This is a genomic window from Flavobacterium hydatis, assembly GCF_000737695.1.
Taxonomy (GTDB): domain Bacteria; phylum Bacteroidota; class Bacteroidia; order Flavobacteriales; family Flavobacteriaceae; genus Flavobacterium; species Flavobacterium hydatis.
The window spans coordinates 1-55,622 of sequence record NZ_JPRM01000040.1; the positions used below are offsets into that span (position 1 = coordinate 1).

The following is a 55,622-nucleotide window of genomic DNA, read 5'->3' on the forward strand; positions in this document are numbered from 1 at the left end:
GGACTAATATTTTTCAATATACTTTTGTCCTATCGAATTAGTCGAATTTAAAAAATAATTTAAATACAAAAGATTGCTGATTATCAAATTATTTCATTTTTAAATAAGAAACTGCCATTTATCAATTTATAAAGAGGAGTTCTTGTTAATGAAAATTCTTCAATCTCAAATTCACAGAAATTTTTAATAAGATCAATACTCATTTTAGAATAGACATCTTATAAATATCAATTCAAATAATAGTAATCCTAAATAAAGAAAAAATGAAAAAACGAATGCATAGCTGATATAAAAAAACCATTTCTGTTGCAGCAGAAATGGTTGAGCTTAAAGAAATTGTACATCTCTATAAGGAAGCGAGAGTGGAGTAAATCCGTTTTCGGCTCGCCTTATTTATTAAACTAAAACAAAGTAATGAAAAAAAAATTAAATAGATATGCATGGCTATGCATTTTGTTGATTTCCATAGGGGTTAATGCGCAAGAAACAAAGCCATTGATTCAATCAAAACTAGAAGGAAAAGTAATCGATGCCGTTACTAAAGAACCTGTTATTGGGGCTTCGGTAAATATTAAGGGGACTACACACGGAGTTGTAACAGATGTTGACGGAAAATTCTATTTCCAAACAGGACAAAAACTTCCTTACACACTAATAGTAAGTTATCTGGGATATAAAAAAGCAGAAGTTGTAGCTAATGGAAATTCAGTTACAATAAGTCTTACGGAAGAACAAAATGTACTATCAGAAGTGGTAGTTACCGCACTAGGGATTACAAAAGAAAAGAAATCTCTGGGATATACCACCCAATCCCTTAAAGGAAAGGAATTGACAGAAACCAAAGAAACCAATTTCTTAAATAGTCTTACTGGTAAATTAGCAGGAGTACGTATTACCAATTCACAGGGAGATATGGGATCTTCTCGTATTATTATTCGTGGAGAAACTTCTATATCTGGAAATAACCAACCATTATTTGTGGTCGATGGAGTTCCGGTAGATAACTCACAGTTGAATTCTGGTGGTGCTACCCGCGATTTCAGAAATGCAATTGCCGACTTAAATCCGCAAGATATAGAGTCTTTAAGTGTACTAAAAGGCCCTAATGCTGCTGCCCTTTACGGATCGCGTGCTGCACATGGTGTTGTTCTTATAACTACAAAATCTGGAAAAGGACAAAAAGGATTCGGAATAAGCGTTAGTTCTGGTATAACAATCTCTCAAGTTGCTACTTTGCCTAAATTTCAAAATTCATTTGGACAAGGATCAAACGGAAAGTTTAGTTATGTAGATGGTAAAGGTGGCGGTATTAATGATGGAGTTGATGAAAGTTGGGGACCTAAATTAGACGGACGTCTTATTCCTCAATTTTATTCAAATGGTGAAGCAGTACCATTTGTAGCAAATCCTGATAATGTGAGAAACTTTTTTAATACAGGTCTTACTTATGATAATAGTATTTCTGTGGCAAAATCGGATGAAAAATCAGATTTCCGTTTAGGAGTAAATAGCCAAAAACAAACAGGAACAGTACCTAACAGCGAAATAAATAAAACTAACTTTACGGTTAATACTAATTATCAAATATCCAAAGATGTAAAAATAGGTGTAACGGCAAACTATATCGTTACTGATGCTCCAGCATTGCCTGGTGGACCATTGGGAGGTCGTGCAGCAGGTGTGATGCTTCAGTTTCTTTGGTTCGGACGTCAAGTAGATACCGATCAACTTCGTAATAATAGAGATGTTAACTGGAACAACAGTTATTATAGCAATCCGTATTGGAATGCTTATTATAATACAACTAGCCAGCAGCGTAACCGTTTGATAGGGGATATTCACCTAGATGCAAAACTTGCCGATGGACTTAATTTTAAATTCCGTACAGGAGTTGATTATTATAACGATCGCAGAAAATACGAGATTAAGTATGGTACAAATGGAACTCCTTTTGGGTCGTATGCTGAAGATGCTTATACGGTAAACGAAAGAAATACGGAAGGTATCTTTACCTATACCAAAAAACTTACTAATGATTTTAGTTTGGATGCTCTTGCCGGATTTAATATTCGTAACCACAGCGATGCCAACAATTATCAAAAAGCACCACGTTTGGCCGTTCCTGATTTATATACATTAACAAACTCAAGAGATCCGTTAACTTCATCTAACACATTCTCAGAGTTAAAAGTATATAGCGCGTATGCTTCTGCACAATTTGGGTATAAAAATTATGCGTTTTTAAATGTAACTGCACGTAATGATTGGTCATCGACATTACCAAGCAGTAACCGTTCTTATTTTTATCCTTCGGTTAATGGTAGTTTAGTATTATCTGATGCTTTGAATCTAAAAAGTAATACGCTAGACTTCTTAAAATTACGTGGTGGTTGGTCTGAAGTTGGTAACGATGCAGATCCGTATCAATTGGCAACAGTTTATACTTTTCAATCTGCATTCGATGGAAATCCGATACAAACCTCTTCGCAGAAAAAACTCAATGAGAACTTGAAACCAGAAACAACCCGTTCTACCGAACTTGGTCTGGAAGCATCTTTCTGGAAAAACAGACTACATTTTGATTTTGCGTATTATAACACCAATAGTTTTGACCAGATTCTCGAAATTAAAACAACTACGGCGAGCGGATATAATTCGCAATTAATAAATGCAGGTAAAATAAACAACCGTGGTATAGAAATTCAATTGGATGGAAATCCAATACAAACGAAAGATTTTAAGTGGAATGTTGGCGTAAATTACTCAAAAAATGTTAGTAAAGTTGAGATTCTTGACTACGACAAACAGATTCAAAATTATACGATTGGTTCATCGGGAGGAGTTGATATATTAGCATCGGTAGGACAAGCTTATGGAGCACTTTACGGTACAGCTTATCAGCGTGACGCAAACGGAAATATTGTAGTAGGTGCAAACGGATTACCAAAAGCTGATCCTCAAAAACAAGTATTAGGTCATTATACTCCAGATTATTTAGCTGGACTTACAAACACATTAACCTACAAAAATCTTGAATTTTCATTCCTAGTTGATGCCAGTGTAGGAGGAGAGCTTTTTTCAGGAACTAACAGAACTGGTAATTACACAGGTGTATTAGCTCAAACGCTTCCGGGACGTGATGCAGCAAATGGTGGATTAAATTATTATACAACAACAAGTACCGGAAGTGTAAAAACGTTGCTTCCTGCTGGCGCGACTGCTCCTGCTGGTGCTCAGGTATTTGATGATGGTATGATATTTAACGGAGTATATGCAGATGGAACTCGTAATACTTCAGTACTTAGTGCACAAGAATACTACAAAGCATCATACAATATTAGCGAAGCTTATGTATACAGTTCGACTTTTGTAAAATTAAGAGAGGTAAAACTGGCGTACAACTTTAATAGATCATTGGTTAAGAAGTTTGGGCTACAAGGAGCCAGTATTACTGCCGTAGGTCGTAACCTGTTCTTTATCTATAAAGATGCGCCAAATATTGATCCGGAAACAGCTTTTAATACCGGAAATGCACAAGGATTGGAAAGTTTATCCTTGCCAACTACAAGAAGTTTTAGCCTTAACGTTAATCTTAAATTTTAAAAATACAGAATCATGCTAAAAAAACTAGCCTATATAACACTATTTGCATTGTCATTCACTTCATGCGGAGATAGCTTGGATGATATTAATAAAAATCCAAATGCAACTGAAACGCCTTTAGCGCCTTACTTGTTAACAGGATCATTAAAACAAGGAGCGGATTTATACTGGGGATCAATAAATAACTTTGACTCCTCTTTATTATTTGTTCAGCATTGGGCAAAAATCCAGTACACAGAACCAGATAGATTTGATGTTTCTAATACATCTTTCACTTCTTTGTGGAATACGGGATATGCAACTTTAATTACAGATTTAAACACCATTCTGAATTTCCCAAGTCAACAGGCAAATTCAAATTATAAAGGAATTGCACTAACATTGCGTTCATGGACATTTTTATTGCTAACAGATGCCTACGGAAGTATTCCTTATAAAGAAGCTGGGCAAAAAGTAACACCTGCATATAATACTCAGAAGGAAGTATATACAGGATTACTTGAAGATTTAAAACAAGCTCAGTCTTTACTAAGTCCAACAAACGGAACTGTAATTGGTGATTTGGCTTATAAAGGAGATATTTTAAAATGGAAAAAACTGGTAAACTCGCTTCGTTTGCGTATTGCGCTAAGAATTTCCGACAAAGAACCTGCATTAGCTAAACAAATTGCAATTGAAGCATCAACCGATGCAGCGGGATTAATTAGCAGCAATAGCGATATCTTTCAGTTTGTTTACACTAGTTCGCCTCAGCAAAATCCAGCTTCGGCTTGGTTTGAAACGAGAGATGATTATCGTATTTCTAAAACATTGGTTGATCAGTTATATGCATTAGCCGATCCGCGTTTGCCAGTTTACGCTCAATTACCATCAGATGCAAGTGTAGGTAAATACGTTGGTGGCGCCAACGGATTATCAAACAGTGATGCCAATAGCCAAGGTTTTGCTAAAACATCAAAACCAGGTAAGTACTTCTTAACCTCGTCCTCGCCAGCAGTAATTGCTTCTTATTCAGAAACGTTGTTCAATCTTTCTGAAGCTGTAGCCCGTGGCTATATTTCGGGAGATGCAGAACAATTGTATAAAGATGCTATTACAGCATCATTCAATCAATTTGGTATTACAGATGCAACAGCTATTTCTAATTATCTTAATCAGACAACTGTTAAGTATGATGCAACCAATTATGCTAAATCTATAGGTACACAAAAATGGATTGCATTCTACGGGCAAGGTCTTGATGCTTTTGTAGAGTGGAGAAGGCTTGATTATCCGATATTGAAAGCTGGTCCAGCAACGGTTTTAAACGGACAAATACCTTCGCGTTTCTTTTATCCAGGTACAGAGCAATCTTTAAACGGGAATAGTTATCAAGCTGCAGTAGCCATTCAGGGAAAAGACTTGCTTACTACAAAATTATGGTTTGATGTTAAGTAAGCTGAATATCAAAAAGAATATTTAATTTTAAGACTATTAAATATATAAGAAAAAGCTAAATCGTAAGATTTAGCTTTTTTTATACCTATAAATGAATATGGTATATTGAAGGTCGATTTCTCTTTAATATATGATAACTGATAGGATTAAAGAAAAACATACTCAATAATACTTTGATATCGCGTTAATTATGTGTTAATCTAACAATATTTAACATATTTCGCATTTAAGAATTTATTAATTTTGTAGAGTAATTAGGTTTAAGATTCTTTTTGATAAACGGCTATCCTTAAATGCATTAAAAATTTGTTTTCATGAAAATATTTTACTTGATATTACTGCTTAATGTAGGCTTTTTTTCTACCTACAATAAAAACATTTTAACAACTACATCCGAGGCTGAAGCCGAAAGATTCAATAGTCAGTTAAGTGATCTTAAATGCATGATTGATGGAGATCCTAAATTTAATCCTAAGGTTGCTTTTTTTATCGATATGAAGATTAAATCAGGCATGAACCGCTTTTTTGTTTATGATTTAGAGAATAATAAAATAATAGACAAAGGATTAGTTGCTCATGGATCAGGTTCAGAGACAGGCATTAATGGAAATTTAAAATTTAGTAATCTTCCAAATTCTAAATCAACTTCTTTAGGCAAATATTTAATAGGTAAGAACTACAAAGGAATGTTCGGAAAATCATATAAATTATTTGGCTTAGACGAAAGCAATAATAACGCATTCAAAAGAGCTATCGTACTACATTCTTATTCTGCCGTACCTTATGAAGAGCAAGATTATTACATAAGCCACAGTCAAGGATGTCCTATGGTAAATGAAGTATTTTTTAAGAGAATAGAAAAAATAATAGATAGCTCTAAATCGAGTATTGTTTTGGATATTTATTACTAAATAAAACACTCATAATAGTTACAATAAGCCTCAACTTATTAAAATTCCACATTACAATATTTGATGATTAATAATCAATTGTCAAACTAAAAAAAGCCTCCAAAATCAATAGATTTTGGAGGTTTTAAAATTTATATCCTAACCTCATATTTTTTGTATCGATTTTTTAGGCTAAATTTTAGATTAAAAAGGAAATAAAATATCTTATTTTCGTGCATATTAAGGAGATAATATGAAAGAGCAACTTACTGAGATAATAAGGCAGGTTTATCATAAAAAAAATAGAAACTTATTTACATTTTTAACGGGTGCCGGAATTTCTGCCGATAGTGGTATACCTACTTATAGAGGAGTAGATGGGATATGGGTAAAAGGAACAAAATTTCATAAACCAGAGGAATTTGGAACTTTTAAATATTTTAAAGAAAATCCAGAAGAAGTTTGGCAGTATTCTCTTTTTAGAAAAAAAATGTTCGAAAATGCCAAACCAAATGAAAGTCATCATGAAATAGTAGAAATAGAGAATCTTTTGCAAGATAAGTTCTATTTAATAACTCAGAATATAGATGACCTACATAGACATGCCGGAACAAAGAAAATCTATGAAATACACGGAAAAGCAAGAGAAATTAAATGTTCAAATGGTTGTAAAGAGATAAAATGTCTTCCTGTTGAAATAGAAGGTAAAGACATAGACGAAGATTTAACAGAGAAAGATATCGAATTACTTAAATGTAAAAGTTGTGGCAGCTGGATGAGACCGAATATTTTATGGTTTGATGAACGTTATGATGAAAAAACAAATAAAAAATTTAGTTCTTTAAAAATTGCCAAAAACTCAGGAATCCTTTTTATTGTTGGAACATCTGGAGCAACAAATTTACCAATGGCAATTGCAGAAACGACATTGAAATACGGAGGAACAATTGTTGATATTAATACAGAAGATAATTTATTTACTGTGCTAATTAAAGACAAGAAAAATAAAATTATCATTCGGGAAACGTCAACTGAAACCTTAAAAACTATACGAGAAATATTGCAGAATATAATTACTGAATAAAATCAGACTGAAAAAAATTATCGGATAGTTTATAATATAATTTCAACTTGAATTATTTGGTTACAAAAAAAGTATTTTAAAATGCTTGAGTAAAACTAATCGTTAAACGTGTACCATTTTCTTTTACATAATTCATATTGTTAGATTGCCATTGAGAAATAACAGTATAATAATCTTTATTAAATAGGTTTTCGACACCTAAACGAATCGTGCTTTTTTCTCTAAAAGTATAACTAGAAGAAAGATTAAAAGCTGTAAAAGATTTAATTGGCCCAGTTCCGTAAGTATAAGCTCCATTAGTAGGTTCAAATCTATCTCTGCCTGTTGTACTTGTCATTTGCAGAAATATCGACCAGGCTTCAAGAGGTCTAAAAACGGTATAAGCAGCTATTTTAGGCGGATTTATACGATCGCCTCCTAAGTATACTTTTTTGTCTGAAAGCTCACGTTTTCCTTCTGTAAAAGAATAATTAGCACCAATATCGACTTTTGGATGAAGACGATATTTTGCTGACAGTTCAAAACCATAAATTTTTTCAGGTGAACGTGAAATCTGCGGATTACCATCAACATAAACATAAGAAGCTCCTAACTTTGAAGTACTATAATAAAAAGCACCTTCATAAGAAAGTTTAGCTACAGATCCAGAAAATCCAAATTCGTAATTATTGGCAGTAACAGCTTTAATCGAAGTATTATTTACCGTATTCTCTTTGGCAGCACGCAAAACCAAACCTAAATCGGCAACACTAAAACTTTGAGAAAAACTCACAAAAGGTTTAAATAAACTCCATTTTGTATAACGTAATCCAGCATTAAACATAAGTGCATTAAAATCTAATGAACCACCATTTACTGCAATACCACCACCTACATAAGTTCCATTTACATAATTACGAATGCCAATAGTTGTATAATCTGGTACATCGATATTTACATTTTCGAGTCTTAAACCAGTTTTTAATACCAAGTTTGGTCCAAACATGTTTTTAAGCTGGAAATACGGTGCTAGATTTGTCATATTCATTTCAGGAATTACCAATCTTCCGTCTGTAAGATGCGTGTCAGTTATATCTGAGAGAATGTCTAATCCGTAAGTTATATTTCCAGAGAAAAGAGAACTGAAATCGTATGGTGTATTTAAATTTAAACGGAAACCTAACTTTTTGCTTTGAGTAGCTGGTTGTCCATTATTTTCAAAAAAGTCACTATAGTTAATTAGCGTAAGATAATCTTGAAAATATAGTGTAGCATTAAGATCTGTTTTTCCTATAAAATTCTGTCCAATATAACTTAAACTGGCATTATGATTATATGGTGTTCCTTCAGGATCTCCTGGTCGTTGCCCTTTAATTCCGGTAGTTGGCGAATCAAAATTACCGTAAACTCCCGCTTTTGCTATATAATCAGTATGCTGCGTACTCTCAAAATAATTATACATCAATTCTAAGCGATTATTTGAATTAAAATCATATCCAATTTTCGCGTAAGCGTTCCAGTTTCTAAGATCATTCATTCCGTATTCTGGAGAAAGTACACGTCCTTTAGCATCACGATAAAGTCCAGTTTCCTCATAACGTCCGCTTACTACATAATCTAACTTTTTTATTTTTCCTGTAAGAAGCTGAGATACAAAGAAACCTGCAGTTCCAGCAGGTTTAACAAGAGAGAAAGCAGTACCTGCTTCAGTCGAACCACTTATTAGTTTGTCCGAATTAGCTCTTTTGGTAATATAATTAATCAAACCACCATCTGCACCATTTCCATAAATAGCAGTTGCTCCTTTAATTACTTCTACGCGATCTAAAACCGTAGGATCTAGAGAACGCATATCTTTAGCACCATCTCTCAGTGGTGTAGATTGCGGTATACCATCAATCATAACCAATACGCGACGACCACGTAAAGTCTGCCCTAAGTTTTGAGTTCTATTGGTTGTAAAACCCAAACCAGGTACCGATGCACCTAAGATATCACTAAGATTAGAGCTTATGCTTAGTTGCTGTTGTAATTGTTTTTTAGATAATAAAGTTACCGAAGAAGGAACTTCATCCAGGATTTCAGCTCGCCTTGTTGCAGAAATGACAATTTCTTGTAATTCATTATCAGCTGCAGGTTTATCGGCAAGAATTGTGTCTTGAGTTTTGGGATTTGCCTCTTTATCTTTCTCGTTATTTGTTTTAGAAATCTGCTGAGCAGAAAGTGAACTTATAGCAAAGAACACTAGTAGGAGAGTAGAAAATCGTATCATTTGTTTATTTAGACTTATTTTAAATAGTTGCAAATATATAAAATGAAACTATAAAACAAACTTAGTAGAGTAAACATTACTAGTATCAGCAAGTTAATTTTTCGACCTAAAAATCATGTTGTTGATTAATAGGTGTTTAGTAAAAAAAAATGACGGGAAGATAAAAGAAACCTCATTTTATATGAAATGAGATTTAAGAATTTTAAAAAAAAACATGTTCAAAAACATGTTTGGAACGTATCAGTCCGTTTAATTATTCAGCATGAAACATACTAGAAATCTCGGATATCTGTTTATTCAGAATTGCTTTTGTAAAAGTTAAATTAGCCTTTGTAGAATCGGCTATTAAATAAATAAAGTAGCTATTATTTTTTGAAATTTTTAAAAACTGAAACTGATTAGTTAGAGTTATAGTAATATCTTCTATACTTTGATTTAGTTTTAAAAAATCATTCGCATTTAACTGCGCTCGAATCATTTCTAATGCAAATTTTGAAGCAATTTCCAGATTAAAATTTTTGCTATTATTTTTTGAATAATATAGATTTCCACTTTTTACATCAATAACACTCAAAGCTACAAATCCAGGCATATCCTTGGATATATTTTCTCCGAATAATTTTAAAAAATCTGACATCTATAAAAATTTAAGAAGCAAATTTAATTTTTTTCTGATTGAAATGCTACAAAACCTTTCTTTATTCTTCTAAGTATATTTTTTAATCGAATATTTAAAATTATGAGTACAATAAACGCATTAAAAAGCTAGTAAAATTACTTACAATTTACAGCATTGCATGATTAATTTAATTAGCGTCTGAAATATAGTTAAATACTTACGATTAATGTAATCGTATAATTGTATTAATCTCTAAATCAAAGGGAGTGGTAACTTATATTTATCTAAAATCAGATTTTATTTTAAAAAATACACTAACTGATTATGTACTAAATAATTAAAAACAAACTCAGACAAAATCTTACATTTTATTCTTTAAAAATGGAGCTATCATGATTTTTTTTTCGTAGTTTCGCAGCCCAAAAACACTAGCAATTGTGATGAAAGTGACATCCAAGATTTGCTTTATAATTAATTTAAAAATCTTTCTTTTTTATTCTCAAAAGATATGATATTTCTGCATTTACTGAATCACTATAATAAACCTCGGGATTTTTAATATTAGCCCGAAACAAATAAAACTTAACCTATGAAAAATCTAAAATTGTACTTTACCCTAGTTCTTTTATTTTTTATTACACCCATACTTTTTTCGCAAGAAAATATTTTTGCTGGAATAGAAATTGGAAGTAAAGGAATCAAAATGTCAGTTATTGATGTTTACAATATCAAAAGAGGAGACTTCACTGTCAAATCATTTTGGACAGAAAATGTTGCCATAGCAAAAGGTATTTCTATAGATGGAAATATGGCAATAGAAGATATTAATAGAGCTATTGCTGTTATTACATCCAACTACAGCAAAATGAAAACCACTATGAAGGTTCCTGATGAAAATATTTTTATAGTAGGTTCTTCTGGAGTAGCGATGGCACAAAATACACAAGTTCTTACGGATAAGGTAAAAGCTGCTACTGGTAAAGATCTTGAATATATTGAAGTACAAATGGAAGGAAAAATGCTTTTAAAAGGTTGTATTCCTCCAGTTGATTATAAAAACTCTATAATTCTAGACATAGGTGGAGGAAATACTAAAGGTGGCTATGTCGATGTTAATAACAATAATTCTTTTATATTTTTTCCATTAGCTCTTAATTACGGTAGTGTAACCCTTACCGAGAGTGTAAAAAAGATAGCTCGTAACGAAGATCTTGATGAGTTTAACTCTAAATCATTCAGTTTTTTACCAATCTTAAGAGAACAGGTAAACGCAATGTATAAATCTAGTCCTCAGGCTTTAGATAAAGAAAAAATCTATTTGTCTGGTGGAGCAGTTTGGGCTTTTTATACTTTATATAAAGGCGCTACTAAAGAAACATATAATCAGTTTAAGCTGGAAGATGTTATAAACTATGATGCTATTTTAAAAAACAATTTCAAAAAATTTGAGGATTTGGCGAAAAAGGATGAAGAGATGGCAAAAGTCTTAAAAACATATTCGCAAAAATACTTGATCTCAGGTAGTAATATCTTATTGGTTTGCTTAGAAGCCTTGCCTGATGTTAATAATAAAAAACTTTACTTTGCAAAAGAAGGACAAATTGCATGGCTAATATCTTATATTGCCGATCGTTCTAAAAAAGTAAAGAAAATTTACTAAACACAACAAACTCATAATAATGAGTTATTTAATAAACCCCAAATAAATTGAAATTTTATGGAAAAAATGAGTCCAACCCCAATTGATAAAGAAGTTAAATGGGATACATCTAAAACTATCGTAAGTAAGGCTGATTTGTATGGAACTTTAGAGTACGTAAACGACACTTTTTCAAAAGTTTCAGGATATGATGAATCAGAATTAGTAGGACAACCACATAATATTATTCGTCATCCTGATATGCCAAAAGTCATTTTTAAAGTCTTATGGGATAATATTAAGATGGGGAAAAAATTTCACGGTATCATTAAAAACTTAGCTAAATCAGGAGAATATTACTGGGTAATTACCGATTTTGATTATATAGTAAGTGAAGACGCAAAAATTCTGAAATATATTGCTCGCCGTAAAGCTATTTCGGCTGGAGTAGTAGAAAAGATTGAAGATTTATACAAAAAATTATCCAAAATTGAAGAAGTAAGTGGTATCGAGGCAAGTGAAAAATACTTAACAGGATATCTTGAAGATCATAATCTTGATTATGTAGAATTAATTACAAAATTGATGATGGATGATTTGAATGAACAAATAAAATTAGAATCATCTTCTGAGGAAATAGAAGAAACTAAAAAAAGTTTCTTCGGTAGATTCTTCGGAAATTAGTACTTCTTTAAGGACTCAAAAAAAAATTGCCCCAAACCAAATAATTTTTGAAAATGCTTAACCGTTATTTAGGGAACTTTAAAAATTTCCCGAGAGAGATATGGATTCTTGCCCTAATTACTCTGGTAAATAGAATAGGAGCTGTAGTTGTTCCTTTTTTATCTAAATATTTTAAAGACGAATTAAACCTAAGTTACTCAGAAATAGGTTGGGTTATGGTTTGTTTTGGAATAGGATCTTTATTCGGAACTTTCTTTAGCGGAAAATTATCTGATATTTTTGGGGCATATAAGGTTATGGTTTTTAGTTTATTTGCTAGTGGAACAATTCTTCTTTCGCTGCAATTTGTAAAAACTTTTGAGCTACTATGCTTTTCTATTTTCCTTTTAACTGCAATTGCAGATATGTACAGGCCTGCAATGATGGTGAGTTTAAATAGTTATGTAAGTAACGATTCTCGATTGCGAGCCTTATCATTATTAAGAATGGCAACTAACGTAGGACTTATAGTTGGTCCTGTATTAGGAGGATTTCTAATTATAAATTCTGAATATAATACGCTGTTTATTGTAGATGGTTTGACTTCTATTATTTCTATAATAATTTTTGTCATTTTTGTTAAAGAGAAAAAACTGTTATATAAGCTTCAAATGAGTGCTGTAAATCAGGATAAATTTGCACCGCTAAAAGATTTTCCTTTTGTAATGAATTGGATCATTGCTTTAGTAACGGGATATCTTTATTTTCAGGTTTTTTCGATTGTACCCATTTATCATAAAGAGGCCTATCATTTAACAGAATTTGATAGCGGAATGTTCCTTGGTTTTAGTGGGGTTATATTTGTTTTATTTGAAATGGTTGTGGTAAATTTTGTTCAGAAAAATAAAATCACAGACCTAGTTGCTATAATGATAGGACTACTATTAATAGGAACTTCATATCTTATGCTATTCTTAGTACACCATGCATGGGTATTTTGGATCTTTATGTTTTTAATGTCTTTTGGTAATATGCTTACTTTTGCTTTTGCAAGTGGTTTTGTTATGAATAGAAGCCACAAAAACTTAGAAGGAATATTTATGTCAACTTTTCAAATGAGTTATGGTTTTGCTCATGTATTTAGCTCTAAAACAGGTTTAACAATTATTCAAAATTATGGCTACAATACAAATTGGATGTTTAATTACATACTTGCATTTGCTACAGCATTTACTACTTATTTAATCTTTTTGGTGGTTAGAAAAGAACAAAAGAAAGTAAAAGATGATATTGTTGTTTCCTTTTTTAAATAATACATATCCTTGATTTTTGGAATCAATTAAATTAAAAGACTAACAATTTCTTCTGGAGAACTCTTCAGTAATCATAAAAAAATCGGCAAAATATATTCTCATATATTCTGTCGATTTTTTATTATCGTATTATCTTTTAATTGGAGATTTAAGTTTGATTATTAACTGCTAAAAATAAAAATTTTCTTTCTAATTATAGAGCCGCAAGATTTTATTGTCTTCAAATTATTCTTTATTAGTTAGATTGATAATCCAATTTGTTATTAAATCCTTTGCTTGTTCTATGTATAAGAATTTATTCCCAAACATATTAATTCCTTTAATTCCCCAGGCATGATCTCCCTGAGGAAATATAAATAAACTTGAATCTATCCCATTGTTTCTAAGTGCTTCATAATACATAACACTATTAATAGGAGAAGCAATAGTATCATCATTACTAGTCAATATTAATGTAGGCGGAGTATTTGCAGATACTTGGTTCTCACAAGAAAATGCTTCGATATCCTGTGCAGATGGCTGATTTCCTAAAAGATTTTCTTTAGTATTTATTTGCGTATTACTACCCATTGTAATAACAGGATAAAACAAAATAGAGAAGTCTAGGCGGTAATCTAAACTATTTTTGGCGGATAGAGTAGAGGCTAATGCAGCAAGATGTCCTCCTGCAGAAAACCCTGCTATTCCTATTTTATTCTCATTTAAATTTAATGTTTTTGAATTTCTACGCACATAACGTATGGTTTCCTTTATATCATCCAGAGGAATCTCTTTATGTGTGTTTGGCATTCTATACTTCAATACGATTCCCGTAATACCTATTGAGGATAACCATTCTGCAAAATCATACCCTTGAGAGGTAATTGCTAAACCTGCATAAGCGCCACCAGGACAAATAATAATTGCTGTTCCATTATTTAAAGAAGGGTTTGGAGAATAGATAATAATCTCCGCTTGCGTAACATTACTTATTTCAATTGCTTCATTAGGATGTAAAATTTCGTTACCGATTAAGCCACTGGTTGTTGGCATGTTGTTATCCCAAAGATTAATTCTTTTAATTGTTTCCATTTTTATAATTACTTATTATTTATTGCTAATGCAGCTCTTACTTTAGGAGCGATTTTTGTTCCGAATATTTCGATAGATTTCATAATATGACTATGCGAAGGTGCTCCTACATCCATATGAGCTGTAAAACGAGTCATTCCGTATAGTTCATGTGCATGCAGTATTTTGTCGATAGCTTGATTTTCATCACCAACAAAAAGAGCTGCATCTCTTGATCTTCCATAATCAAATTGATGCTGACTAAAAGGCGACCATCCTCTGGTTTTTCCTATTCTATCCATTTGAGCTGCATATAAAGGATAATAATATTTCGCTAAGTCATTTGCATCATTACCAAATAACGAATGAGAAAACATACCTATCTGAAATTGAGACATATCATGACCGTATGCTAAATAAGTTTCTTTATAAAACTCAAAAAGAGGTTTAAAATTAACTAAAGGTGTTCCTGCAACAATTGCAAAGACTAATGGCAATCCTAAACGACCAGCACGTTCTACCGAGGCGGGAGTTCCTCCAGCAGCAATCCATACTTTTAGGTTATTGTTAACTGCTCTGGGAAAAACCATCTGATCTTGTAAATCAGGACGAAACGCTCCTTTCCATGTAATCTTTTCTTCGGCATTGATTCTAAGAAGCAAGTCTAATTTCTCTTCGTATAAAAGGTTGTAATCTTTTAGTTCGTAACCAAATAACGGAAATGATTCAGTAAAGCTTCCTCGTCCAGCCATTAGTTCGGCTCTTCCGTTTGAAAGTAAATCGACTAATGCAAAATTCTGATACAATTTAACCGGATCCGAAGAGCTTAAAACCGTCACAGAACTAGTTAATTTAATATTCTTTGTTACTGTTGCAGCTGCAGCAAGTACAATTTCAGGACTTGATACTGCGTATTCTTTTCGATGATGTTCCCCAATTCCCGCAAGGTCTAAACCCACCTCATCAGCAAGTTTTATTTCTTCTATTAATTCTTGTAATCGCACTTGTGCAGATTGTATTTTACCAGTAGTTGGGTCAACATGTAAGTCCCCAAAAAGGCTTATTCCTAATTCCATATAAAGTATTGTTATTTTTAAATTGTTCCTTAAATAAGATTTATTGCTATTTTATCCTCTTTTTTGTTTCCATACCTCCATGTAATCATACGTAATGTATATTTCGGAATTAAAGGCTCCCCAAGCACCTTTTTCTATAGTAAGATTGACTTCTCGCAATTGCGACGGAGCAAACCTAAGAGTGATTAAATGTCCGAGACCAACCAACACATTCCAACTTAAAACTTCTACATTAGGAGAGGGGAAGATTTGCCAGAATTTATTGCCTTCTAAAATCTCTGAAATACTATCGAGGTTCTTGTCTTGTTGATGTTTTAAGATGTAACTAACTACTATTTTATCATTTTCTTCCATTATATTATTTTTAAATATTGCTTATTAGAACGAACGTTCTAATTTAAATCAAAAAAATATGGAGATTGTTTTTCTCCATTAAATAAGCCTATATGTATTTTGTTATTAATCGTTTAACTAAAATGTATGAGTGTTTTATACATAAATATCATTATAAACTTTCCAGAACGCGTTTTGCCATTGCTTCGACCATTGTTCTATCATCAAATAAAGCTTGCATTTGCCAAAATCCTGCAAAACTTCCAACAATAAATTGAGCTGATTGCAATGCTTTTTTTTCAGTTGAGATTTCACCTGCTTCTTGTGCTTTTAAAATAAGATTTTCAAAAATTGTAATTAGTCTTTGCGTATGTTGTCTTAATAAATTTCTCATACTTTGATCTAGTGGAGCCAACTCAAATGAAGATTTGACAATCATACAAATTTTCTCTTTCTCAAAAGAACGCTCTATTGCTTTTGATACAATATCTTCTATGGCTTTTTTGGGTGATTTTTCTAATTGAACAATACTATTAAATTCACCATACGTTTCGATTGCATAACTCTCAAGACTTTGAATAAACAACTCATGTTTATCTCCATAAGTATCATACATACTTCTTCTGTTCACTTGCATTTGGTCTACCAAATCTTGTATAGAAGTAACATGATATCCCTTTTTCCAAAAAAGATCTCTGGCTTTTACCAGTTTTTCTACCGGATTAAATTGTTTGTTTCTTGTCATAATGTGGCAAAGTTATGAAATTAGAACGATTGTTCTAATATAAATTAAAAATATTTTATAGCTATAAATTAACCTTATTTCTTTCAATGATTTACCTCTAAAAATAGAACTGATTTTTGGTATAGTTGTAATTTCAGATTAAACATCTCGGTTGTTTAGGTTAAATAGTATGAAAAAGGCATAAAAAGCCCATTTATAAAGAAAATTTATACCAAATGGCATATAATTTAAATAGAGATTAAAACAGGTATTTTTACGTGATAGGATATAATTTTCTTTTTTTAAATTTGGTAAATACTTGATTGTTAAACACTTGTTGCTGTTTTTAGTGCGGGTAATTCTAAGAAGCAAGAGGTAGTATATTATTACTGAAATTAAATAATGATTAAATCGAATCCTTATCTTAATTTAAAAGAAAGTAATTCATTAGTGTTATTTTCTGATGTAGAAATTAGCAATTTAATTTTTAGTAAATTAATAAAATATGTATATCCTAATAAGGTAACTAAGATATTACAATAGAATTATTGACAATAAAATGAACAGCCATGACAACGCATTAACAAAGGATAAAGTGTTGTAATCCCACCTAACAATTCGACAAAGTTACCTCCTCATTTATTTCTGCCCCAACTTATTAAAAAAGAAGAAATGAAAGAACAGACTAAAAACAATTCTGATAATGAATTCCTCAAAACTGATGGAGGAAAAACCAAATCTAATGCGATCGAAGTACCATCAATTTCTTTACCAAAAGGAGGTGGTGCTCTAAAGGGAATCGATGAAAAGTTTACTGTTAATGCTGTAAATGGTACATCTTCATTTTCAATTCAACTTCCGTTTTCATCTGCAAGAGGTACATCACCTTCATTAAGTCTCTCTTATAATTCAGGCAGTGGTAATGGTATTTTTGGATTAGGCTGGAGTTTTGGCTTAGGATCAATTAAACGCAAAACAGATAAAGGGCTGCCTCAATATCTTGATTTAATTGATTCTGATACTTTTCTGTTTTCGGGTGTCGAGGATTTAGTTCCTGAATTTACAAAAGATCTAAATGGAAGTTTTCAGTTAGATGTTGATGGTGATTATATTATAAATGAAAGAACTTCATCTGACGGATTATTTATTATAAGAAATTATAAACCGAGAATTGAAGGTCTCTTTGCACGTATTGAACGCTGGACAGAAGAGGTGACTAGAAGAATTAAATGGCGGGTAATTTCAAAAGATAATGTCACGACACTTTTCGGATGGACAGACAATTCTATTATTCAAAACCCAAAAGACCAGACAAAAATTTTTGAATGGCTTCCTGAATTTGTATTTGACGATAAAGGAAACTGCACTCATTATATTTATAAAAAAGAAAATGATAATGGTTTTGATAATTCATTATTGCATAACAAAAATCGATTTAAAGAGGGCAAAATTACGTACACCAATCTTTATTTAGAAAAAGTTTTATATGGTAATAAAACACCATATAATAAATTTGAGGATGTATTCCCGAGTGAATCTGACTATTTGTTTTCAACCGTTTTTGATTATGGCGAGTATAATGATGTTGCACCTTTCAACAAAATAAAAGACTGGAATTTCAGGTTAGATGCTTTTTCAGATTATAAATCAGGGTTTGAAATTAGAACTACAAGATTATGCAATAGAGTATTACTGTTTCATCATTTTACTAATTCTAATGAATACGAAGGTTTAGTCAAATCTCTCAATATAGGATATGATATTACAACGGAGCAGGATTTTACATTTCTGAAAACTATTACTTCAATAGGTTATATCAAAAAAGGGGATGGATCCTATTCTTCTAAAAAACTCCCTCCAATGGAGTTTGATTACCAAAAACATGAATGGAATGATATTATTAAATCCATTGATGCAGGACAATTAGTTCATGCACCATCAGGTTTGGATGAGCAACAATATCAATTTACCGATTTATTTAATGAAGGTTTATCAGGTATTCTAACGGAACAAGTAAATGGATGGTATTACAAACACAATTTGGGAGAAGGAAAATTTGAAGATGCTAAATTAGTCTCACCTAAACCCACTTTTTCTGGGTTGGGTAGTAAGATGCAACTGATCGATTTAGATGCCGACGGAGGTAAACAGTTAGTCAGTTTTAATACTGAGCCTAAAGGTTATTTTGAATTAGATGACGATAATGAATGGCAGGGATTTCGCTCGTTTAAGGGAATTCCAAATATTGATTTTAGCGATTCAAATACCCGAATGCTGGATTTAAATGGTGATGGTAAACCAGAAGTGATTATTTCAGAAGATCAGGTTTTTACATGGTATACTTCCGAAGGTCGAAATGGATTTTCAGCAGCGCAAAGAGCACCTAAATCGTTTGACGAAGAAGATGGTCCGCATATTATTTTTGCCGATGCAAAGCAAACAATCTATTTAGCAGATATGTCAGGTGACGGTATGACTGACATTCTACGTATTCGAAATGATGAAATTTGTTATTGGCCAAATATGGGTTACGGGAAATTTGGCGCAAAAGTAGCATTGGATAATTCACCAATTCTTGATAGTGAGAACGATTTTAACCCATCCTTTATAAAACTAGCAGATATTGATGGTTCCGGAACAACAGACATCATTTATTTGGGTAAAAACAAATTTACTTGCTGGAAAAACCTAAGTGGTAATCGTTTTAGTACAACTCCGTTTGAAATAGACTCTTTTCCAGAAATCCATTCCCATGCTAAAATTACTGTAACTGATTTATTAGGCAATGGAGTTGCCTGTATTGTATGGTCTAGCGCATTATCAAAAAATACGCAGTCTCCATTAAAATATATTGATTTAATGAATAGTAAGAAACCACATATTATGGTTTCTTATAAAAACAATTTAGGAAAAGAAGTGTCATTAGAATACACACCTTCGACTAAATTTTATATTGAAGATAAGTTGGCAGGAAAACCTTGGGTGACTAAATTGCATTTTCCAGTACATTGCGTTTCCAAAACCACAACCGAAGATAAAATATCAGGCTACAAATTTGTAAGCAAATACAAATATCATCATGGCTATTATGATCATTCAGAAATGGAATTCAGAGGTTTTGGCATGGTAGAACAAATTGATGCCGAGAGTTTTGAACATTGGGAAAAGAGTAATGCCTCTAATATTGTGGATAAATCATTACATCAGGAACCAGTGGTTTCTAAAAGCTGGAATCATACCGGAGCTTTTTTACAAAAGGATAAAATCCTGACTCAATTTTCCAAAGAATACTGGTATGAAGAAATGCTTAATAATGGATTTGATGTTATCCATCACGAGACAACTTTGCCAGATGCGAGATTGATAGCTGCTTCCGAAATTGATCCAACAATACTCAAACATCTTTCTGCTTACGAATGGCGCGAAGCAGTCCGAGCCTGTAAAGGCATGAATTTGCGCTCCGAAATTTTTGCGAAAGATGCTATTAAATTCGGAAACACAACCGAAGCCAAAAGAAAAGAGCTTATTCCTTTTTCGGTAGCTACACACAATTATGTTATCGAATTACTACAGCCAAAAGGAAAAAACAAACATGCCATTTTTATAGTTAAAGAAAATGAAGCTATAACTTATAACTACGAGCGAAACCCTGAAGATCCACGAATTGCTCATAACATAAACACTAAACTAGATAAATATGGTAATGTATTAGAATCTGCTGCAGTTGTCTACCCACGATTGTTAGCTGATGTAACGCTTCCTGTTGAAACACAGCAAGAGCAAAGCAAAACTATTATTATCTATACACAAAATCAGTTTACAAATGATGTTATAAATGTTGATACGCTCCGATTGCGATTGCCTTCAGAGTCTAAAACATACGAACTAAAAGATGTACCAAAATCAAATGCATTTTATATTCCAAATGATTTTGATGAAATACTGACCGAGGCAAAATCAGCAACAGTTTTATATCATGAAATAGATAAACCAACAATCCCAGGTTTATCACAAAAACGATTGATAGAACACACCAAAACGATTTACAGAAGTAATGATCTGAAAAGCCCTTTGCCTTTGTATAAATTAGAATCCCTAGCCATGCCGTTTGAGAGTTATCAGTTGGCATATACCCCCGATTTATTGCGACATATTTACCATGAAAAAGCAGACGATTGGGCACTGCAAAATTTAATGTTAGAAGGCAAGTTTTCGCATGCATTAAATGAAAGCGGTTTAGAAGATGCCAATTGGTGGGTACGTTCCGGTACGACACAATTTCTTGCAGATTTAGAAGGAGTGACAGATGCAAGCACTAGATTTTATGTTCCGGTATCCTTTACAGATCCTTATGGCAGCATAACAAAAGTAAAATACTATGGGAATTATTTTCTGTTTATAGAAGAAATCGAAGATGCAATAGGTAACACGGTTAAAGTGGATTTATTCAACTTCCGAACATTATCACCTCAACGGATGAGTGATATAAATACTAACCTGTCAGAAGTAATAACAGATGAATTAGGTTTTATAAAAGCCGTTGCAATAATGGGTAAGGGGAATGAAGCCGATGAATTGACTGATTTAACCGAAACAACAGATGCAGCCGAATTACTATTGATTAATAACTTTTTTCAAGCTTCTGACTCTGATGATTTAACCAATATTGGGAAAGACTTATTAAATAAAGCAACGTCAAGATTTGTCTATGATTTTGATACTTATATCAATTCGGGTAAGCCTGTTGTAGTAGCGTCAATAAGTAGAGAGCAACATTATAAGCAAAACAACAATTCACCTGTTCAAATCGGCTTTGAATACTCTAATGGTTTAGGTGAAGTAATAATGAAGAAAGCGCAGGCAGAACCTGGATTTGCCAAAAATGTTATTGTGCTCCCGGATAATACTATTACTATTTCGGATATAGATACATCGAAAACTCTTCCTAAACAACTTCGCTGGATCGGCAACGGCAGAACCATCAAAAACAACAAAGGCAATGCTGTAAAACAATATGAACCTTATTTTTCGGTAACGCATCAATTTGAAGATCTAAAAGAATTGGTGGAAACCGGAGTAACGCCGATTATGTATTACGATGCAGCCGGGCGATTGATAAAAACAGAAATGCCAAACGGTACATTGTCAAAAGTTATTTTTGACAGTTGGAAAGTAAGTAATTATGACCCTAACGATTGTGTATTGGAAAGTGAATGGTATAAAAAAAGGACAGATTCGACCCATCCGGAATTTATCAATGATCTCAAAGAACAACAAGCAGCATTAAAGGCCGAAAAACATGCCGATACTCCCAGTATTCAATGTTTTGACACATTAGGAAGACCAATTTTGTCAATTGAAAATAATAAAAATGGAGTAACAGGTGTCGACGAATTGCAATATACACGTGTAAAATTAGACTCCGAAGGAAACCTGCATTTCGTAACTGATGCTCGATTTAATGTAGTCATGGAATACAAATATGACATATTGGGTAACAAAGTATACCAGCAAAGTGTGGATGCTGGGCAACGTTGGTTACTAATAAATGTATTGGGTAATCCGTTACGCACCTGGGACGAACGCAATCATGAATTTCAATATTTTTACGATACACTACACAGACCTTTATACAGCAAAGTTTTGGGTGGTGATGGAGATGTGAGTTTAAATCACATATTTGATAAAATAATTTATGGTGAAGAAAAGCCCGATGCCCAACTCAAAAATTTAAAAGGACAGATTTGGAAACATTATGATACAGGTGGTGTAGAAGAAATACCCGGTTATAATTTTCATGGTAAACCAACAAGTACCAAAAGAACACTTTTTAAAAAATATAAGGAAGTTGCCAATTGGATCGATGATAATTTGGTAGATGATTTAGAGAGTCAATTTTTTACTTTTATTACCGATACCGATGCATTGGGACGCATTACCAAGCAAATTGCACCTGATGGCAGTGTTATTACTCCTTCTTACAACAAATCGGGTTTATTAGATGGTGAGAGTGTACTGCATCCTGACAAAGCACAGACAAATACCTATATCATAAATATTGACTACAACGAAAAAGGCCAACGGAATAAAATTATTTATGGAAATAATGTAACCAATAAGTTTTATTACGATAAAGAAACATTTCGTCTTAAACGATTGGAAAGCAAACGTCAGAATAATGAGCTATTGCAGGATTGTCATTATACTTACGATCCTGTCGGAAACATTACTCATATAGAAGATAGGAATATACCTGTTGTATTTTTTAATAACCAAAAAGTAACAGGTATTTCAGAATATAGCTATGATACATTATATCGATTAATTACAGCAAGCGGAAGAGAAAATAATGCTGCACTAACGCTAAATGGCCAAGACAATTGGAATGATGCTCCTTTTATGCACCAATTAAATCCTGGTGACCCAATGGCTGTTCGAAATTACACTCAAAACTATCGCTACGATAAAGTGGGAAATATAATGCAGATGAAACATGTTGCAGCGGGTAATAACTGGACACGTGATTATACTTATGAAACAAGTAATAATCGTTTGAAAATGACACAGGTCGGTAGTGAAATGTTTACGTACCCGCATCATGTGAAACATGGTTTCATAACTACATTACCTCATTTACAGGAAATGGGATGGAACTACAAAGAAGAATTAATCAAGACAATCAAACAAAAACGCACCGATGGGGGTACACCAGAAACTACTTATTATCAATACGACGGACAGGGACAACGCATCAGAAAAATAACCGAGAACACTGCCAATGCAGGAGAAACACCAACATTAAAAAACGAACGTATTTATGTATCGGGTTATGAATTGTATAAAAATCATAGTGGTACCGATGCCGGATTAGAAAGGATTAGTTTGAGTTTAATAGATAAAGGACATCGTTTTGTAATGGTAGATATGGAAACTAAACCTAAATATATTTTTGGTATTCCCTTTGGCAGAACATCGACTGAATTTACTACACGATACCAGTTACTTAATCATTTAGGATCTTCTGCCTTAGAACTTAACGAAACTGGTGACATTATCTCTTACGAAGAGTATCATCCCTTTGGAACAACCGCATATCAAGCTATAAATGCATCTATTAAAGCGGCAGCTAAACGCTATCGTTATACAGGCATGGAGCGTGATGAGGAAACTGGTTTGGAGTATCACAGTGCCCGGTATTATTTGCCCTGGTTAGGCAGGTGGATGAGTAGTGATCCTATTGGGATTGGGGATGGCGTGAATGGGTATATTTATGTTAAAAATAATCCGATTTCAAACGCAGATACTAATGGGAAATATGACTGGGGAGAAGTGGCTTTAGGATTCGTAGGTGCTGTTGCAATTGTTGCAGTTGTTGCAGTTGCAGCTACTGTAGCAGCTCCAGTTCTTGCAGCAGGTGTGGCATATACAGCTGCGACTGCAACTGCTCTTACAGGAGTAGTTGTTACAGAGGCGGCAGTTGTAACAACTGTTACTGCAGCTGCAACTGCGTATGGTGTGGTTGGTGTGAGCGAAACAATAAATCAGGTTCAAAACGCACCAACAGAAAGAGAACGTTCACGAGCACTTGGTAGACTTCCAGTCGAAATAGCTGCAACAGCATTAGGGGTAAGAGGATTAACGGGAGGTTCGCCACCTAGCATACCAGGATTACCAACCATTGAAATGACACCAACTCTTAATGGGACTGTAGCATTTGAATTAGTCCCAGCGACCTCTGCAATTTCAATTCCAGCAGCAACAAGTGCAACAGGGGGCGCGATTACTCATATGATGATGTCTTCGTCCGGAGATCAGGGAGGAAGTTCTAACTCCAGTTCTCCAGATGAAAATGTTTGTGAAGAACCCAGAGCAAGACCCAGTAGACCATTGTCTCATAAAGGATCAGCATCAAGAATTTTAAGGGAAAATCCCGCTAGAAGTAACCAAACTATTCTGACCGCTAGAGTCAGAACACCCGCAGGAGAAACAATTGATGTTGCTATGCCTAATACACCGAGTAATGGAATTGACCCGCCGTGGCGTCCAGGACAAAGAGCACTTGCTGAAGAATTAGGATACACTCCATTAGATCCTCCAGAAAATACAATACCTGGCTTACATGCAGAAGAAAACCTTGGGGCAAGATTAGATGAAATGGGAGGAACTGTAGAGGAATGGGCTATTAGTAGAGGTTCCACTGGAAATAGTTTTATCTGTCAAAGCGCAACTTGTCGTCTGTTTACTGAACTCTGGGGGCCTCAACAGTTTTAATAGTAATCGAGGAAAACCATCCGATAGCGCGGATTTACAATCCGTGCCCACAAGTAAAACATATTAATAATTAAACTTAAGAAAATGAAGTGCAAAAAACATAAAATAATGAATTCAGAAGATTAAGATTTAAAACCAATTAAACTAATACAAAAATGAGCTAATATCAATTGATTATTGTAGAATGATTAGGCATAATGCTAATAAAAAAAAATCTTCTTTAATCTTTTAGAAAACAGAATAAGCTAAAACATTAATAAGGCATAATTATATTCTTAGTGGAATACTTGAAAATCAATTTTTAAATAAAAGGAATCAATTAACTTAAATTATTTAGATATGAAAACAAATGAATTACAAAACAATGCCTTTTTTACTGTCTCACTTGATGGTATAAAGCTTACAAAAGAACAAATTAACAACATCGACAAGGGAATAAAACGTGTTGTTATGAGCGAGATTGCGCAAATAGATCATGAAGGAGATTTAATTGTGAACAGAAAATTAGAATTAAACCCACGATTAAAAGGGCTTAAGCTTCCTATACTTTTGGGTATTTGGATGGAACCATTCAATAATTTGCGAAAATGAACTATTGATGGTTTTTAATAATTAATCACTCTTATCAGGACCAGTGTTCTGATAAGAGTTAAAATAGAAGATATGGAACCTACTACTAATTCTACACCAAAGGAAAAACAAAATTTAACTTGTCCCAGTTACGTATGTAAACCCGGAGCGAAATTATATGGAATAGTTAACGCAGATGGTCTTATCGACTATCTAAAAGAACCGATAGAAATTGATGAGACTTTCATAGCTACGGCTCTTAAGGGCAGAGAACCGGAAAAACGATTTCGATTTTCTGGTACATGTGCCAAATCTGGTTGTAAGCAATGGGATTCAGGAGAACATGAATGCGGACTTATTAATTCTGTAATCGATGTTATTGGTAATGATGAATCGTCAGAATTACAATATTGTGGAATCAGGTCTAAATGTAGATGGTATGAACAAAAGAAAGGCCTTGCTTGTGCTCAGTGTAATGAGGTGATTCGGGATATAGAAATGAAAATTATTGGGATTGATTGAGATAATCGCTTCAAATAACTGATTTTATAAAACTGTCAAAATTCTAAAGTTTTGGTTTTTTCGATAGCACGGATTCGCAATCCATGCCACATCAAAGTATTTCTGCTAAGTCTAATGATTTAGGAAAAATTAGAAAATAATTTTAAAAAGTTGAAAATTATGAAACCTACAAACGACAAAAAAACACATCAAAATACACTACCCGTAAATGACAAAATATTTCAGGCAGTATATGATTCTCCTTCTTCATTACCAGGAAAGCAAAAATGGATAACAAAAGAGGAAGACGTTCGCATAATAGAAAAATTATTAGGTATGCCGGACAAAACAATTGGCGCCCCGCTTTGGGTAAGTGGAGATAATAAAAAATGTCCAAAATGCAAACGTGAAATCAATTGGCTAGATATTGTTTCCTCAGCAGTAGATGGCATTCATGCTAAAGAAATGATTGCACAAGTTATTCTTGGCGAAACCAAATTTGTAAATATTGAAGTTCCAAATGCTATAGCAAATCTACATTGCTTTAAATGTAAAACCGCTATTGAAAACCTTCGCAGTTTTAAATGCCATAATTGGGCTTATGCAAAACCAGCTTTGCTTAGAGTACTGCAGGAAATGGAGAGAAAGCAATAACTGATTCAGAAAACATATAATAACAATATCATGGCAACACAATCTGACAACCAAGATCCAAATAAAAATAAACTCAATTTTTTTAAATTTGATTTAAAAGCCGGAAACCAACTCAAAGCATTCGATGCTATTTATAAAATACATCAAGGCAATTGGGATGAGGTAAAAAGTGAACTATCCAAAGACAAAAGTTTTACACCGGCAATAGTAAAAAATCTTGAGTTTACACACTACTTGTCTAAATGGAGTAATGACAATAAAGCTGTTGTTGAGCTTTTTCAGAAAGATGATAAGGTGCTTTCGATGCGTGATATTGCTTTGAATTTTAATAAAGAGGCTTTTATCCAAAAAATAAAAAGTATTTCGCCAGCAAAATCAAATGAAGATAAAAAAGCATTTGCCATCGATTTGCATCATAAACTTTTTGAATTTGAACCTACTGCGGTTGTCGTAAACATGATAAAAGACCCACAAGTAGCAGTATTAAATACAGCAGTGGGGGCAAAAGTGGCTACATTATTAGAAAAAAATCCAGATTTTAATATAAGAACTACCTCTGTATATGAAGTATTCAAAAACAATAAAGAATTCAAAAAAATTCCTGATGATTTGCAACAACCTATTCAAACGGAATTAAAAACTTTACAAAGAATTGTTACGGTTAGTCCCATAGCCGATGCTATTCCGGTTTTGTACGATGCCAAGCTCCATACAGCATTTCAAATTTCGGATATACCGCCTGCTCAATTCAAAACCGCATTGAGTGGTAAAGGATTAAATGCAACAATATTGCAGCAAATTCATACCAATGCGCAGCATTTACGTGTACGAAATGAACATGCCTTAATAGCGTTAAAAGAAGCCAGTCAGAATACTGGTATTGATATGATTGATAAAAGCATACGATTGGGTAATGGTTCTGAAATAAAAAAAGGGCTGGGAGCCATGAAGACAGAAAGTAATGCCATTGCATATTCTCCAGAGGAAGCTACAAAAGAGATTATAGAAAAAAATAACTTAACATGGGATATGCTTTTTGGCGATGCAGATATTTGCGAATGTGGCGAATGTACTTCCGTATATAGTGCTGCGGCATATTATGTAGAATTATTACAGTATTTACGCAACAACAATCTTGATTCTTATGCTGAGGGCGATGTGGCAATAAAATCCGATCCTAAAAATATTTCCGGAACTCCGTTAGAAAAATTATTTAATCGTCGCCCAGATTTAGGCTGTTTGGAATTGACTTGTAAAAATACCAACACTATTTTACCTTATGTTGATCTGGCAAATGAAGTCATGGAAAGTTATGTGGCATTCAAACATTTAAAACCTTTTAATGTAGCCGATGAAACTAGTAGTGAATTGCTTGCAGAGCCTCAGCATACAGAATATCAGGCGTATTGTATCTTAAAAAATGAAGTATACCCATTTACACTACCATACCATCAGCCAATTGATGCTACAAGAATATATTTGGATTATTTAGGAACAAGTCGTTATGAAGTAATAGATACTTTTAGAAAAAACAATAGTAGTAACAATGCAGAATTAACTCAATTAAAAGATGAAGTTTTAGACAGGGCTTCTGATTCTGAATTTTTAAATATTACTAAAGAAGAATATATCATACTCACAAAGGAATGCTTTGAAAGTAAAGCCCTGATGAATAAGCTTAAAAATAAAACATTTACAGATTCTGAATATCAAGAATTGATTGGTGTAAAATCTGTTGGTGAATATTATGGCTATGATGATGATGCAACAATGTTGAGCGATAACGGGCTCACCTTAATTAAAAAAGAATTTTTACGACGTACCGGAATTGATTATTTCAACCTTGTAGATTTACTTAAAACAGAATATATCAATCCATTTTTACCAAAAGGGAAATCGAAAAATATAACGGAAAGTCTACATTTTAGCTATCGTTTTTTACAAAATTATGCTAAAATACATGGTATTGATAAAATGGCTGAAGATTTGGTGAAATTAGAAAAATTTGCTGATTTATTGCCAATGATTAAAGATCAGATAGAAATACTAACAAACAAAAAGGTACTAAGCTGTCCTGATACATGCAAAGATAAAGTAGAAATAAGCGACAAGGATATTATATGTTGGGTGAAATGTCATTTTGAGAAAATAGGCAAAATGATAGTCATAGAAAGCGGTAGAGGATGCGTGAATGGGAAAATACTGTTTAAGAATGATAAATTATTTGATAATGATTTTGGCATAAGGGTTGAAAATTGCAAGATACTTTATGATACAGAAAAACAAATACTTCCACTTGGTCAAATTGATAAAAAAACAGGAAAAGTCACTTTTTTGAATGAAAATGAAGAAGCGGATCCTAAAAGTTGGGAGCAAATAAAATTTGTAGGTGACAAGGGCGAAAAAGGCCTATTCTTAATAATAGATGGAGAGGTGTATCTCATTTTCTTAGAACAAAAAGACAGTTGCGATTTAAATACAGCGCTACTTCAGCATTTAGATGGAACACCACTCACTGCTGACGAGTATGATCGTATACATCGTTTTATACGCTTGTGGAGAAAATTAGATTGGACAATTGATGAATTAGATAAAGCAATTATTGGATTAAGTATCCAAAAAACAGTAAACAATGAAGATGATTTAAGCGAAGATGATTCTATTTGCGATGATTGTAATGATGAATGCGACAGTTCTGACTGTGATGAATGTGATTGTGATGACTGTAACGAAGAATGTCATCATGATTATGATATTTCAACCACCCTAATACATCAATTGGTAGCTGTAAAAAAACTATTAGATAAAACAGGAATTGAAGTAATAAAACTACTAGCTTTTTGGACAGATATTAGTGCAGCAGGTGAAAACTCTCTCTACAAAAAACTTTTCTTAACACACAATGTGTTAGGAATTGATAAGGTTTTTAAAGCCAATGCAAATGGTAATTATCTTACTGTAAACACTACAATTACCGAGCATTTTCCGGTATTAATGGCAGCTTTAAATTATTCAGCCGATGATTTGCAAACTGTTATGGAAGCTACAGACATGACAGATGAATTGACCTTCAGTAATCTATCAAAACTATATCGCTACCGATTGCTTTCAAAAGTTTTAGGCTATAAGATTCCTGCATTTATAGACATCATTCCTTTATTAGGTAATATATTTAATGATGCATACAGTACACTAGAATTTATAGAGAATTTATCCAAAATAGATGATGCGGGCTTTACACCACAAGAACTCAATTATATCATTAGAGATTTTGACGATACTAAAAAACCGTTTAAACCTACGCAGAAATCAATTTTAATTTTAGCAAAATCCATATACGATGGGTTAAACACCATCGACGAAACACAACAGGATTTAAAGGCTGATGTCAAAATTGAAAATGCAGCATTACAACAAATCAATATCAAAGAAAAAGCAACGTCAGAATTTGTAAGAGCTAAAGCAAGTTTACTTTTTGAAACAGATATTGTTGAAAAAATCATCGGCATATTAGAGGGTAAGAACATATTTATAATCAATGCTCCAAAAAACATAGCGTTTACTTTGGCAGAAGAGAAAACACTTCAGAATAAATTAAAATACGATAAGATAAATGGTAGTATCCAAATCACAGGGATCTTAACCGAAGCTGAAAGCATTGATTATAAAGCAATCAGTAACGACCCAGATTGGATATCTGCATTGATTAAGGTTGAAAAACAGCAGAACAAGCAATTCAAAGAATTATTGTCTAAAGTTTTTGATACTGAAAAAACAAAAACAGCCGCTCAAAAAGAAGCATTAGAAAAAATAATTAAAACAGGTGACATAAGTTTCCCTATTGATAAAATACTTGATGGAGATCCTGATATTAATACAGCTCCTCAAAAAAGAATAGCTTTTTTAGAAATTTTCATGCCTTATCTGCGTCAGGAACTGAGTCATCGTTTTATTGTAAACACTTTGTCTGGCATAGTAGGTTTACAACCTAATATTACTGATATATTGATTACTGATATACTAAAAATAAGCAATATACCAGTTTCGTTATTCAGTATTTTTGAAAAAATAAAAGAAAGCAGCAAGCCTGTTGAAAGCAATTGGAATGGATACTTAATTCCGTCATCAACTGCAACATATACGTTTGTTGTTAAAGAGAGCAATGTTCAACCTATACTTAGTATTGATGGAACAACATTGAGTTTTACCGTTCAGGAAGACCCTACAAATGAATGGTGGAGTAATGATATTGTACTCCAATCTGGTAAATTATATAAATTGTCAACTATTGGAGTCGAATTAAAAAATATCTATTGGAGAACAACCGCCTCAGCCATTACAGCTGTTCCATCATCGGCATTAATTCCTGACTTTGCATCTAAGCAATGCGAACCAGCATTAATAGCATTAAAAAAAGCAGCCATGCTGATCACTGGTTTTGATTTAAGTGCAGATGAAATTCAGTTTCTGGAAAAAAATAAAGTTCATTTTGATAATCTGGATTTTAATAAGTTAACATTAATCCATTGGTTGCGATTGGAGGCATATACCAGATTGCGAAACTCTTTGCCTCAATCTGAATTTAACATACTAGAATTTTGGGACTGGACTTACAATCCATTATCTGATGTAACATCATTGAGCTGTAAAATTGCTGAACTCACAACTTGGAAAAAACAACGAATTGAGAAGTTAATTGCAACAAATCATTTCAATATAGCACAACTACAAGATTACAACAACGAAAAAAATCTATTAAAACTGCAGTCAGCTCTAGTTGTTGCCGATAAGATAAGTGTAGATATCGATTTGCTTTTTGAATGGGCAATTCCTACTTCTAAATTCAATAAATGCAGAGTAATTGCCGATAGTATAAAAAATGCTATTCGTGTCAAATACAACCAAACCGATTGGGAACAGGCTGTAAAACCATTGAGTGATAAACTGCGTAATAACCAGAAAGAAGCCTTAATTGGATTTTTGTTGCAACAACAAACATTGTTAGATTGGGGAGTAACGGATGCAGACAGCCTATTTGAATATTTTCTGATAGATGTTCAAATGGATGCTTGCATGGAAACTTCACGTATTAAACAGGCATTATCATCGGTACAATTATTTATACAACGTTGTTTCTTGGGATTGGAAGAAGAATACAGCGGAATCGCGCCAGATATATTAGATAGAGAACGTTGGGATTGGATGCAGCGTTACAGAGTTTGGGAAGCCAATCGTAAAGTTTTCTTATATCCCGAAAATTGGATCGAAAGTAACTTACGAGATGATAAGAGTCCGTTTTTTAAAGAATTAGAAGGCGAATTACTGCAAAAAGACATCAACAAGCAAAATGTCATTGACGCGTTAAAATCCTATCTCTATAAAGTCGATGAAGTGGCTAATATGGAAGTAGTAGGCTTGTATATTGACGGTACAAAACCAGCAGAGTTAAAAGGAAAATGGACTACTGGAGCAAAGTTGCATATTTTCTCACGCACACGTAATGCACCTTACTTTTTTTATTATCGTTATTTGGCATTGGATAAAATGAACTGGTATCCATGGGAAAAAATGCACGTGGATATACCGGGTTATGATGTGGAAGATAAAGATGGGAAAGTTACCGATAATGGTTGTTTCTTAACACCTGTGGTGTGGAATGGACGTTTGCTGATTTTCTTTCCTCAGATTGTAAAAAAAATAAAACCAGCTAAAACTGGTGATGATTCAATGAAAACTCTTGGGGATACAACAGTTAACAGTAATTTGCCCGTAGAATATTTTGAAATAAAAATGGCATGGAGTGAGTACCGAAATGGTAAATGGACACAAAAACAATTGAGCAAAGATGTTTTGGATACAAAACCAAAAAGTGTTGGCCTTAATATTCAGTGTTTTAAGTTTGTTCCTGTAATAAATGAAAATGAAATACTGATAAATGTAGATGATCTTAAAGATGATCTTAAAGACTATTTTGGTACATTTAAATTTGAAGGTAATACCATTAAAGTAGCATCAGCGATAGGAACTGTACCAATTCCAATTCCAATTGATCAGTTTAATCAATCTGAAGGAAAAATGTATTCATGGCAGCTCAATAGCCCAACTTTTGCACGTCATCTTGATTTTTCTTTTAATGAAGAATCATCAAAAGAAAATTTAGTTTGGGATAATGGAAGTTCAAATACGGTAAAATTCCATCATTCTTTTACACATAAGCTAATGGGTAAAATTAATTCTGGGAAACTGGAAGAATTTTTTAATTGTAATCTAAAAATAGTTGATAAAGAAGATGCATTTGGTTGGTCAGACCATGATGGAGATGCAAGTACACCCGAAATATACAATGAGCTCAAACGTCCTTATTCTTTATACAATTGGGAATTGTTTTTGCACACACCAATGATGTTGGCAGATGCATTAAGTAAATCGCAACAATTTGAAGATGCTATGAAATGGTATCATTTTGTGTTTAATCCTATTGCTGAAGGTTCTGATGATAAACGTTTTTGGCAATTTGCTCCCTTTAAAGAAACAGACAGCCAAAGAATTTTGGACAATATTTTTAATAATCTCAAACCAAATAAGGCTAATCAAACTATAAGCGAATGGCGTGATAATCCTTTTATGCCACACTTTGTAGCTCGTAACCGTCCGGTGGCATACATGAAATGGGTCGTAATGAAATATATCGATAATCTGGTAGCATGGGGCGATTATCTATTCCGACAAGACACTATAGAAAGTATTAATCAGGCTACACAATTGTATATTTTGGCCATGCATATTATGGGACCTCGCCCCATGATTATTCCAAAGCGCGGTATTACAAAACCGCAAACCTATATTGGTTTATTAGACAAATGGGATGCTTTTGGGAATGCCATGGTAGAGTTGGAATTGGCAGCTCCATTCAGCAATCAAACTCCCTTACCTTTTGGGGCAGTAAATGGCGAATTGGCGTTTGCAAATATATACGGTTTAGCTTCTTCACTTTATTTCTGTATCCCGAACAATCCTAAACTTATGGGCTATTGGGATACCATTGCCGATAGATTATATAAAATACGCCATTGTGAAAATATCGAAGGAGTATTCCGAAAATTACCATTGTTTGAACCACCAATTGATCCTGCATTATTGGTAAAAGCAGCGGCACAAGGATTGAGTATTGCCTCAGTAATAAATGATTTAAATACTCCAATGCCTAACTATCGTTTTTACTATTTACTCCAAAAAGCATTGGAATTGTGCGGAGAATTAAAATCTATGGGAAATGCTTTGCTTTCCGTAATCGAGAAAAAAGATAATGAAGCCATTGCACTTATCCGTTCCAGACATGAAAATGCTATGCACAATCTGGTAATGGAAATTAAAAAATTGCAACTGGAAGAGGCACAGAAAAATATGGATGGTCTGGAACAGAATCGTAAAAGTCCAGAACATCGTATGAAGTATTACCTAAAATTAATAGGAGAGGACTTAGGCAAAGTACCAGGATTGGATGCTGAATTTGCTGAAATTGTCAATAGCATTGAAGCACCTGTAGATGAAAGCGGATTGAAACTTATACCTTTTGAGAAAGAAGATATGGATAAGGCCAGTGCTGCTGCCGATTGGCAAACCGGTATTGGAGTAGTAGAGACATTGGCTTCGGTTTTTCATGCATTGCCAACGATAAATGGTCACGGAACACCTTTAGGAGTAGGGGTTGCTGTATCTTGGGGATTTCCTAACTTGGCAAATGCTACATCAGCAGTTGCTAGAGGTTTACGAATTTATGCAGATCATCTTTCTTACCAATCTTCATCAGCTGGTAAAAAAGGAAATTTCAAACGTGCTTTACAAGAACGAGTTATGCAAGCTAATGCTGCAGGTTATGAACTAAAACAAATAGACAAGCAAATAACAGCTCAAAAAATTCGTATTGCCATTGCCAATCAGGAAATTACCAACCAACAAAAAATGATCGATAATGCACTGGAAATAGAAGATTTTTTAAAAAATAAATATACTAATGAAGAATTGTATACCTGGATGCGCGGAAGCCTTAAAACATTGTACCATCAGGTATATAGTTTAGCACATGAATTGTCTAAAAAAGCAGAAAAAGTATATCGCTTTGAGCGAGGAATAAGTAATTCTAATTTCATACAATCAGGTTATTGGGATGCAGGACGAGATGGCTTACTTGCTGGAGAACAACTTTATGTAGGATTAAAACAAATGGAAGCAGCTTATCAGAACGAGCGCGGGTATGATTATGAAATCACAAAACATGTTTCTTTATGCTTATTAAGTCCATTGGCACTTATCCAACTTAGGGAAACAGGCAAATGCGAGTTTGAAATACCCGAAGTATTATTTGATATGGATTATCCCGGGCAATACAAGCGTCGTATCAAAACGGTATCAGTATCAATGCCATGTATTGCAGGGCCGTATACAGGAGTTAATGCTAAATTAAGCTTGTTAGAAAATAAATTCAGGAATAATGCAATAGGCGGTAAGACGTACGAAGAGGATACAGAGGATACCGATAATCGTTTTAGTACCTACCGAATCCCGATTAATGCTATTGCAACAAGTACTGCCCAAAATGACAACGGTATGTTTGAATTGAATTTTAAAGATGAACGTTATTTGCCATTTGAAGGCGCTGGAGTTATCAGTAAATGGCGTCTTGAATTACCAGAGATTCGTCAATTTGACTATGCGACAGTTACAGATGTTATTGTACATATTAGATATACAGCCAACGAAGGCGGAGAACGATTAAAACTAAACGCTACAAAAACCGTATTTAAACAATTAGAAAATATTAAACAACAATTAAATCAAACGGGTTTACATTTGGCTCTAAATATGAAACATGATTTGTCAAATGAATGGCTTTTACTCAAGAAATCAGGAGTAGTTGAATTGAATATTGACAAAGTAAGATTGCCTTATTTAGCACAATCTATTGATTCAGCACATATAGAAGAAGTTATGTTTTTAGCAAAAGTTAAAGACAATCCGGTTAGTTTTGTGCTTACTTTAGATGAAACCGAAACAGTAAATCTTTCCAAAGTAAATGAATTGAATATGTGTAGTGGCATTAATTCTGCTATTAAACTAGATATCCCATTTAGTTTGTCAATTCAAGATACCGATAAATTAAAATTGGAAGAATTAATCATGGTAGTGAAATATAGTTTTTAAAGCTAAATAATTGGATAAAAATAGCAAAGCCCAATTCTTGGTAGAATTGGGCTTTTGAGTTTGTGTTTATTTTTAAATTTTTACAGAGGACTATTTTCAAATTTTATTTTATTCAAATCAATAGTATCAGCTTCCTGTATATTCATTTCGTATGATATTTCTATTTCATGTGTAGATACAAATTCTATTTTTTTATCACATCCTGTAGCGCAGGATTCTACAGCAATCGGAAAATATAATTTTTTGTTCTTGTCATAACCTATAATGTTATGGCGAAAATAAGTAACAATTTTAAAATCAGTGTTTTCAATGACTTGATCATTATCATAATTACCATTAAATTGAAATAAATTTTCAGTATAATAAGTGCTTTTTAGAACAGTAGGATAAGAAGGTTCTGTAGTCTTAGGATAATTATCCGAATGCCATTTTTGCTCAAAATTCTTATAATAATTAATATCTTTTTCCTTTTCGGATGGATTGTAAACCCATTTGCTTTTTTGAGCAAACTGATACAATTCTTTTTTAATTGTAGGGTTATGATCTAATGCTGTATTTTTTATAAATTCACCATCAACAGCATTATCAGATCTTAAAGTAGGTTCTCCCTCATATTTTAGGGTATAAAATTTTAGGGTATTCATGTTTAACATTATAAAACTCAAATATAATCCAGGGTCACCATTCCCTAAAGGAGATTCCATTAATGCAAATAGAAAATAATCTATATTTTGAATCTTTTTTCTTAAAAAAAGTTGCTCGTCGATCGTGACATGATTGTAATCACTTATTAGCAAAGTATCATTCTTAATTAATTGTTGGATTCCCTTATTCTTTTTATACTTCGAAACTATCAATATATTTTTATCACCTGCAAGCAAAAAATTATCCTCATCGCTAACTTCGCTACCTGATATTTTAATAATTTCGGTATTATCCTGATTGTTAAAAGAGAATAAAGTAGTTGTCTTTTTTACTTCGCTACTATCTTCTGGAGTGTTTTTATTTTCTTTCTTTATTTCCTTGTTAGAAATTTTTTCATCTTTTTTACAAGAAGTAAGAGAGATGAAACATAAAAGAATTATAGCGAGTTTGCTTTTAATTATTTTCAATTAGTTTTCAGTTTAAGGTTATTGGTAAAATAATTTTTAGAGATTAGATTAAGGCATCTTAAGTCAAATATACATAAGTATTTAAAAAAAACTTATTTTCAGTATTTCTTTAAATTTACTATTAGAACAGAAAGATGAGTAGGGGATTGTCTTACCTACGAAGAACATTTGTTAATCAATCCTTTATGATATTATTAAATAATGATTTGATAATATTTATTCCGTTTATATGATTCTTTATCTGAGTTTTGGCATATTATATGCTTTGTAGGATTCCTTTTTTAACTTATATTCGCTTTTTATACATTTGTGAGTACATTTAACTTATTTAAAAATCTAATTTGTGAAAAAACAACATGAAGACGCACAAGAAAATCAGCTAAAACGTGGGCTGACTAACCGTCACATCCAGTTAATTGCCTTAGGCGGATCTATAGGAACAGGTCTTTTCCTAGGTATTGGTCCAGCAGCTGTATTAGCAGGTCCATCAGTTATTTTAGGATATGCTATTGCTGGAATTATTGCTTTTTTTATTATGAGACAACTTGGCGAAATGGTTGTCGAAGAACCTGTATCAGGAAGTTTTAGTCACTTTGCCTATAAGTATTGTGGTTCTTTTGCTGGTTTTGCATCAGGTTGGAATTATTGGATTTTATATATTTTAGTTAGTATGGCTGAACTTACAGCCATTGGTGTTTATGTACAGTTCTGGTGGCCAGAAATTCCGCTTTGGGCATCCAGTTTATTTTTCTTTCTGGTTATTAATGCTTTAAATTTTGCCTCCGTAAAAGTGTATGGAGAAACTGAATTTTGGTTTTCGATCATAAAAGTTGTCGCAATTATTGCCATGATCCTTTTTGGTACGTATTTGCTAATAAGTGGGACAGGAGGAGAACACGCTACGATTCATAATTTATATAACGATGGAGGCTTTTTCCCTAAAGGATTCTTCGAGAAAACTCCATCGGGTAGTTTTCAAGGACTATTATCAGCAATGGCACTTATTATGTTCTCTTTTGGAGGGTTAGAACTAATTGGGATTACCGCTGCAGAAGCCGAAAATCCAGAAAAAAACATTCCAAAAGCTACAAATCAGGTTATCTATAGAATCCTTATATTTTATGTAGGTGCATTGGTAATTTTATTTGCTTTGTCGCCTTGGCAACAAATTACTACAGATAGTAGCCCATTTGTAATGGTTTTTCAAAATCTAAACGGAATGGAATTTGAGCTTTTTGGCAACAAAATATATTTTACACGCCTTATTGCTAATGTGCTTAATTTAATTGTATTAACCGCAGCGCTATCAGTTTATAATAGTAGCGTATATAGCAACTCACGTATGTTATACGGTTTGGCAGATCAGGGCAATGCTCCTAAGTTTTTAATGAAGCTAAACAAACATTCGGTGCCAATTAATGCTATTTTAATATCTTCATGCTTTGCAGCTATTTGTATTTTAATAAATAAAATAATGCCAGAAGAGGCTTTTAGTATTTTAATGTCTCTGGTGGTGTCTTCTTTAATTATTAACTGGGTTATGATTTCTTATACGCATTTAAGATTTAGGCATGCAAAAGACAAGGAAAATACAAAAACGAAGTTTCCTTCCATATTTTATCCAGTAAGTAACTACATCTGTTTTGTGTTTTTATTTGGTATTTTATCCATCATGTGGATGACTGATATGAAGTTATCTGTAGAATTAATTCCTATTTGGTTAGGTATTCTTTTTATATGTTACAAAGTTTTTAAAACCAAAAAATAAGTAGTTTTTACTATATTAAAAAAGGCATTGATTATCAATTTGTAGTTGATTTTCAATGCCTTTTTTAATTCTAAAATCATGTTTACCTATAAAACACAGTATGCTAATTTTTGATAAAGCTAAATTGTAGTTTAACTTTATTATAGTTGTTAAACTTCTAATGAAGTCGCATCAGCAAAATTTGCTTTCAACTCTTCAGGCAAATAAGGTCTTCCTCCAGTTGCAGGAATACAAGTTCCTGTAAATACAGCTGAAGCCATTATTTTTCCGTTTTTTATTATCGATTGTTTAAAATGCAATCTTGGCAATCCTTGAGCATCTGTATATACAGCACAAGTCACATCAAAATTATCATCTTTTTTGAGTGAGCGTATAAATTTGATTTTATACTCTGATAAAACCATAAATACACCATTTTCTGCCTGTTGAACAAAATCAAAACCCAGAATCTCTCTGATATAATCATGGCGGCATTCCTCCATATAAAAAGGGTAATATAAGCCATCCATAATGCCTTGTACATCTATATGTGCATCTGCAACGGTGTAATTTTTTGAGTATTCCATAGTATTGATTATAAAGTTTTAATTTTCATTGCAAAAGCAAATATTTTGGGATTATTGCGGTCTAAATTTCTAAGGAAAAAAGATATTCTCGACAAATTGAACTGTTTTAAAAGTCTAGCCTTCCGATAATGGTAAATTAGGCAGATCTTTTTTTAATTCGGCTAACATTTTTTGTCTAGTTTGTTTCTTTGCAAAACCGCTTTTTTCTCCCTTATCTATTTTAGCTCTCACAAACTCATAGTATTCTTCTTGTGAACGAGCTTGCTTAATCAAATAATTAATAGCTTCACTTTTACTACTAAACTCTTCTGTATTAACCTGATTTTTTAGCCATTCTTCATTAGGAGCAGTTAATGATATACTTTGTCGTGTCATAAGAATATAAGTTTTTATATTGGTGAAAATTTACATCAAAATTTTGAAATGGAAAAAATATTTAAACGGAATAGTTTTCTAATTATTGAATAAGTTATTTGTAAATATCTGATAGTCTGTGTTTTTTATGATGAAAAAAGTACCGTTAAGCAAATTTTTGAGACAATAAAGTTGAGGAAAGTTTTTTTAATGCTTTAAAACCGAATAGATTTATGGTAATAAGAAAAGTAGTTAATCACGAAACCCCATAATATTAGTGTTTAATTCTTCTTTTTTTCTAATTCAAAATGTTCCGTAGAGATAGCTCGAGTGGTGTAATTCCAAACCAGATTCATGTCGTCCAGGAATTTATTCCGAACATAAATAATTCCATTCTCTTCAATATAATCTACTCTGGAATCATCTAAAATCCATTTTATATTCTTATAGTAACTTGGAGAAATCTCATTTGGTTTCGCAAATTTAAAGTAGTCATTTTGAAAGAATACTATTTGGCGATTGTATCCTTTTGAAATTACCGGCTGAAGCTCTACGTATCTATTTTCCCAATAATAGTAACCAGAAAACAAAAGAACTAGAGTAGCTAAGGCTATGTATATTTTCTTTTTCATTATTCTATTTTAATGAATACCTTAATGAAATAATATTTAATTCTCTTTATTTCCTTGATTTCTAAGGAATTTAATAGAGTCTGTCTTTATAGTTTTTAAAATAGAATCTATTTTGTTTCTCCGAAAATCTGTACGGTTTCTGATTCTAATAAGATATAGACTATCACTTTCTCTTTCTTGTTTAAAATACTTTGTAGAGATAGCTCGAGTGGTGTAATTCCAGACCATATTCATGTCGTTTAGAAATTTATTTCGAACATAAATAATTCCATTTTCTTCAATATAATCTATTCTGGAATCATCTAAAACCCATTCTATGTTCTTATAATAACTTGGAGAAATCTCATTTGGTTTAGCAAATTTGTAAAGATCATTGTCAAAAAATGTTATTCGGCGAGTATATTCTCCTTCTGCTGCAATTACTGGCTGAAGTTCTACGTATCTATTTTCCCAATAATAGTAAGCCAAAAACAAAAGGATTAGAGTTGCTAAGGTTATGTATATTTTCTTTTTCATTATTCTATTTTAATGAATACGATCTAGTTTTTCTTTATTTTTGCATTTTTATTAAATATATCTTCTTCCTCTTTCTGTTTTATCCAAGTAAGATCATTAGTTTTATTGGTGTAATTCCAAATCATTTCTAAGTCGTTCATATATTTATATTTAATGTAAATCACACCATCCTTAACGATATAATTGCTTATCTGATGATCTAAAACAAATTTAATATTCTTATAAAAATTTGGTGGGGTTTCTTTTTTTTCAGCGATTCGATAGAAGTCATTTTGAAAAAATACTATATTACGATTAAACACTTTAACTCGGTGTACATCATCATTTAAGATTACTGGCTGAAGTTCTACATACCTGTTTTGCCAATATAAATATGCTGAAAATAAAACTATTAGAATCACGAATGTTACATAGACTTTTTTTTTCATTTATTTTCTTTTAAATTAATATTCAAACCGCCTAAAAAACCTGATTGAAAGGATTTGTCAAAACTTTGTTGCCATTCACTTTTCATATCAAATGGTTTTGCTTCACAGTATTTTTCTACTAACAAAGCATCTGAATCTTTAACATAACCAAAACTAGGAATATAAGCATTAGCCTCTTTGTGCCAATTGTAACTGTCCCACCAAAAATGTTTTATTATGCCAGTTACTAAAAAGTTGTTTTTCTTTTTAGTAATCTTAAAATAACAATGTGAACTTAAAGTACTGTCTCCACTCGCATAATATAGTTCTCCAAAAATACTACCTTTCACTTGGTGTTCAAAATGATCATCATATTTTGCAACATCGCCTTCTTCTTTTAAAGTTTTTCCATATTTTTCAAGCATTTCTGCAAAACGTTCAAGGTTTAAATTTTCTGCGGCAATAACTTCTTTTTGTTTTCTCAACCAGTTAAAATCAATATTTTTTGTAAACCCAGATCCGTCTAACCACCATTGTAAACAATCTGCTGCCATATTAAAATTTCTTTCCCTTGCTTTTTTAATCATTTCAAGGTAATTCTTTTTTAACATTAAAGCTTTTTCTTTTTCGCTCAGCTGAAGATAGAAGCTGCCAGCTTTTGGACTTCCTTGTTGATTCCAAAAAGGATCTCCAAATAAATTTTTGTACTCTGAAGGATCTAAATTAGTTTTTGGTTTAAAAATATCTTCATTCATATTTTGTAGTTATTTGTATCTCTCAAATATGAGATATGCAAATAACTATCATGCTGAAAATAAGGTTTAAGAATATCATTAAAAGTCTAAAAAGTTTCGTCAAAATTTAATTTAACTGTATTAAATTATTTGACTTCAAAATGGAATAAATTTTGTTTTTTTACATATAAATTCTCCACTAAAGAAAAAACTATGATAAGAAATTTTTTAATAGCCATTAGTTTTTTATTGTTATTGAGCTGCCAAAATACTACTGTTCCGGTAATGGCAAAACCAGATTCTGAAAATATCAAAAAGACTGTGCCACAACAAACAATAAAATTAGAAAAGCATCACGATAGTAAGCCAGAGGATAATGAAGTTTATAATACTTCTGCGGTAGAAATTCTCCCAAAATTTCCAGGAGGTATTGAAAAATTTCATGCTTTTTTGAAGAAAAATTATATTATTCCAGAAGAATTAAAGGATGATGAAGCTTCTAGAGGCGGTGTTTTTGCAACTATAAAAATTGAAAAAGACGGCAGTTTGTCTGAAATAAAAATTATTCGTGATTTTGGTTACGAAACAGGAAAAGAATTAGAAAGGGTTTTAAGATTATCTCCAAACTGGATTCCAGCAATCAAAGATGTAAATCCAGTACGATGTTTATATAATATTCCGTATTATGTTCAATAATTAATAATAACTGTTGTTTATAATAGTTGTCTTCAGAATTATTGAAAGGACTGCTTTGCAAAGTCTCTCGACTTCGTACTCGTTCCGATATTCTATAATGTGATGTGTTGTTGATTTGTTAAGGAAATTTCGCATTCTTAAAAACACGAAAAGCTCTGTTATAGTACTACTGTTTTACTATATTTGTTTCTAACCAAATGGAAGTTTTTCACAGGCTGACATTACCTGCTATCTTGAAAAGAAAAACCGAAAAACTAAATACAAAATAATGACAAAAACTTTTTACCTATTATTCTTTATTACTCTTTTTTTTAGTTGCAATTCCCCAACTGAATTTATAATTCCAGAAAGTTTAAAACCTGCTGATGATTTTTCTACAAGCTTTATAAACAAAGTTATAAAAGGTCAATTAGAAAGTTCTTTTTCTGACATTGAACCAACTGTTCTAAATGAAAAAACTAAAGAATTCATAACAAACGCAAATAAAAATATTAATGGAGGAAATTTAAAAACGGTTAAAGTTGTTGAATATAATTGGAAAACAATGTTCTCAACAAATTCAGAAAAATTTACCCAATACAATTTGGGTTACGAATATGAATTTGAAAATAAAAACATTTTATTCAGAACTAGTATTGTTGAGAAAAACAATAAATTTTCTGTTGTAATGTTTAATGGTGAAATCCTACCTGGAAAACTGTCAGAGCTAACAAAATTTACATTTGAAAACAAAACGTTTGTACATTATACATTCTTAATTTTTACAATATTAATTCCTCTTTTCATAATTATAACTTTGGTTTTTATGTTAAAAAGTAGAATTACTACAAAGCAAAAAGTAATTTGGAGTTTAGTTATATTATTTATATGCTTTCCAAAATTTGTAATTGATTGGAATAGTGGACAAACTAATTTTTCTTTTCTAAATTTTAGTCTTTTGGGAAGTAGCTTTACCAAAACAACTTTATATTCAGCTTGGTTAATTTCATTTAATATTCCAATTGGAGCTTTAATATATTGGTTTAAAAGAAATAGTTACTTAATAGCCGAAATAGAAGACGACAAAACGGAGTAAAAAAACGGATGGTAACAGCTACTACAGCGGATTCGGACAATTGGCTTAATTTAGTCACAAACTCGCTGTAGTCGTGGAACGTTAGGGGTAAGAGGACGACTTTGCAGTTAGAAATGATTGACTCTGGAATTGTTTTACTGTAGGTGACTGACCATAAATTTAGAAATCAAAAGCAATGAAAGTAAATAAAGTTTTAACGATAAATTTATTGTTGGTGATAGTGACAAGTTTGAATTGCGTTTTGGCACAAACAAGCGCACCTATCCCTGTTCAAAAAAACGGAAAATGGGGGTTTGCTGATGATAGAGGGAATATCGTTATTGCTTGTGAATACGAACAAGTAGGTTCTTTTAAAAATGGCCTTGCTATTGTTTACGATAATTGCACAACAGTTCACCCTTACGGCGAAGATGTTAATTCCTCTTATCATGAATGTAAACAAGGTATTATCAACACGCAAGGGAAACTAATTATTCCAATCAAATATAACGTTGGGCAGTAATCCAAATTCGCTTAGCTGACAAATGGGGATTTTATGACACACAAAACGATGTTCTGGTAGAACCCCAATTTGATAATTTTTTACAACCGCAATTTCAAATAAAGGAAACTGAAACTGATCAATTTCTAATGACTAAAACAGGAAATGAAATATGGTTGTGGAACAAAGCTACAGGAAAGAAATTTTTTTTAGGAAAATATGATGAAGTACGTTCATTAAAAATAGATAATTTGCTTGAATATTTCAATAGATTTTACAAGTAAATTTATGGAAATTCGTGCGATTGGAGACAAAGAGTAATTTAAGAAAATACTAATCAACAGACACAATACAAAGAAAAATATGGTGACTAGAAATTTTATGCTGATTATAGTACTGATTTTATCTGTTTTGCCTTTACAAGGACAAACGCCACTAAATAGTATAAATACAACAGAAAAGATAGAAAAGCAAGCTGAAGCTCCCATTTATCGATTATTTCCAACTGAAAACTATTGGACTTTTATTAAATTGGATACTCGAAATGGAAAAATGTGGCAAGTACATTTTTCTATAACGGAAGATGGCTACGAAGGTGAGTTAGTATTAAATGCAGACTCACTTGTATTGATGACAGAAGAAGTAAACGGAAGATTTACACTTTACTCTACAAAAAACGCATATAATTTCATATTACTTGACCAAATGAACGGGAAAACATATAATAAAAATGCTCGATGCAGTAGAATTAATGAGAGAAAGGGGAGTTGAGAAAATTAAGAAAACGAATCAGATTGATTCTGTAACGGAATAAAATAGAATCAACGCTAAATGTTTTAAGATATACTCATTAATTTTTTTTATCGCAGAGTTCACAAAGATTCTCGCAGAGTTCGCTTTACACCAATAAAAAATCTGCTGAATCTGCGTGCTTGTTTTTTTGCCACAAAGCAACTCCAAAAGTTTATATCGATAAAAATTTTTCAACTGACTACGATTACATAATTTTGTAATGTACGAAGCAACTCGCTTTTTAATATTATACGATGAATAATACATTTTCTGGCAGCAGCCAAATAGGAGTAGTATCTACTTTTTCGGATCTTGTACATACCAGTTTCAAGGGAGAAATGAACGCACTATGCTGGCACAGAAATCTGGATGGCGATTTTAATGAGATTGTAGCACAGTTATCTCTAAAAGAAAACATAACCGAAGTTTTTCCTGAAGATTTAATCGCTCTCCAACTATCAGAAAAGGGGAGTATAGCAAGGGAAATAATCTTAAATGATTTGCAATTATTAGCTGACTTTGGAGCTTCACCGTCTCTTAATTTACTGAAGTGTTATGATCGTGATGATGAATTTGATTTCATATCTACCGATGTGTATTCGTTTCATGTAGATCGTTCGCCCATTGCAACAGATACTTTTTTATGTACCTATCACGGAGCAGCAAGCGATATTGTTTCTAATTCGCAGACGGAACAAAAAATTCTAATTCCTGAAATTCGAGCAAAATTAAAAGAGTTGCATGATGAACCAGAAGAAGATTTCGAAGACTTCTTGAAGGAAAATTATTTTGATTTGCATTATCAGATAAATGAGGGTGCAGAACCAATTAATTTAGGGTTAGGGAATCTTTGGCGACTGGCGGTAGATCATCCAAAACAAGAAGTACTCCCTTGTATTCATAGGGCACCAATAGAAAATGATGGCGAATATCGGTTGTTGTTGATTTGTTAATGAACTATGTTATATAAAATATTTAACTGCTCAAGAAGAGATGATAATGTTATTATCAGTAGGATGATTCAGGAAGCTTAAGAAATAGATCTTTTACTTTTCTTGTAACAGGAAAGTAGAATAATTGATATGGAAATGTTTTAGATTCTGTTGTGTCTGGAGTTAAGTTTTTGAGTTGACTTTTCTTTAATTTTATTACATTTATAATAAACTAGATGATTAATTTACTTTAACACAATTGATTATTTATATCCTGAATATTTTTAATTAAACAAAAGCAATGAAACTCAAAGGCGAAGAAAAAACATTTTGGTGGCATTTTTGTCAAATCAATGACTCTAAAGATATTCCTCTAGAAGTGTCTGTAGTTGCCGGAGTAGATGATCAGGACTATAATGACGATTATTTTGCAATGCTTACTGACAAAATAAAAATCATTCATTCTATATACCTAAAAGATACTGCCATTACAGATGAAGGTGTAAAACATATCTCCAAAGTGCAGCAGCTGAAAAGCCTCACGCTCATGAAACACCCGAAAATTACAAAAGCTAGTTTACCTTACTTAAATCAACTTACAGAATTGGAATATCTGGATATTTGGCGAACGGAGATTATTTTGGAAGATTTGGTTGCCCTGAATCAATTGAAAAATCTAAAAAAGGTTTATGTTTCATCTTTAGCAGAAATTGATGATTCTTTTCCTGAGCTCGAGAATGAACAGATTTTGGAACAGATAATCGTGCTGGAAGAACTGTTTCCTGATTGCACATTCTATGTGGATCATAAAGAATATCGATAGGAATTAAGTAAATTTAGTTTGTTACTGATTAAATAGCTCAAAAAATATAAAAGAAGCCCATTTCTAATGAAATGGGTTTTTCAGTTTGTGAGCTCGACGGTAAATTTTTCAAAACATTTCATGTAGGATTTGAAGAAATCGGTATACCGCATTTAAGGTGCAAAAAAGGTTGTTTTTTTAATCTTATAGCTGATATAGTCAAAAGTACCTTAATGTGATGTTTTTATGCCTTTTTATAGATATTTTTTTATCTATCCTTGTGCTCTGTTAAACAAATAGAATAATGAGATTAGAATTAGATGGATTCTTAGTACTAGTCTCATAAATAACCTTTGCGGGGAAAAGAACAGTTTTAGGAATTGTTTCATGCAATTTTGATATGCAAAAGGTTAGCTTAATTATTAGTATAAACAATTAAATAAATACTTATGAAAAAAATGATGAATTTAAAAAGAAGAAAGTATGCTTATGCATCTATGTTTGCCAGTATTCTATTTATGTCTGTTTCTTGTAGTTCAGATGATGATGTTCAGATTGTACCACCTGTGCAAACTCCTGGTCAAATAATAACTTCTACCAGATGGCAAACTACTGAAGTTTTTGTAAATGGAGGAACAGAGAATAAAATAGCTGATTATCCGGGTACAGTTAGTGTTTCGACTTGGAAATTGGCAGCGGGAGAAACCAATTCAGGTACATTTGAGTTTAGAAATGTAAATGACCCTGAGGGAACTCCAAGAGCGCAAGGAGCTTTTGAGTTAAGAGATGGTATCCGGATATTAACTTTTCCTAATGGTAGTACCGCATTGGCAACCATGACAAGGCTTGACAGTGGAGTTAATGAATATACACAATCTCTTCCGGAGCAAGTTAACGGAGTTCCGGTACAACCACAAAATATGGTTATTGTACGTGTAATACACAAACCTTATCCTTTGAAATAATAAAAAAAATAACTTGTAGTAAATTATTTCAAAGTTTTATTATCTCATTTTAGCTACTTAAGTAGTTAATTATATTAAAAAAAGCCGCCTAAGTTAATTTTTAGGTGGCTTTTTGGTTTTTTGTACATACCAATATTAAAGGAGAAATGAATGCATTATGCTGGTAAGATATATTTAACTTAATTTTGTTTGTATTAAAACATCTTTTAATTGATTAAACCTAAGATAAAATGATAGGGTAATCATCATCTTTATAAAGCTTAACATATGAAAATGTACATTATCGTGAAAGATAATATTCCAGATAAAATGGTTCCAGTAATATCAGCGCACGCATCATTGGCTTGTTACAAAAAATTTGAAGAAAATGAGAAAATGAGAATATGATACAATGGATAAATGGGATATTTAAAAAAGTCGTTTGCCTAGTGAATGAAATAGAATTTGAAAAACTTAAAAATGAAACTGATTTTGTAGTGCTTACAGAATCTTCACTTGACAACAAGGAAGTTTGTTTGGCATTTTGCCCTAGAGAGGAATACTCAAAAAAGTTTAAGTTTCTAAAAATGTGGACACCACAAAACATCTAAAATAGAAAATATTATAATAATCTGCCTGAAGAAAAAAATAAGGACTCTGTATTTAATCTACCAAAGTATCGAAGAATTTGAACAAATTACTAATTATAAAAACGTAGCTGGTAATGGGGAATAGATATGATAAGTTGCATTCTTGAAAACAGAAAAAAACTGATACAATACTAATGTTTTTTCTATATTTGTTTCTAACCTAATGGAAGTTTTTGCAGAGACTGACCTTGTATGAGAGTAATACAAAACGGCGTAAAAAAACTTTTAAATATCTTAAAATATGAAATTAAAATTACTATTATCTTTATTATTTATGACTCAAATATCTTTTAGTCAAAAAAAAATAACCGACTTAGAGAAAATGAATTTGAAAGGTGATATTGTCTCAATAAAAACAATCGAAAAAAAGATGCCTTCAATAATAGTAGAAGGCTCGGATTTCAATTCTCGTAAAGAAATTAATTTTTATGTTTTTAATAAAAATGGATATATAATTGAAGAGAAAAGTATTGTAAGAGATCAATTTGATTCAAAGAAAAAAAAGTATTATAACTCTTTAAACCAAATATCAAAAGTAGAAACGTATGATTCAGAAGATAACCTTGAATTAGATAAAAATTTTGAATATGAATACGATAATAATGGAGAAATAAATAAAATCACATATTCAAATAGCCCAAGTGTATATAGAAATGAATTAATAAAAAAGGGAAATATTAAAACATTTATACGGTTTGAGTTTAATGATGAAAAAGTAGAGTCAAAAACCTTTGAAAGGATTGAAAATGAAAAAGGAAAAGTAATTGAAGATAATTATTATATAAGAGATAAACTTTATAGTAAAACTTTGCAATCATATGATATAAAAGGGCTGTTGTCAAGAAAAAAATATTCTCAATATTGGAATGGAAAAGAAACTATTAATATTGAAGAATATTTATATAATAAAAATAATGATATAATTAAAATCACAACACTTGATGAAAATAATAACATTGTTAATGAAGAAAATGTGATTTATGTTTATGATAAAAAAGGGAATTGGATTCGAAAAGATTCTCAAGGATCTGAAATAATTACAACAGAAAGAAATATAGATTACATAAAGTAAGCCGATCATCAAAAAGTTAAATCTGAGTATTGTCAAATTAAAAATCGACTAGAAATTAAACTTAATGACATTTTAGATGATAAACAAAGTATTGAAAGACTGTTAAATGTGTGGATTGATACACTACTACAGCTGAATTTTAGTTACATTAATTCTAACATTATAGAAAAAAAGCCACCTCAGGAATTAGAACTGAGATGGCTTTTTTGTTTATCCTAACGGATTTTTTTAAATAAACTTATTTTAAACCTAACATAAACTCCATTCTTCATTCAGGAATTCATCCTCTCCAGGTTCATCTGTTTTATAAGCAATTGCTTCTGGAATTGATGTTTTAGGTATGTTTACATGTACAATGGTATTTTCTTTGATGTTCTCAAGTTGTTCCAAAACGGCTTTGAGTTCGTTGAGAGTGTTGACTTCAAAACCTTTGCCTCCAAATACATCAACGAGTTTTGCATATTTCCAACGATGCATTTCATTGTAATCATAAACGTTGTTTAAATCGGGAACGCTATATTCAACCTTGTCTTCACCACGAAACGGATTCGGATTAACAAGCATTTGTTCAATACCATAAATACCATTATCCAAAACAAAAACAATGGTGTCGTGTTTCAGTTTATTCTGCGTAGATATAGCCTGACAAGTTTCCTGAAAAGCACCGTCGCCCACAAATACGACCGCCCTTTTATCAGGCCTTGCACATTTTATTCCGGTTGCTGCAGGAACAGAATAACCTATCGAAAGCCATGATGCTTGCGCTACGAATCCGTTAGGTTCTTCAATACGAATGCCTTGGGCGCCCAATAAAGGGAAACCCGCATCGGCAACCACTATATGTCTCTTGTCTATAAAATCATTGATTCGGCTGAAAAATGTATCATAAGTAAGTTCTTGTTGTCCTTTTTTCAGCATGCTGTTATTAGCGAGAAAAAATGATTCAGGAAGTATTTCTGTATCATACATTTCGTAAGCACTAAAAGTAACTTTGGTAAGTTCTTCTTGCAGGAATATCATAAAATCTCTTAGCGACACATTGGCTATATAAGAAGCACCAATCCTTACACCACTGTGATTGGCAAGTACCGTATCTTCTTTCCATACATCAAAACCACCTAGATTTTTACCTGTAGTCCATACGCCAAGGCCAATTTTTAGTTGAGCTTTTTCAAATCGTTCCTTGACATCTTTTGGCGATGCCTTACCATTAAAAACACCTCTGAACTTAGGATGATTTTCGGATACGATTGATTTACCGAGTATAGAGGTCACAAATTCTGTATCGGTAGTTTCAATCAGATCCAGGAATTCGTCTTGAATACCGTAGCGCTGTATCTCAATGCCACCCCAGAAAATAATTTCTTTTCCTTTTGCCATTTTAGCTACTCTTTGAGCAGCCTTGCGTGCACTTGTCTGGCATTTAGATGCTTCTCTTTCTACTAATGGAGCGATAGGAGGGTCGCATTCCATTCGCCATGCATCTTCAAAAACTTCAAGATAAACCGGTCTTCCGTATAAAATACAGGCATTTAGCACGGAATCAATTTTATAAGGAGCATCAGATGCTCCTGTAACTTGTTCTGCAGCAACAGTAACGTTTCGAAACACATTGATATTACTGTACATATCACCAGTCATATGTGATGCCAGCATGCCCTGAACAAGGCTTCGTTGCTGATCTTTGTTTGTCGGAGCTCCATTAATGACAAGCACGGGGCAGTGTTCTACATAAGAACCTGCAACCGAATTAAGCAGCGTAAATGCTCCCACGCCATAGGTTACTGCTACAGCAGCGAAACCGTTCTGACGTGCGTAGGCATCTGTACAATGCCCCGCATTTATTTCATTTGTGTCGTTAACGATTTTAATTCTTGCGTTTTTATCTTCTTGAATAGTATTTAAAAACGGCGCGGTATAATTGCCTGCAATTCCAAATAAATGAGTTAGTCCTAATTGTTCCAGACGTATTTGCAGGTATTTTGCAACGGTGATTTTTTGCTCTGACATCTTAAATTGGGTTATTCAGGTTACCGATATTTCCGTTGACTTCGAGCGCGGTACGGATTCCAGATTCGATGGCGCCTTCAATCCAGGCATGTTTCAGGGAAGTATGCTCTCCAGCAAAATGTGCTTTTCCATCCCATTCGGTTGAGATGATATGTCGTTGCAATAAGTTTAACTGTCCTGGGTTAAATATTGCTGCTTCGCCATAAGCATAAGGATCACGCATCCAGCTTTGTGTTGCGCCACCTATTAATTTTCCGCCCTTTTTTTTATAGTCCTTAATGCTCGAGCTAATTACTGCAAGATTTATAATGCGCTGCTGTTCTTCCTCATCATCAGAGTGCATGATAGCCAGATTTTTAAGCGCATAAAAATACCTGTCATCGTCATCCATAGAATCCCAGCGGCTTGCTTCGTCTGACCAGCAATAAGATGCCAACACAACACCATGCCCTTTAGCTCCTAAATCATTACTCGGATAATAGGTAAAACGGTTCGAGAAATCAGTAATTGTACCACCGCCAACAATATTATAAGGAGGTTCCTGCCACCATTTTTCTCGAAACTCGAGTAATATTTTAGTAGCAGAATCGTAGTGCAGTTCTCGGATTGCTTTTCTTTTTTGCTGATCAAATTGTGGTGTTACATACACATGCCTTAATGCCGAAAAAGGTATGGTGACAATTATTTCATCAAATTCCAGATCATTAACTGGCGTTTTTAATGCTTTGAATCCTGCGTCTTCATAATACTGAGGATCACGCTTTATTTCAATATCTACTTCTATCTTTACCTTGTCGTTAACGAGCATCATTTTGGTCATTCTGCAATCAAAATAGGTGTTTTCCTCGAGACTATAAGCTTTAAAAAATGCATTTGGCAGCAAGTCGCTTCCGCCCACAATTTCCTTAAACGTAGTAGTGTCCTTGATGATATTTTGTTCAATAAAACTCTGGATAAAATCATAGGCCATTCTGGACTCTAGATTTTGCATTACTCCAATCATTTCTATGGCATTTTCTGAATACTCTGAATTTTCCTTTAAGAAACGACGCATCGAATATTCTCCGTAACGCTCAATAAGCAAAGGCCAGTTTTCCTCAGGATTTTTTGCAATAAAATCCTTAAGCGGATCAATGAGAGCGGCCATTAACTCGTCGGCACGCTTATTTTCGCTGCTGTCCAGATTAAAGTCTAGTAGTTTGTTTACATCGACCTTAGCTCCATCTTTTCGGATATATTCATTCTGCACAACACGTTTGCGGTTAACGTAGAAAAGGGAATTTCTAGTATCCTTCGGTTCATGATCAGTTAAGCCTGCCTGATATGCGATTGCCTGTTCTTTATCGACAGATTTATAATAAAAAGGTTCAGTTTTGAGCCCGAGTTTTTTAATGTATTTGAGCACCATTTTGTGTATGGTCGGGATACGCATTGCACCCGCTTCACCATAAACACTGTCGTCTTCAAAATATTTTTTGTCTTTAGAATTCCTGAAAGTCTTGATCCTGCCACCAACACGGGTGTTTGATTCGACTATTGTAACATTATGTCCAGCCTCTTTTAGCATTGCTGCGGCTACCATTCCGGCCATTCCGGCACCAATGATTAATACGTCTTTTGGTTTATCCGTACATGGGATTCCCCCGTCAATGTATTTTAAGTAGTCTTGGATAATGACGTCGTTGTCTTCGTCAAGTAAGCCGTGTAAATAGTTTTCCATGATTAGGTGGTTTAGTTATGGGTTTATTCTTTTATGAATAAAACTCTTTAACAAATAAACTCAGTAAAATCCGGATTTTTAAGCGTAATTCTACCTGTTTTTATATTGTAGAATGCGGGATTTTTAATTCCCCAGATCAAAAACACTATTTTTTTATAACGGCAATCACGTAAATAGGCAAGAGTAATCCATTAAAAAAAAGATAATTAATTTACACACATACAATTACTTGGTCTATTTTTTAAATCAAATCCTATAGTCAACATGTGGGTTCCTGAATTATAATTTTGAAGTTGATTTAAACTAATATTAAATGAATAGGCAGCATAAAATTTATTTTGCCGAAATCCTATTAAAGGAGCAATTGAATTAGCCTTAAATGATTGATCTGCCAATAAACGTAGATTTACTCCTCCCCAAATATAATTTTCTCCTGTCATTTTTCGAATTTTAAGATTAAGGTCAAGGCTAGACCGACCATCACTTTCATATATTTGATAAAGAATAGATGGCTCATATTCTATAGAAGAAAATTTATTTTTTAAAAGAAATCCTGTATATAAATAATAGTTTCTAATATTCATCGGTTCTTTTAAGATCGTAGGTTTTACAGTTTTATTTAAAATATTTACTGCATTAAAACTGATGAAAAAATTTTCTAAGCGATATAAAAAGCTTAAATCAAAATTTGAATTATTCACATTATAAGACTGAACACTTGGATCAGACGTGATGATGTCGGATATATCTATATTAAAATTAGTAAATTTATAAGAAAGCCCAAATGACAAATACTGATTATTAAACTCAGATATAGTAATATGATGTGCATAAGTTAGCTGTCCTCCCTTTTGAGAAGTGTTTCTATTTTTATCATTAAAAAAAATAGCTCCAATACCTGAACGATCTGCAATTCTGGCATCAAAAGATAATGACTGTGTTTGTGGCGCATCTTTTACTCCCAACCATTGTGCCTCGCCTGTAAGACGTATTTTATAGTATTCACCAATACCCGCGTAGGCTCCAGCAATGACAAAGGGATTATCTGCTAAATATTGACTTGTTGGTGCGAGTTGTAATTCTTGCCCATAAGTGGGAAGAATAGTAATTATAAAAAGTAATAATAATATTTTTTTCATTTTATCTAAATAAGGTCATTCCGCCTATAAATTCTCTTCTATCTTTATCGTTGTTAGTTTTAATAACATACCAATAGTCTCCCGTTGGCAAAGGTTTTCCTTGATATGTTCCATCCCAACCCATTGTTGTATTTCCTTTAAAAGTCATGATTAATCTTTGGTATCTATCAAATATTAAAACTTCTAAATTTGGATAATCTTCTATTTTTGTAGGGTACCAATAATCATTATTTCCATTTCCGTCTGGGGAGAAAAATTCTGGAAACTCTATTCCTTCGTATGTTAAGTATGCTGTATCAGTAGAGACACAACCTTTGTCATCTTTAACGTAAATAGTATAATTTCCAGCGGAATCAATCTTGAAAATTGGATTAGAAGTATAATTATTAGCGCTATTGATACTATATTGATAAGGAGCAATCCCTCCTGATGTAATTATTGTATATTGATTAACTCCAGTTTTAGAAAAAGTAAAATCTGGGTTGTCCGTATTTTGTGTTACTAATACTGTATCACTAGTGCTACATCCTAAAATACTATTTGTGACCGTTAAAGTATATACTCCACTAGAACTTACAACAGGGGTTAAAGTATTAGAACCACTAATAATAGTTCCTCCAGTCCATAAATAAGTAACACCCAAAACATCAGAACCAGTTCCGTTGAGCATAATAGTTGGTGAAGCGCAAGTAATTACAACCGGACTACCTGCTTTGGCAATCGGAGCAGCTTGTGTATTTAGGGTTACTGTAGCTGTAGCAACCAAGCTACAAGAAGAAGCATCATTTACAGTATAAGTATAAATATTGCCAACATTAGTCCATCTACCTCCAGTATCTGGTGTTCCACCCAGTTGAGCAAACAATTGCGCAGCTGTAGGAGTAGATCCCGAACATAAAGTCAAAGTTCCGTTTGTTCCTGCATTTGGAGCAGCTTGTGTATTTAGGGTTATTGTAGCTGTAGCAACTAAGCTACAAGAAGAGGCATCATTTACAGTATAAGTATAAATATTCCCAACATTAGTCCACGTACCTCCAGTATTTGGTGTTCCGCCTAGTTGGGCAAACAATTGAGCTGCTGTAGGAGTTGCTCCCGAACATAAGGTTAAAGTTCCGTTTGTTCCTGCATTCGGTGTTGCTTGTATGTTTAGAGTTACAGTAGCAGTAGCAACTAGGCTGCAAGGAGAGGTAGGATTTACAGTGTAAGTATAAATATTTCCAACATTAGTCCACGTACCTCCAGTATCTGGTGTTCCGCCTAGTTGAGCAAACAATTGCGCTGCTGTAGGAGTAGATCCCGAACATAAAGTCAAAGTTCCGTTTGTTCCTGCATTTGGAGCAG

General features: G+C 32.8%; 39 protein-coding genes. 22 read left to right on the plus strand and 17 right to left on the minus strand.

The window, feature by feature from the left end:
- Window positions 1-414: 414 nt before the first annotated feature.
- The 4 genes from IW20_RS20260 to IW20_RS20275 all read left to right on the plus strand — a co-directional run bounded on the left by IW20_RS20260 (window position 415) and on the right by IW20_RS20275 (window position 7,014).
- The gene (locus tag IW20_RS20260; protein ID WP_035626773.1) at window positions 415-3,603 is read left to right on the plus strand and encodes a SusC/RagA family TonB-linked outer membrane protein; all 3,189 of its coding nucleotides are present in this window, start codon (window positions 415-417) and stop codon (window positions 3,601-3,603) included.
- A gap of 12 nt (window positions 3,604-3,615) precedes the next feature.
- Window positions 3,616-5,040, plus strand: a complete 1,425-nt coding sequence (locus tag IW20_RS20265; protein WP_035626776.1) for a SusD/RagB family nutrient-binding outer membrane lipoprotein — start codon at window positions 3,616-3,618, stop codon at window positions 5,038-5,040.
- 314 nt (window positions 5,041-5,354) lie between these two features.
- A complete protein-coding gene (locus IW20_RS20270; protein WP_035626778.1) occupies window positions 5,355-5,951 on the plus strand; it encodes a murein L,D-transpeptidase catalytic domain-containing protein in 597 nt (198 codons plus the stop codon).
- 232 nt (window positions 5,952-6,183) lie between these two features.
- On the plus strand, window positions 6,184-7,014 hold the full coding sequence (locus IW20_RS20275) for an SIR2 family NAD-dependent protein deacylase (protein WP_035626781.1): 831 nt from the start codon (window positions 6,184-6,186) through the stop codon (window positions 7,012-7,014).
- A gap of 76 nt (window positions 7,015-7,090) precedes the next feature.
- Here the strand turns inward: IW20_RS20275 and IW20_RS20280 are convergent, their stop codons facing one another.
- Both IW20_RS20280 and IW20_RS20285 read right to left on the minus strand, forming a co-directional pair.
- The gene (locus IW20_RS20280; RefSeq protein WP_051886042.1) at window positions 7,091-9,265 is read right to left on the minus strand and encodes a TonB-dependent receptor; all 2,175 of its coding nucleotides are present in this window, start codon (window positions 9,263-9,265) and stop codon (window positions 7,091-7,093) included.
- Window positions 9,266-9,518: 253 nt separating this feature from the next.
- Window positions 9,519-9,902, minus strand: coding sequence for a hypothetical protein (locus IW20_RS20285; protein WP_035626783.1), 384 nt, complete (start codon window positions 9,900-9,902; stop codon window positions 9,519-9,521).
- A gap of 571 nt (window positions 9,903-10,473) precedes the next feature.
- Here IW20_RS20285 and IW20_RS20290 point away from each other — a divergent pair.
- Genes IW20_RS20290 through IW20_RS20300 form a run of 3 tightly spaced genes read left to right on the plus strand, consistent with a single transcriptional unit; the run spans window position 10,474 to window position 13,499 of the window.
- On the plus strand, window positions 10,474-11,544 hold the full coding sequence (locus IW20_RS20290; protein ID WP_035626785.1) for a Ppx/GppA phosphatase family protein: 1,071 nt from the start codon (window positions 10,474-10,476) through the stop codon (window positions 11,542-11,544).
- A gap of 57 nt (window positions 11,545-11,601) precedes the next feature.
- The gene (locus tag IW20_RS20295; RefSeq protein WP_035626788.1) at window positions 11,602-12,207 is read left to right on the plus strand and encodes a PAS domain-containing protein; all 606 of its coding nucleotides are present in this window, start codon (window positions 11,602-11,604) and stop codon (window positions 12,205-12,207) included.
- Window positions 12,208-12,260: 53 nt separating this feature from the next.
- Window positions 12,261-13,499: an MFS transporter gene (locus tag IW20_RS20300; protein ID WP_035626791.1), complete on the plus strand. Its 1,239-nt coding sequence runs from the start codon at window positions 12,261-12,263 to the stop codon at window positions 13,497-13,499.
- 225 nt (window positions 13,500-13,724) lie between these two features.
- Here IW20_RS20300 and IW20_RS20305 read toward each other — a convergent pair whose 3' ends face one another.
- From IW20_RS20305 to IW20_RS20320, 4 genes are all read right to left on the minus strand, one after another.
- On the minus strand, window positions 13,725-14,570 hold the full coding sequence (locus tag IW20_RS20305; protein WP_035626793.1) for an alpha/beta hydrolase: 846 nt from the start codon (window positions 14,568-14,570) through the stop codon (window positions 13,725-13,727).
- Window positions 14,571-14,578: 8 nt separating this feature from the next.
- Window positions 14,579-15,625 (minus strand): LLM class flavin-dependent oxidoreductase, encoded by a 1,047-nt coding sequence (locus tag IW20_RS20310; RefSeq protein ID WP_035626795.1) that lies wholly within the window; start codon window positions 15,623-15,625, stop codon window positions 14,579-14,581.
- Window positions 15,626-15,676: 51 nt separating this feature from the next.
- Window positions 15,677-15,979, minus strand: a complete 303-nt coding sequence (locus IW20_RS20315; protein ID WP_051886046.1) for a hypothetical protein — start codon at window positions 15,977-15,979, stop codon at window positions 15,677-15,679.
- Between the two features lie 151 nt (window positions 15,980-16,130).
- Window positions 16,131-16,703, minus strand: a complete 573-nt coding sequence (locus IW20_RS20320) for a TetR/AcrR family transcriptional regulator (RefSeq protein WP_035626798.1) — start codon at window positions 16,701-16,703, stop codon at window positions 16,131-16,133.
- Between the two features lie 651 nt (window positions 16,704-17,354).
- On the opposite strand from IW20_RS20320, the gene IW20_RS20325 reads away from it, so the two are divergent.
- From IW20_RS20325 to IW20_RS20345, 5 genes are all read left to right on the plus strand, one after another.
- Window positions 17,355-24,953 (plus strand): SpvB/TcaC N-terminal domain-containing protein, encoded by a 7,599-nt coding sequence (locus tag IW20_RS20325; RefSeq protein WP_051886048.1) that lies wholly within the window; start codon window positions 17,355-17,357, stop codon window positions 24,951-24,953.
- A 339-nt stretch (window positions 24,954-25,292) separates the two neighbouring features.
- Entirely contained in the window at window positions 25,293-25,544 is a 252-nt protein-coding gene (locus IW20_RS20330) for a hypothetical protein (protein ID WP_035626802.1), read from the plus strand.
- A 72-nt stretch (window positions 25,545-25,616) separates the two neighbouring features.
- Window positions 25,617-26,045 (plus strand): hypothetical protein, encoded by a 429-nt coding sequence (locus IW20_RS25595; RefSeq protein WP_051886051.1) that lies wholly within the window; start codon window positions 25,617-25,619, stop codon window positions 26,043-26,045.
- Window positions 26,046-26,204: 159 nt separating this feature from the next.
- Complete coding sequence (locus IW20_RS20340; RefSeq protein ID WP_035626803.1) at window positions 26,205-26,678, plus strand: hypothetical protein; 474 nt, start codon at window positions 26,205-26,207, stop codon at window positions 26,676-26,678.
- Window positions 26,679-26,708: 30 nt separating this feature from the next.
- Window positions 26,709-35,879: a Tc toxin subunit A-related protein gene (locus tag IW20_RS20345; protein WP_035626806.1), complete on the plus strand. Its 9,171-nt coding sequence runs from the start codon at window positions 26,709-26,711 to the stop codon at window positions 35,877-35,879.
- Window positions 35,880-35,959: 80 nt separating this feature from the next.
- Here the strand turns inward: IW20_RS20345 and IW20_RS20350 are convergent, their stop codons facing one another.
- Complete coding sequence (locus IW20_RS20350; RefSeq protein WP_035626808.1) at window positions 35,960-36,991, minus strand: hypothetical protein; 1,032 nt, start codon at window positions 36,989-36,991, stop codon at window positions 35,960-35,962.
- A 343-nt stretch (window positions 36,992-37,334) separates the two neighbouring features.
- On the opposite strand from IW20_RS20350, the gene IW20_RS20355 reads away from it, so the two are divergent.
- On the plus strand, window positions 37,335-38,759 hold the full coding sequence (locus tag IW20_RS20355; protein WP_035626812.1) for an amino acid permease: 1,425 nt from the start codon (window positions 37,335-37,337) through the stop codon (window positions 38,757-38,759).
- A gap of 149 nt (window positions 38,760-38,908) precedes the next feature.
- Here IW20_RS20355 and IW20_RS20360 read toward each other — a convergent pair whose 3' ends face one another.
- From IW20_RS20360 to IW20_RS20385, 6 genes are all read right to left on the minus strand, one after another.
- On the minus strand, window positions 38,909-39,325 hold the full coding sequence (locus IW20_RS20360) for an acyl-CoA thioesterase (RefSeq protein WP_035626814.1): 417 nt from the start codon (window positions 39,323-39,325) through the stop codon (window positions 38,909-38,911).
- A gap of 114 nt (window positions 39,326-39,439) precedes the next feature.
- Window positions 39,440-39,700, minus strand: coding sequence for a ribbon-helix-helix domain-containing protein (locus IW20_RS20365; protein ID WP_035626816.1), 261 nt, complete (start codon window positions 39,698-39,700; stop codon window positions 39,440-39,442).
- Between the two features lie 260 nt (window positions 39,701-39,960).
- Window positions 39,961-40,311: a hypothetical protein gene (locus tag IW20_RS20370; RefSeq protein ID WP_035626818.1), complete on the minus strand. Its 351-nt coding sequence runs from the start codon at window positions 40,309-40,311 to the stop codon at window positions 39,961-39,963.
- Window positions 40,312-40,347: 36 nt separating this feature from the next.
- Window positions 40,348-40,827 (minus strand): hypothetical protein, encoded by a 480-nt coding sequence (locus IW20_RS20375; RefSeq protein ID WP_035626820.1) that lies wholly within the window; start codon window positions 40,825-40,827, stop codon window positions 40,348-40,350.
- Window positions 40,828-40,850: 23 nt separating this feature from the next.
- Window positions 40,851-41,255 carry a hypothetical protein gene (locus tag IW20_RS20380; protein WP_035626823.1) on the minus strand — a complete coding sequence of 135 codons (405 nt, stop codon included), beginning with the start codon at window positions 41,253-41,255 and terminating at the stop codon, window positions 40,851-40,853.
- A complete protein-coding gene (locus tag IW20_RS20385) occupies window positions 41,252-41,989 on the minus strand; it encodes a hypothetical protein (RefSeq protein WP_035626825.1) in 738 nt (245 codons plus the stop codon). The genes IW20_RS20380 and IW20_RS20385 overlap by 4 nt, the downstream gene beginning before the upstream one ends.
- A gap of 192 nt (window positions 41,990-42,181) precedes the next feature.
- On the opposite strand from IW20_RS20385, the gene IW20_RS20390 reads away from it, so the two are divergent.
- The 9 genes from IW20_RS20390 (at window position 42,182) to IW20_RS20430 (ending at window position 49,412) form a co-directional block, all read left to right on the plus strand.
- Window positions 42,182-42,664, plus strand: coding sequence for an energy transducer TonB (locus IW20_RS20390; protein WP_051886055.1), 483 nt, complete (start codon window positions 42,182-42,184; stop codon window positions 42,662-42,664).
- 268 nt (window positions 42,665-42,932) lie between these two features.
- Window positions 42,933-43,739, plus strand: coding sequence for a hypothetical protein (locus tag IW20_RS20395; protein WP_035626827.1), 807 nt, complete (start codon window positions 42,933-42,935; stop codon window positions 43,737-43,739).
- Between the two features lie 175 nt (window positions 43,740-43,914).
- A complete protein-coding gene (locus IW20_RS20400) occupies window positions 43,915-44,241 on the plus strand; it encodes a WG repeat-containing protein (RefSeq protein WP_035626829.1) in 327 nt (108 codons plus the stop codon).
- 360 nt (window positions 44,242-44,601) lie between these two features.
- Complete coding sequence (locus IW20_RS20405) at window positions 44,602-44,991, plus strand: hypothetical protein (RefSeq protein WP_165571465.1); 390 nt, start codon at window positions 44,602-44,604, stop codon at window positions 44,989-44,991.
- Between the two features lie 275 nt (window positions 44,992-45,266).
- Window positions 45,267-45,965, plus strand: a complete 699-nt coding sequence (locus tag IW20_RS20410; protein WP_035626831.1) for a hypothetical protein — start codon at window positions 45,267-45,269, stop codon at window positions 45,963-45,965.
- A gap of 280 nt (window positions 45,966-46,245) precedes the next feature.
- Window positions 46,246-46,767 (plus strand): leucine-rich repeat domain-containing protein, encoded by a 522-nt coding sequence (locus IW20_RS20415; RefSeq protein ID WP_035626834.1) that lies wholly within the window; start codon window positions 46,246-46,248, stop codon window positions 46,765-46,767.
- Window positions 46,768-47,195: 428 nt separating this feature from the next.
- On the plus strand, window positions 47,196-47,711 hold the full coding sequence (locus IW20_RS20420; protein WP_035626836.1) for a hypothetical protein: 516 nt from the start codon (window positions 47,196-47,198) through the stop codon (window positions 47,709-47,711).
- Between the two features lie 428 nt (window positions 47,712-48,139).
- The gene (locus IW20_RS26795; RefSeq protein WP_240478519.1) at window positions 48,140-48,301 is read left to right on the plus strand and encodes a hypothetical protein; all 162 of its coding nucleotides are present in this window, start codon (window positions 48,140-48,142) and stop codon (window positions 48,299-48,301) included.
- Window positions 48,302-48,581: 280 nt separating this feature from the next.
- Window positions 48,582-49,412, plus strand: coding sequence for a hypothetical protein (locus tag IW20_RS20430; RefSeq protein WP_035626840.1), 831 nt, complete (start codon window positions 48,582-48,584; stop codon window positions 49,410-49,412).
- 249 nt (window positions 49,413-49,661) lie between these two features.
- Here IW20_RS20430 and IW20_RS20435 read toward each other — a convergent pair whose 3' ends face one another.
- The 4 genes from IW20_RS20435 to IW20_RS20450 form a co-directional block, all read right to left on the minus strand.
- Complete coding sequence (locus tag IW20_RS20435) at window positions 49,662-51,422, minus strand: alpha-keto acid decarboxylase family protein (protein WP_035626842.1); 1,761 nt, start codon at window positions 51,420-51,422, stop codon at window positions 49,662-49,664.
- Window position 51,423: 1 nt separating this feature from the next.
- A complete protein-coding gene (locus tag IW20_RS20440) occupies window positions 51,424-53,142 on the minus strand; it encodes a flavin monoamine oxidase family protein (protein ID WP_035626844.1) in 1,719 nt (572 codons plus the stop codon).
- 206 nt (window positions 53,143-53,348) lie between these two features.
- Window positions 53,349-54,281 (minus strand): PorP/SprF family type IX secretion system membrane protein, encoded by a 933-nt coding sequence (locus IW20_RS20445; RefSeq protein WP_035626846.1) that lies wholly within the window; start codon window positions 54,279-54,281, stop codon window positions 53,349-53,351.
- Window position 54,282: 1 nt separating this feature from the next.
- Window positions 54,283-55,622, minus strand: a 1,340-nt coding sequence (locus IW20_RS20450; RefSeq protein ID WP_035626848.1) for a T9SS type B sorting domain-containing protein, incomplete at its 5' end; no start/stop codon positions are given.

What these genes read in the sequence shown, in the direction of transcription:
- IW20_RS20260 (WP_035626773.1), top strand. Translation starts at nt 415, where the DNA reads ATGAAAAAAAAATTAAATAGATATGCATGGCTATGCATTTTGTTGATT.
- IW20_RS20265 (WP_035626776.1), top strand. Translation starts at nt 3,616, where the DNA reads ATGCTAAAAAAACTAGCCTATATAACACTATTTGCATTGTCATTCACT.
- IW20_RS20270 (WP_035626778.1), top strand. Translation starts at nt 5,355, where the DNA reads ATGAAAATATTTTACTTGATATTACTGCTTAATGTAGGCTTTTTTTCT.
- IW20_RS20275 (WP_035626781.1), top strand. Translation starts at nt 6,184, where the DNA reads ATGAAAGAGCAACTTACTGAGATAATAAGGCAGGTTTATCATAAAAAA.
- IW20_RS20280 (WP_051886042.1), bottom strand. Translation starts at nt 9,265, where the DNA reads ATGATACGATTTTCTACTCTCCTACTAGTGTTCTTTGCTATAAGTTCA.
- IW20_RS20285 (WP_035626783.1), bottom strand. Translation starts at nt 9,902, where the DNA reads ATGTCAGATTTTTTAAAATTATTCGGAGAAAATATATCCAAGGATATG.
- IW20_RS20290 (WP_035626785.1), top strand. Translation starts at nt 10,474, where the DNA reads ATGAAAAATCTAAAATTGTACTTTACCCTAGTTCTTTTATTTTTTATT.
- IW20_RS20295 (WP_035626788.1), top strand. Translation starts at nt 11,602, where the DNA reads ATGGAAAAAATGAGTCCAACCCCAATTGATAAAGAAGTTAAATGGGAT.
- IW20_RS20300 (WP_035626791.1), top strand. Translation starts at nt 12,261, where the DNA reads ATGCTTAACCGTTATTTAGGGAACTTTAAAAATTTCCCGAGAGAGATA.
- IW20_RS20305 (WP_035626793.1), bottom strand. Translation starts at nt 14,570, where the DNA reads ATGGAAACAATTAAAAGAATTAATCTTTGGGATAACAACATGCCAACA.
- IW20_RS20310 (WP_035626795.1), bottom strand. Translation starts at nt 15,625, where the DNA reads ATGGAATTAGGAATAAGCCTTTTTGGGGACTTACATGTTGACCCAACT.
- IW20_RS20315 (WP_051886046.1), bottom strand. Translation starts at nt 15,979, where the DNA reads ATGGAAGAAAATGATAAAATAGTAGTTAGTTACATCTTAAAACATCAA.
- IW20_RS20320 (WP_035626798.1), bottom strand. Translation starts at nt 16,703, where the DNA reads ATGACAAGAAACAAACAATTTAATCCGGTAGAAAAACTGGTAAAAGCC.
- IW20_RS20325 (WP_051886048.1), top strand. Translation starts at nt 17,355, where the DNA reads ATGAAAGAACAGACTAAAAACAATTCTGATAATGAATTCCTCAAAACT.
- IW20_RS20330 (WP_035626802.1), top strand. Translation starts at nt 25,293, where the DNA reads ATGAAAACAAATGAATTACAAAACAATGCCTTTTTTACTGTCTCACTT.
- IW20_RS25595 (WP_051886051.1), top strand. Translation starts at nt 25,617, where the DNA reads ATGGAACCTACTACTAATTCTACACCAAAGGAAAAACAAAATTTAACT.
- IW20_RS20340 (WP_035626803.1), top strand. Translation starts at nt 26,205, where the DNA reads ATGAAACCTACAAACGACAAAAAAACACATCAAAATACACTACCCGTA.
- IW20_RS20345 (WP_035626806.1), top strand. Translation starts at nt 26,709, where the DNA reads ATGGCAACACAATCTGACAACCAAGATCCAAATAAAAATAAACTCAAT.
- IW20_RS20360 (WP_035626814.1), bottom strand. Translation starts at nt 39,325, where the DNA reads ATGGAATACTCAAAAAATTACACCGTTGCAGATGCACATATAGATGTA.
- IW20_RS20365 (WP_035626816.1), bottom strand. Translation starts at nt 39,700, where the DNA reads ATGACACGACAAAGTATATCATTAACTGCTCCTAATGAAGAATGGCTA.
- IW20_RS20370 (WP_035626818.1), bottom strand. Translation starts at nt 40,311, where the DNA reads ATGAAAAAGAAAATATACATAGCCTTAGCTACTCTAGTTCTTTTGTTT.
- IW20_RS20375 (WP_035626820.1), bottom strand. Translation starts at nt 40,827, where the DNA reads ATGAAAAAGAAAATATACATAACCTTAGCAACTCTAATCCTTTTGTTT.
- IW20_RS20380 (WP_035626823.1), bottom strand. Translation starts at nt 41,255, where the DNA reads ATGAAAAAAAAAGTCTATGTAACATTCGTGATTCTAATAGTTTTATTT.
- IW20_RS20385 (WP_035626825.1), bottom strand. Translation starts at nt 41,989, where the DNA reads ATGAATGAAGATATTTTTAAACCAAAAACTAATTTAGATCCTTCAGAG.
- IW20_RS20390 (WP_051886055.1), top strand. Translation starts at nt 42,182, where the DNA reads ATGATAAGAAATTTTTTAATAGCCATTAGTTTTTTATTGTTATTGAGC.
- IW20_RS20395 (WP_035626827.1), top strand. Translation starts at nt 42,933, where the DNA reads ATGACAAAAACTTTTTACCTATTATTCTTTATTACTCTTTTTTTTAGT.
- IW20_RS20400 (WP_035626829.1), top strand. Translation starts at nt 43,915, where the DNA reads ATGAAAGTAAATAAAGTTTTAACGATAAATTTATTGTTGGTGATAGTG.
- IW20_RS20405 (WP_165571465.1), top strand. Translation starts at nt 44,602, where the DNA reads ATGCTGATTATAGTACTGATTTTATCTGTTTTGCCTTTACAAGGACAA.
- IW20_RS20410 (WP_035626831.1), top strand. Translation starts at nt 45,267, where the DNA reads ATGAATAATACATTTTCTGGCAGCAGCCAAATAGGAGTAGTATCTACT.
- IW20_RS20415 (WP_035626834.1), top strand. Translation starts at nt 46,246, where the DNA reads ATGAAACTCAAAGGCGAAGAAAAAACATTTTGGTGGCATTTTTGTCAA.
- IW20_RS20420 (WP_035626836.1), top strand. Translation starts at nt 47,196, where the DNA reads ATGAAAAAAATGATGAATTTAAAAAGAAGAAAGTATGCTTATGCATCT.
- IW20_RS20430 (WP_035626840.1), top strand. Translation starts at nt 48,582, where the DNA reads ATGAAATTAAAATTACTATTATCTTTATTATTTATGACTCAAATATCT.
- IW20_RS20435 (WP_035626842.1), bottom strand. Translation starts at nt 51,422, where the DNA reads ATGTCAGAGCAAAAAATCACCGTTGCAAAATACCTGCAAATACGTCTG.
- IW20_RS20440 (WP_035626844.1), bottom strand. Translation starts at nt 53,142, where the DNA reads ATGGAAAACTATTTACACGGCTTACTTGACGAAGACAACGACGTCATT.
- IW20_RS20445 (WP_035626846.1), bottom strand. Translation starts at nt 54,281, where the DNA reads ATGAAAAAAATATTATTATTACTTTTTATAATTACTATTCTTCCCACT.